Origin of the sequence: Lentilactobacillus buchneri (assembly GCF_018314255.1) — a bacterium.
Lineage (GTDB): Bacteria > Bacillota > Bacilli > Lactobacillales > Lactobacillaceae > Lentilactobacillus > Lentilactobacillus buchneri.
Genome location: NZ_CP073066.1, coordinates 1,902,383 through 1,960,053, shown reverse-complemented (window position 1 = coordinate 1,960,053; position 57,671 = coordinate 1,902,383). Strand labels below are relative to the sequence as shown.

The window sequence follows — 57,671 nt, the reverse complement described above, 5'->3', positions numbered from 1 at the left end:
CTACCTGATCATCTCTCAGGGGTCTTACTTCCATATAGGAATGGGAAATCTCATCTTGAGGTAAGTTTCACACTTAGATGCTTTCAGCGTTTATCTCATCCATACGTAGCTACCCAGCGGTGCGCCTGGCGGCGCAACTGGTACACCAGCGGTATGTCCATCCCGGTCCTCTCGTACTAAGGACAGCTCCTCTCAAATTTCCTACGCCCGCGACGGATAGGGACCGAACTGTCTCACGACGTTCTGAACCCAGCTCGCGTACCGCTTTAATGGGCGAACAGCCCAACCCTTGGGACCGACTACAGCCCCAGGATGCGATGAGCCGACATCGAGGTGCCAAACCTCCCCGTCGATGTGGACTCTTGGGGGAGATAAGCCTGTTATCCCCAGGGTAGCTTTTATCCGTTGAGCGATGGCCCTTCCATACGGTACCACCGGATCACTAAGCCCGACTTTCGTCCCTGCTCGACCTGTCTGTCTCGCAGTCAAGCTCCCTTCTGCCTTTACACTCGTTGAATGATTTCCAACCATTCTGAGGGAACCTTTGGGCGCCTCCGTTACTGTTTGGGAGGCGACCGCCCCAGTCAAACTGCCTACCTGACACTGTCTCCCGCCACGCTGAGTGGCGCGGGTTAGAGTGTTCACACAGCGAGGGTAGTATCCCACCAACGCCTCTGCCGAAACTAGCGTTCCGGCTTCAATGGCTCCTACCTATCCTGTACAAGCTGTGTCAACACCCAATATCAAGCTACAGTAAAGCTCCATGGGGTCTTTCCGTCCTGTCGCGGGTAACCTGCTTCTTCACAGGTATCTTAATTTCACCGAGTCTCTCGTTGAGACAGTGCCCAGATCGTTACGCCTTTCGTGCGGGTCGGAACTTACCCGACAAGGAATTTCGCTACCTTAGGACCGTTATAGTTACGGCCGCCGTTTACTGGGGCTTCATTTCTGGGCTTCGCCGAAGCTAACTCATCCACTTAACCTTCCAGCACCGGGCAGGCGTCAGCCCCTATACGTCATCTTACGATTTTGCAGAAACCTGTGTTTTTGATAAACAGTCGCCTGGGCCTTTTCACTGCGGCTGTGCTTGCGCACAGCACCCCTTCTCCCGAAGTTACGGGGTCATTTTGCCGAGTTCCTTAACGAGAGTTCACTCGCTCACCTGAGGATTCTCTCCTCGACTACCTGTGTCGGTTTGCGGTACGGGTAGTTGATGACTCACTAGAAGCTTTTCTCGGCAGTGTGACGTCGGTTGCTTCCCTACTTAAATTTCGGTCCTCATCACCACTTGTCAACCCGCCAAAAAGCATTTGACTCTTTGACTGACTCGTGGCTTGAACATCCCTTTCCAACTGGATGCACAACTTAGCCTCCTGCGTCCCTCCATCGCTCAAACATCATCAACTAGTACAGGAATCTCAACCTGTTATCCATCGCCTACGCCTTGCGGCCTCGGCTTAGGTCCCGACTAACCCTGGGAGGACGAGCCTTCCCCAGGAAACCTTAGTCATTCGGTGGATCAGATTCTCACTGATCTTTCGCTACTCATACCGGCATTCTCACTTCTAAGCGCTCCACCAGTCCTTACGGTCTGGCTTCATTGCCCTTAGAACGCTCTCCTATCACTTGACCGAAGGTCAAGTCCACAGTCTCGGTAATATGCTTAGCCCCGGTAAATTTTCGGCGCGGAATCACTCGACTAGTGAGCTATTACGCACTCTTTAAATGGTGGCTGCTTCTGAGCCAACATCCTAGTTGTCTATGCAACTCCACATCCTTTTCCACTTAGCATATATTTAGGGACCTTAACTGGTGGTCTGGGCTGTTCCCCTTTTGACGATGGATCTTATCACTCACCGTCTGACTCCCGGATAAAAATCAATGGTATTCGGAGTTTATCTGAACTTAGTAACCCATGACGGGCCCCTCATCCAAACAGTGGCTCTACCTCCATGATTCTACGTCCGAGGCTAGCCCTAAAGCTATTTCGGAGAGAACCAGCTATCTCCAAGTTCGTTTGGAATTTCACCGCTACCCACACCTCATCCCAGCACTTTTCAACGTACACGGGTTCGGGCCTCCAGTGCGTTTTACCGCACCTTCACCCTGGACATGGGTAGATCACCTGGTTTCGGGTCTACAGCAACATACTAAAACGCCCATTTCAGACTCGCTTTCGCTGCGGCTCCGGCTTTTAAACCTTAACCTGGCATGTTACCGTAACTCGCCGGTTCATTCTACAAGAGGCACGCTATCACCCATTAACGGGCTCTAACTGCTTGTAGGCACATGGTTTCAGGAACTATTTCACTCCCCTTCCGGGGTGCTTTTCACCTTTCCCTCACGGTACTGGTTCACTATCGGTCACTAGAGAGTATTTAGCCTTGGGAGATGGTCCTCCCGGATTCCGACGACGTTTCACGTGTGTCGCCGTACTCAGGATCCTGAACTGAGGGTCATTGATTTCACCTACGGGGCTATCACCCTGTTTCGCCAACCTTCCCAGATTGTTCGATTATCAACAACTTTGGTAACTCAAATGTTCAGTCCTACAACCCCAATGAGCAAGCTCATTGGTTTGGGCTGTTCCCCGTTCGCTCGCCGCTACTAAGGGAATCGAAAATTTCTTTCTGCTCCTGTGGGTACTGAGATGTTTCAGTTCCCCACGTCTACCTCTATACAGCTATGAATTCACTATATAGTAACAGTCGATTAAAACTGCTGGGTTTCCCCATTCGGAAATCTCCGGATCAAAGCTTACGTACAGCTCCCCGAAGCATATCGGTGTTAGTCCCGTCCTTCATCGGCTTCTAGTGCCAAGGCATCCACCATGCGCCCTTTTTAACTTAACCTGTACATCACTACGTGATGCAAAGTTAATTGAGTATTTGCGATTTTTTTCTAGTTAACAAACTCAAAATAACGCGGTGTTCTCGGTTGAAATTATATAAATACAATTTCAAAAAAATTATTACAGAAAATTAATATTATCTAGTTTTCAAAGAACCAAGTCTGACACTCTCGTGTCAATGGAGAATAGCGGGATCGAACCGCTGACCCCCTGCTTGCAAAGCAGGTGCTCTCCCATCTGAGCTAATTCCCCATGTTACTCCGGTGATAGCTAACTATCAGGCCGTGGATGGGCCTAAATGGACTCGAACCATCGACCTCACGCTTATCAGGCGTGCGCTCTAACCAGCTGAGCTATAGGCCCAAAAAGCGTAACCACTTTTGGGAGTAGACCTCTCAAAACTAAACAAAACTTTCGACAATGTGCAGGATTCCGTTTTTCCTTAGAAAGGAGGTGATCCAGCCGCAGGTTCTCCTACGGCTACCTTGTTACGACTTCACCCTAATCATCTGTCCCACCTTAGACGGCTGGTCCCCGAAGGTTACCTCACCGGCTTTGGGTGTTACAAACTCTCATGGTGTGACGGGCGGTGTGTACAAGGCCCGGGAACGTATTCACCGTGGCATGCTGATCCACGATTACTAGCGATTCCAACTTCATGTAGGCGAGTTGCAGCCTACAATCCGAACTGAGAACGGCTTTAAGAGATTAGCTTGACCTCGCGGTTTCGCGACTCGTTGTACCGTCCATTGTAGCACGTGTGTAGCCCAGGTCATAAGGCATGATGATTTGACGTCATCCCACCTTCCTCCGTTTGTCACCGGCAGTCTTGCTAGAGTGCCCAACTGAATGCTGGCAACTAACAATAAGGGTTGCGCTCGTTGCGGGACTTAACCCAACATCTCACGACACGAGCTGACGACAACCATGCACCACCTGTCATTCTGTCCCCGAAGGAACGCCTAATCTCTTAGGTTGGCAGAAGATGTCAAGACCTGGTAAGGTTCTTCGCGTAGCATCGAATTAAACCACATGCTCCACCGCTTGTGCGGCCCCCGTCAATTCCTTTGAGTTTCAACCTTGCGGTCGTACTCCCCAGGCGGAGTGCTTAATGCGTTAGCTGCAGCACTGAAGGCGGAAACCCTCCAACACTTAGCACTCATCGTTTACGGCATGGACTACCAGGTATCTAATCCTGTTCGCTACCCATGCTTTCGAGCCTCAGCGTCAGTTACAGACCAGACAGCCGCCTTCGCCACTGTGTTCTTCCATATATCTACGCATTTCACCGCTACACATGGAGTTCCACTGTCCTCTTCTGCACTCAAGTCTCCCGGTTTCCGATGCACTTCTCCGGTTAAGCCGAAGGCTTTCACATCAGACCTAAAAAACCGCCTGCGCTCGCTTTACGCCCAATAAATCCGGACAACGCTTGCCACCTACGTATTACCGCGGCTGCTGGCACGTAGTTAGCCGTGGCTTTCTGGTTGGATACCGTCAAGATGTCAACAGTTACTCTGACACCTGTTCTTCTCCAACAACAGAGTTTTACGAGCCGAAACCCTTCATCACTCACGCGGCGTTGCTCCATCAGACTTTCGTCCATTGTGGAAGATTCCCTACTGCTGCCTCCCGTAGGAGTTTGGGCCGTGTCTCAGTCCCAATGTGGCCGATTACCCTCTCAGGTCGGCTACGTATCATCGCCTTGGTAGGCCGTTACCTTACCAACAAGCTAATACGCCGCGGGTCCATCCTAAAGTGACAGCCGAAGCCGTCTTTTAAACCAAAACCAGGTGGTTTTGGTTGTTATACGGTATTAGCACCTGTTTCCAAGTGTTATCCCCTACTTCAAGGGCAGGTTACCCACGTGTTACTCACCAGTTCGCCACTCGTCTCAATGTTAAATCTTTCAAATGCAAGCACCTAAAATCATTAACGGAGACGCGTTCGACTTGCATGTATTAGGCACGCCGCCAGCGTTCGTCCTGAGCCAGGATCAAACTCTCATCTTAAATTGTTTAAAATGATAAGCCTGTGATAGCTCATGATTTAAATTTATTATTTGTTTTTACGAATTGACTTCGCAAATGTTTGGTTTCAATTCCGAAGAATTGAAACGCCCTGCACATTTGTTTGTCGAAAATTTTGTTCAGTTTTCAAAGGTCTACTTGGTTGTCGGAAGCACTTGTTTCTCGCTTTTGACAACTATTTAATATTATCATGACGCGCAATGTGTGTCAATGACTTTTTAAAATTTGTAACTCTGCGAAGAAGTCATTCTCGCAAAAGCCGCACTAAATAATATACCGACTTTGATGAACATTGTCAACTAAAAAAAGACAGATCAGCGTTCGATCTGTCTTTGCTTCTATTTAACTCTCGCTAAAAAGTACTTCTTTTTACCACGACGGACAATGACAAATTTGCCATCAAACTTCTTCGCCGGATTAATTTCGTAATTCACATCTTCAATGCGTTCACCGTTAATTCTGATGGCACCGTTGGTAATGTCTTCTCTGGCCTGACGGCGTGACTTTTCAATCTTAGTCGCATCCACCAGCCACTGAACAATGTTCAACGGTTCTGATGAAACCTCAACTGATGGCATGTTCTTGAAGCCTTGTTCAATTTCGGTTGTCGTCAAATCAGCCACATTTCCTGAGAATAATGCTGCAGTGATATGTTCAGCCTGCTTAACGGCTTCTTTGCCATGAACAAACTCCGTCACTTCTTCGGCTAATTTACGCTGAGCTTCACGCTTTTCAGGTTGAGTTTGAACTTTCTTTTCCAAGTCGGCAATTTCATCTTGTGACAAGAAAGTAAAATATTTAAGGTATTTGATAACATCATTATCATCTTGGTTAATCCAAAATTGATAGAATTCGTATGGACTGGTCTTTTTGGGATCAAGCCAGACATTACCACCCTCTGATTTACCGAACTTGGTACCATCGGACTTCAATAATAGTGGAATGGTTAACCCAAAGGCTTTGGCATCGGGTCCTTCTATCTTATGAATCAGATCAATTCCGGAGGTAATATTCCCCCACTGGTCAGCCCCGCCCAACTGAAGCTGAACATCATTGTGTCGGTAAAGGTGAAGAAAATCAATGGCCTGGAGAATCTGGTAGGTAAATTCAGTGAATGAAATTCCCACTTCCAAACGACTAGCAACAATTTCCTTATTCAGCATAGTGTTGACGTTGAACAACTTACCGTAATCGCGGAGAAAATCAAGCAGTGACAATTTGGACAGCCAACTGTAGTTGTTAACAATCTCAAACTTACCGTCTTCTCCAAACAATTTTTCCATCTGAGCAGTCAGCGCAATTTCATTACGCTTGATTTTATCCATCGACTGAAGGACCCGCTCAGATTTCTTACCACTTGGGTCACCAATTGAGCCCGTCCCACTTCCGATCAAAATGACTGGATGATGACCGGCCAGCTGGAATCTCTTCAAAATCATGAACGGGATCAAATGGCCAATATGCATACTGTCGCCGGTTGGGTCAATTCCCACGTAAATCCCGACAGACTTTTGATTAACCAATTCATTTAAGCCTTCATGATCAGTTTCTTGATTGATGGCGCCACGCCATTTCAAATCTTCCAAAATGTTCATTCCATAATTCCTCCTAAATAAAAAAGTCCCTGACAAAATTAATTGTCAGGGACGAAAAGTTTTCCGCGTTACCACCCAAGTTACTGGCGAAAAATCGCCAACCACTCAATTCATCGGTAACGAGATGATCCGTCTCACATAGTTGAAGACTCAGCAGCTGTATGTTCGTCGATTAACCGCTCAGCTCACATCTACCGCTGAGTTTCTGACTTCTCAAGTTAATCGACTACCGGACTGCGTCAACGTCTATAAAACAATAAGTTAATCATAGTGTTTGGACAATCGCTTGTCAATGGTCTCTCAGCAGAAATTAAAGCTGTCCGTTAAGCATCTGTTGGTAGTAGAGTCCCGCATTGGAACGATAGTGGCGAAACTCGGTTTGAGACATGCTTCTGGTTTTTCGCAAAGTCCATTTGGCTAATTTGGCATCAAACGATTTAATGCTGGTGGCATAGTTGCCGCCCATGATCGTCTGCTGCTTGAACAAACTTCGCAGTGCCCCATTTGGATAATTGTACAAATCCTTGGTGCCAAACGTGTGGCCAAGCTCATGAATGATCACTGCCCGGCGCTTCTGCTGATTGTATCGATTCATCCATGAGGTGTTCAATGCAATCACGCCACTATTAATTTCTGCGACCCCCGCGTAATTCCGGTTAAGCTTATTAGTTCCGGTGAAGACCAATCGGGAACGGCTGATTGAAGTGGTTCGTTGGAAAACCTTTTTGCCAAGGGCTTTATTCCATTTTTGGGTTGCATAGGTGATTTCAGGTGAATATTTTTTTGCGTCCGCTTTAACGTAGTACTTGATTGTGCCGTTGTAAGTCAAATTCTTGCTGGTGTGCATCGCGCTGGTAAACTTGATTGTTTGCGCTGAAGCGGATTGACCGCCAAATGCCGAAAAGCTAATCACTAAAATCAACGTGGTTAACACAAGAACAAAAATATGCTTAAACTTCAACATTCAATTCCCCCTAATTAAACGTCGTCATTACAATATTAAATTTTAGGATGTTACGACAGCCATCCCCTCATCAATAATATATCATGGCCCAATTTTTCAGTCGAATTTAAAGTCTCAAAAAAGACAAACATTCTTCACAGAAATTTCATAAAGGCAGTTAGTTGTATTTCAAAAATGTTCAATCTAAAATTAAGTTGTCAATGTTAGTTAAACTATATAGAAAGAAAGTGGCATCATGTTAAAAATCAAATACGAAAATGGCGGCGGCACCGAGTCCATTGAATACAAGTCTGCAGCCGACTTTCTGGCCAATCAGCGTTTGGAGGTCCCTGACCTGGAAGACTATTACAAAATTGTCGACGTCACGTTGGATGGTAAGCCAGTCGAATTAAAAGATAAGACAATCATTGGCTTATATAAGAAATTCGATAACGAAGACGATTGATTGAGCGCACAATAAAAAGCCCTGGCCACAGCCAGCGCTTCGATAAGTGATGTGATGCTTAATCAACATTTTCAATTTGAAAGAACGTCTCACCATCTTTAACAACCCCATAGATTCGTTGTGTGTGTGAGGAATCAACATAGCCGAAATCCAGAACACTTTGGTCATCATCAATGTTGACGCCTTGCAGTTGGGCGCGCAAGAATTGTCGAAGGACCGGCAATTGGCGATCAAATTTTTTAGCTCTGTCAACGGCTGCCTGAAGAGTAAAGCCGTTATTCAGAAATCGAGTAACGTGAAAGATAAAGAATAAAGTGTGCAGCGAATATTCTCGTGCTGCACCCTTTTTTTGGCTGATGGATTGAATGTAGCCCTGTTCTTCCCAGTAACGCAATTGTCTTCCTGAAACCCCAGTGATCTGTTGCACCTGGCCAATGCCAAATATTAACTTGTTCGTATCAATGAATGCGTCGTTACTGTCCAATTCTGCCATGATCTTCACCTAACCTTCATTTATAATCTTATTATATCAACTTTGGCCTGCCAGACAAAATTTTCAAATAACCGTGACAAGGACAGCCGATTTGTTATAATGCTTTTTGAAAGGTGTGAGTACAATGGGATTTTCGCCGAAACTGATCGTGGCAGATGCTGCCCTTGTGATTTCAATTGCATTGGCCTTCTTCATTCAAAAGTCATCATTTCCAGACGATGTCAAAATCGGATTGGTTATTTTAGCAGGAATTTGTTTGTTGGTTTCAGTTATCATCAACCTGGTTTCTGCCAACCAAAGCAGAAAAGAACGCAAAAATCAGCAAAAATAATCGAACGGATAGACAGGGGCTGGGACAAAACTAAAAATTTTGTTCCAGCCCCGTTTTGCGCCTAAATGTTATCTGGTTCATAAACCTTAAGCAACCCTTGAGTACCAAGATCACCTAAATGCAACTCGTCGGTCATCTTCTCGTAGAGGTCCCGAGCCACTTTAGTCGCCGGCAAATTAATGTTCATTTCATCAGCTGTATCCAACGCAATCCGCAAGTCCTTTAAAAAATGTTTGGCCGCAAATCCAGGCTGGAAGTCCCCCTGAAGAATCCGGGGGCCATAATTAGTCATGCTCCAGTTTGCTGCTGCCCCGCCATTAATTGTTCGAATCATCTGGGACAGGTCGATGCCGGCATGTTTGGCATATTCAAGTGACTCGATCATTCCGGTCATTGTCCCGGCAACCATGATTTGGTTGGCCATTTTGGCATTTTGACCTTGACCAGCCCCGCCAAACCGGGTAATCGTACTGCCCATTGCCGATAACACCGGTTTTGATTTCTCAAATGTGCTTTCAGAGCCACCCACCATAATCGTCAAGGTTCCGTTGGCAGCGCCAACATCCCCACCGGAAACGGGGGCATCAAGGACCCCAATGTCCCTGGCTTCCCCAGCTTTGGCAATCTTCTTGGCAAGACTGGGTGAGCTGGTCGTCATGTCGATCAACGTTTGACCAGCGTGGGCAACGCCTAAAATCCCGTCGTCACCAAAATAGACTTGTTCAACATCCTTTGGAAAACCAACAATGGTAATGACCACCTCACTGTTCTTGGTCACTTCCGCTGGCGTACCCAGCCAAGTGGCCCCCGCATCAAGCGCATCCTCGGCGTGTTCCTTGGTGCGGTTATACACCGTGACGTCGTAGCCCGCCTTGAGTAAATTTTTAATCATCCCAGTGCCCATCACACCAGTACCAATAAAACCGATTTTCATGATTTCACCCCATTATCTGTTGTGGACGGCGCCTAACAGCGGTCGCCACCACTTTTCATGTGTCACATACCAATCAACAGTTTGGGAAATGCCCTGATCAAAATCAATGGTCGGCTGCCAACCTAATTCATTGCGAATGAGTGCATCATCGATTGAGTAACGCTGATCATTGGCCGGTCGGTCGGAAACGTAGTCAATCATGGACTGAGGCAATTCCAACTGCTTAACAATTTTTTCAACAATTTGAATGTTTTCTGCGTAATTGTGAGCGGCAATGTTATAAGTCCCGCCTGGGCGGCCATGACGCAAGACGGCATCAATCGCGCGACAATTATCAAACACGTGCAGCCAGTCGCGGACGTTTTTGCCGTTACCGTAAACCGGCAGTGATTTTCCCCGAAGACCATTGGTGACCATCAAAGGAATCAATTTTTCCGGGAATTGAAACGGGCCGTAATTGTTGGCGGATCGCGTAATTGACACATTGATGCCGTACGTCTTGTAGTACGAAAGGGCCAGCAGGTCGGCACCGGCCTTAGTCGCCGAATACGGCGAACTTGGATTGAGGTGTGCCGCCTCATTGAACTGCTCATGCCCCCGTGAGCTGCCATAAACCTCATCGGTGGAAATTTGAACAAACTTGTTAACGTGCTGTTGCTTCACCACATCCAGTAATGTGCTGACGCCGACAAAGTTGCTGCGGACAAAGGCATCGGGATGTAAGATGGAGCGGTCAACGTGGGATTCGGCCGCAAAATTGACGACTGAATCAATCTGATAGGTTGAAATAACTTGTTCGACCGCCTGCCGATCGGAAATGTTTCCCTGAACAAAATGGTATCGGGGATCATTTTGAACATCCGCCAAACTTGCCAAATTACCCGCATAAGTCAGGGCATCAAAGTTGGTCACCTGATCAGTCGGATGATTTTCGAGAAGATAATGGATGAAATTTGATCCAATAAACCCGGCACCACCAGTTACTAGTATCTTCAAATTGCACCTCCAGTTAAGCGAATTTATACGTCTAATTTATCATAATCAGCCGCAAAATGATTCATCATTCACATAAAATGACCAACCATTTCAAAATGAAATAATTGGTCATTTTTTGATTGCCAGATTGGCAGGGATTACTCACCCCAATCCAATCAAATATATTAAAAATCAGTCATCAATCGCATCTTCATTGACCCAGTAACGCGTCGCATGCTTGTTTGTAGAAACGCGGATCCGGTAGAAATCTTCGCTTTCGCGTTCGCCATCATCGTCCCGATAGTAGGCTTTAGCCTTTTTATCAACGTAAACCCGTTTGCCGGTGTGGGCCTTAATGGTTGACCAACGATAAGTGCGATTGTTTTTCTTAGCCCCCGGAACATAACGATATAATTTTTCTTCCCGGTAGTCTTCGTCCAAAACCGTTTTAAAGCTAACCGTCCGGTACTTCACGCTAAAAACCCGCGACGGCTGAAAATACAGCGGTCTGATGTTGCCCTTGTTTAAGTCGGAATCACCCGAATATTCTGTATCGATATTTTCACCGATCTTATTCACCTGGGCGGCCTTGGTGGTAGAAATATCGTGATCACGGGTATGAATACTAGCGGAGAAGCCGATCATCGTCAATGGAATAAGTAGCAGCAGTGCTGCATCGGCCAGATCAAACTTTTTCATAATAAACGCCCTCCAATATTGAAAATTGATTCTGATTCTTTTGGGTAATATCTTATCTACACCATAATTTTATCTTAATATTCTCGCCAAGTTGTGAAGAAAGTGTGAAGATTGTTGGAAGGTTTTTGGGTTTGTGGATCCGGAAGACAACTTTTGAATCCTCGAAATATACTTTGACGGGCGGAAATGGTCTAGCCTACTTGGTGGGAGCACTTGGGTCTCGTCGCGCTCTGGCGAGTTTGTTATGCCATTTTGTAATCCCTTCGGCCTTGAAAACACGCTCCGACGACCCTGACCCCAGCCGCATAAACGAAAAATCCCAACGATGAACAAGAACCGTTCATCATTGGGATTCTTCGCTTATGCTCAGGGGTCACCCGGGTCTCGGCGCTCTACTTCATGTCATAAGCTTTCTGGAACAACTGGACAATTTCTTCTTTAGTACCCTTTCGTGGGTTGGAGAAAGCGTTACCGTCCTTCAAGGCATTCTCAGCCATCAGTTCAAAGTCTTCTGGTTTGGCACCAATTGCCTTGATACTGCGTGGAATATGGACATCATCGGCCATTTGACGCATTGCCTTGATCGCAAGTTCTGCGGCATCACGTGTTGACAGGCCGTCGGTATTTTCGCCCATCGCTTTTGCCAATTCAGCAAATCTTTCTGGGCATGCCACCAAGTTATACTCTTCAACAATTGGCAGCAGCATTGCACAGCAGACACCATGAGGCGCATCGTACTGGCCGCCTAGTTGATGGGCCATTGCATGGACATAGCCAAGGTCGGCATTGTTAAAGGCCATGCCGCCTAACATTTCAGCTTCGACCATCTTGGTTCGGGCTTCAAGGTTGTGACCGTTGGCAACAGCTTCGCGCAAACTTTCCTCACATAATTTGATTGCTTCAATACACTGACCATCGGTAATTTCGTTGCGGTTGGTTGACACATATGGCTCAATCGACTGGACGAAAGTATCCATTCCAGTTGCAGCAGTCATTGCGGCTGGCACATCCAATTCAAGCATCGGATCGTTGAAGGAAACCAGCGGAATGTTACGCCATGAAACAACAACGAACTTCAATTTGGTCTTTTCGTTGGTGATCACACAGTGGCGGGTTAATTCAGAAGCAGTTCCGGCAGTTGTGTTGACAGCCATCAGTGGTGGCAATGGATTCTCCAAGGTTTCAATTCCGGCCAATTTGGTAATATCATCGCCGTTGGTCAAAATAATTCCGGTTCCTTTACCACAATCGTGTGAAGAACCACCACCAACCGTGATAATACTGTCACAATCATTGTCCAAATATACTTGCTTGGCAGCTTGAATATTGCGAATCTTAGGATTTGGTTCAACACCATCAAAGATCACGTATGAAACGCCGGCAGCATCCAATGAATCCAGTGTCTGAGCAACCGGACCGTTGTCCATTCCCCGAAGAAACTTGTCAGTGACGATTAACGGTTTCTTCATGTTCAACATCTTCGCACGATCACCAATCTTTTTAATAACACCTTTCCCAAAAAAGTTCACACTAGGCATTAAAAAATCAAAATTTTCTTTCATGAGTTCTTCCTCCAATGATTATTCATATTCTTAAACCGCTTTCATCCTAACACCTTGTGAAAAATATGTAAATAGGCTCAACAAAAAAGTTCGACCTTTTTTAAGGCCTAAATTAACCCACAATCCTTTGTAAATAAAGGCTTTATTTCAGGACTTCATTTTCGTTGTCGCGATCGTTTAAATGAACAGACAGCGTAAAACTGTCCATATTGTGAAATAACGAACCACAAATTTTCGATAGGCCGTTGACCTTTAACGAAATATATTCTACAATTATGTATATTTTAATTTACTTAAGTGTTGATGAGAAGAGTAGCATTTTTAAACTGATAAAGAGAGCTTCGATTGGTGAGAGAAGACTGGTTAAAAATGTGAAGATGATCTCTGAACTCCGAATCGGTCACCAAGTTATTTTGGTTTGGCTAATTCGACGTCAGCAAGCGTTACTTTGCCGAGTATCCCATCCATCAAGATGGCGTACTTAATGAGGCTGAGGTTGTGAAATCTCAGTGAAGCCAGGTGGTAAAGTGAAATAGCCTTCACCCTGAACAGCGTTAACACGCATCGTTTAGGATGAAGGCTTTTTTGGTGAAAAAATTTAAAGGAGAATGAGCATATGTCTGACAAATTAATCGATATTGATACATTACTTGCACAAGCTGGAAACCGGGATAACCACGATCAGTACCACTCGGTTTCAACCCCGATTTATCTCACGTCAAACTTTCGTCACCGCGACTTGGAGGATGCGGAGACCTTTGATCCGCACAAACAGTACTCCTACTCACGCTTATCAACGCCGACCAGAAGCGTCCTTCAAAAGACCCTCGCCGACCTGGAAGGCGGTGCCAATGCATTTGCGGTCAGTTCCGGAATGGCGGCCATCCAACTGGTCTTTTCGTTATTCAAGTCTGGGGATGAAATCATCACCTCAGACGATTTGTATGGCGGCTCGTTTCGTTACTTTGATTACCTGGCAGACCACTACGGTGTCAAATTCAGTAAATGGAACGGGAAGGATTACGAAAAGTTAAGTGACTTGGTGACTGCCAAAACCAAGGCAGTTTGGCTGGAGACACCCTCCAACCCCACCATGAAAATAATTGATATTCAAAAAGTGGCTGATCTGATTCATGCGGCCAATCAGAACGCCTTGGTCTGCGTCGACAATACTTTTCTAACGCCTGTGTATCAACAGCCACTCCGTGAGGGGGCAGACATTGTCGTCCACAGTGCCACCAAATACCTTTCAGGGCATAACGACATGTTGGCCGGCTGTGTGATTGCCAAGTCAGAAGAAATTGCCAGTGAACTGGAATTCAATTTCAATACAACCGGCGTCACTTTGGACCCCTTTGATTCCTGGCTACTGTTAAGAAGCCTCAAAACGTTGGCCGTGCGAATGGAACGCCACACCAGCAACGCTAAATATGTCGCAGCGTGTTTGAAGAAATTGCCTCAAGTCCAAAAAGTCCTGTATCCTGGCGTCGGTGGCATGATCAGCTTTTATCTACAAAACATGGACCAAGTTGACCGGCTGTTTAAACACCTCAAAATTATTTCATTTGCTGAAAGCCTGGGTGGTGTCGAAAGTCTGCTGACCATCCCTTCTCTTCAAACGCACAGCGACATGGCCAAAGAAGATCGCCTAAAGCTTGGGATTACTGATGAACTCTTACGACTGTCGACAGGATTGGAGAACCCAAAAGATTTGGCCAACGATTTGACCCAAGCCCTGGGTGATTAAGTCGCGTTTCGGACTGATCCGCCACAGTCTGGCACCTCGATAATTAATATTAGTGAGCCATAATAAAAATCCTCACCACTTCCAGCAATTGGAATGATGAGGATTTTTCATTGTTCAGTTTGGTTCATTTGAGCGATTTTTACATAAAAATTGGCAAACGATAACTGGTAGTATGGCTGCAGCCACAGCAACAAAATGCCGTAGGTGAACGAGTTGAGGATGTACCAGCCAATAAAGCTCAATTCCATGACAAAGTAATCCATCTTGTGGCCGACCATCATTTTTCGACTCCGGGTAATTGCTTCCAGATACCCAATCGGCTTGCCGGCATCCACTGAATCCCGGTAAATGTTTAAGGCCTGTGAATAGGCAAAGCCCTTGATAATTCCAGGAACAATCAACAGTACGGACCATAACAGTGTCAGTACAGTCGTGATAATGCCAATCATAATCGCGCCGATGAAGTATTGGCCATGATTCAAGATAGTAAACGACCTGGTCACTGGTTGGTCAAACGGTACTTTGTTGCGAATTAGGTCAATACAGACAAACATCATTCCAGACAAGAGAAGGCCGGAAACGATTGAGATCAAAGTCGAAATCAGCCACAAATTCAACAGTTCATTACTGCCAAAGTGGGCAGTTCCCTGAATAATTTGATTAAAGGCCTGGTTGGTATCAACCTCGTGCAGGGGATTGGTCGAATAAGCCACTGAGTATCCCAGCTGAATAATCACTGCCGGCAGGAACAATAAGATAAAAAACGGAAAATGACTGCCAATTATACGCTTGGCTTCTAATTTCATTCCAACACGATCCATAAGTACCTCCAAAATAATTGATACTGTCTATTTAACCATAACTTGGAGGCCTGCCGCAATGATACCACCGGTTAATGGACCAAACATCGGTACCCAGGAATAATACCATTCACCGCTGCCACGATTGGGAACCGGAATAACGGAATAGGCAAATCGCGGGCCCCAATCACGGGCAGGGTTCAGCGCAAACCCGGTGGTCGTCCCAACGCCAAGACCAACCACCATGATCAATAGGCCGACAACTAACGGTTTCAGCCCCTGGGTAAAATCTCCCAGGTTTAGCAGCGCAAAGACAAACACAAAGGTTGCGACAACTTCGGATAGATAATTGGAAACCGGCGAATAGATGGCTGGTCGGGTCGCAAATATGCCAACCGTGTTGCCATTATCAACCGTTGTCGTTCTGAAATGTGGATAAAAGATCATCATGATCGTCGCAGCCCCAAGAAATGCGCCAAGAAATTGGCCCAATAAATACGGCACCACCTGATTCCAGGGAAAGAGCCCAAAAATAGCATAAGGAATCGTGACTGCCGGATTCAAATGGCCCAGTGACCCCAGTGACGAGGCCACATAGACCCCCATCGTTACCGCCATTCCCCAAGCCACACTGATAAACGTCCAGTTTGAGCCTTTGGCGTAAGTTTGCTTAAGGTTGGCACCGGCACAGGCGCCAGTCCCCAGCACAATCAACACGTACGTTCCAAATAGCTCACCGATAAATCCATTCATATTCTCACCCACCAAAATTTTTGTATTCAATCACATTTTACAGGTTAGTGGAGCGAGATGAAAGCCCTTTCGAGGTCAAGTGGTTCAACCACAACACCAGTCCAAGAGCGACAACGGCGTAGACCGCGCCACCCGGGCCAACCGCGTCAAGGCTGAGGTTACTGACAATCACCCCACCAGTCGCTGATCCCAGGGCAATCCCGAAGTTGGAAAAAATGGAATTCAGAGACGAAGCCAACACAATTGACTGTGGATAATCCTTTTCAGCAATTTGCAAGAAGAACAACTGGATCGGTGAATTAATCAGCGGCATGGTGAAGATGACCAGCGTCAAAAGCAGTGCTCCCGGCCAACTGAAGTTGAAGACAAATGGCATCAGCATCATTAAAATGAACTGGCCAATATAGACAAACGGCATCCCTTTCATCCCAGGACCTTCACTTAAGCGGCCACTGGCACGGTTACCAATAATGTTGGCAATTCCAAAGACGGCCAGCAAAATGGTCAGCATTGAGACTGAAAAATGCAGTTGATTGGTAATAATGGGCCGAAGGTAAGTGTAGAAGACGTAGATTGCGGCCAGGTTAAGCATTGGCAGCAGCATACCGATTTGGATCCGGTGATTGCCCAGCAGTGCCAGCTGCCCGGAAATGGTACTCTTCTTTTGTTTGAAGTCCTTGGGCAGGCTGACAAAAATGAGGCCCATCGTCAAAACTGAGATCACAATGACCGTTAGAAACGAGATCCGCCAGCCAAACTGGGTTGAAATCCAGGTTCCAAGTGGCACGCCGACAACCGAGGCGATTGAGAAACCGGAAAATACCCAAGATAACAGCCAGCCGCGTTTAGCCATTGGCGCTACATAACCGGCAAAGGTCAAGCCAAGTGAGATCGACACGCCGGCCACCATGGCAGTGACCACTCGTGACACCGTCAGCATTAAGAAGTTGGGTGCCAAAAAGCTTAAAATGTTGCCAAACGTGAAGACAGCCATTGCGACCATCAAATCCCAGAATAGATTGAATCTTCCAATCAGGATTGTAATGAACGGCGTACTAATGGCATAGACGATCGCAAATGCCGTGACCAGATACCCAACAGTCGCAACCGACACGTTGAATTGGTGACTCAAGTCATCCAGGATCCCGATAATTAGGAATTCACTGAACCCCAATACAAATGCAATAAGAACTAAAACGAAGCTTTGAAACTTGAATGTTTTCATTGATTTCTCATCCCCTTTATTGATTTCTGAAAAGCACAACTTTTTCATACTACAGGTTTTGGTAGAAATTATCTAGCGTTTTCCAGGGAAAAGTTCTGAGGATGTTGGATTTAATGTGGTTGTAATATTCTGGTTTGCATTTGGAGGCTGCCTAGCCTACTCGGCGACGCCCCTGACCCCTGCTACACAAAAAGACAGCCAACGATGAACAAAGTTCGTACGTGATGTTTGGTGCATTTGCATCGATTTTATAGAGCTTGAGGTTCTTCTATTATTTCCTGCTCCCTTCGGCCTTTGAGCTATGCTCCGACGCAACTGATGCTAACGTGTAAAGGGGCGGTGATTAAAATCCAAAATCAGGATTTCAATCACCGCCCCTTTACACACCGCATCACCCGTTGCTTGTCGCACACTACAAAAAAGGAACCCGCACACTATTTGCGAGTTCCCTTCTCAAATGCATCAACTATTTTAATTCGTTCTCCACAGCTGATGCCTTAAGAGATATTCCACTATTCAAAAAGCATCACCTCCTTTTTTGATTGGTAATAGAATACAACCAATCAAAATAAAATGCAAGCTGTTTGAATCCTCAGTCATCATAGTCATTTTCATGATCGTTCTGCAGGACATCATCGCCTACCCAATACTGCTTGCCGGACTGATTGCCCAACGTAATTCGATAGAAATCCTCATGATCGTACTCGTTATCATCGTCATCTTTGAAGGTTGCGATCGCCTTTTGATTGACGTGAACCTTGGTGTTTTCCGAAACGTTTAAGTTATCCCACGAGTAAACTTTGTTCGAATCAACGGTTCCCGGGACATTCTGATACAAATATTCTTCACGATACTCCCGGTCAAGGGAGGTTGTAAAATTGGCCTTTTCATAGCGAACTTTGACTGCCCGCTTGGCGTGAGTAATCGTCGTCGAAGTCGATGCCGAATTAGTAGTTGAAGAAGTCGTCGAGCTGGACTGCTCTGTCTTCGTGCTGCTGGAACTTTCACTGCTCGAATTATTTGACTGATTCGAACAGCCAAACAATCCCAACGGCAGAATTAATAGCAGCAACCCGGTGATGAATGCTTTTTTCATACGCTGGCCTCCTGACGAAGTCGTTTGTTATAATACCTGTCTTTATTATAAATGATCAGGTAACGAAATTCTAACAAACCGCTTCGAAGAGACCGTCTCATCAGTCTAAAACAGTGTATGAATATTTGTGTTCATATTTATGGTTTGGAAACACATGATAAGTGCCAATGCCATGATATTTGATTAAGACTTTCTTGTAGGATCCGCCAATCAACTTCTTAGTGGTCTTGTACTGACCCAGGTCTTTTTTCGAAGACTTTGATTTATTGAAGAGGTACCAAGACCCCCATTTGCTGACCTGAAGCTTACGGTCATCCTTTTTTGAAGGGGTGTAAGATTTGCCATTGGTGGTGAAACTGTGCGTGGTAATCTTGATGACATTAAACTTACCGCTGCCACGATATTCGTACCAGGTGCCCCGCAATGCTTTGGGGGTCGTGGTTGAAGTGCTGGCATCCGCCTTGGCTGGAAGAGCTGCTAACTGAATTCCGAAAACGATTGCCAGTGCAAACATAAAAATTTTGAATTGTTTCATTATTCCGCCTCCCATGAGTTATAACAAGTATATCATCGATTACCGAAAAGTTATTTTTCCATCCGACTACAATTACTTTACAGAAAAAGCCTTTGACATAAAGGTTCTGTCAAAGGCAATAGGGCACTGGATTGGAAAACTATTTGTTTGATCAGTTTGCATCGAATCAACCGGCTGATGACTGTTTTTGTAAACAATGTTACGAACTCACGACAACCTTTTACACTTTAATCGTCAAAGCGGCTTTCAATTGCCCTGGCGTGGGCTTCGAGACCTTCAACCCGTGCCAGAGTCGTGATGGCATCCTTTTCATTTTTCAGGGCATCCCTAGTATAGGAAACAAATTGTGTCCGTTTAACAAAATCTTGAACTCCGAGCGGCGAGAAGAACCGTGCCGTGCCCCCGGTTGGTAAGATGTGATTAGGGCCTGCGAGGTAGTCGTCCAGGGGCTCGGAAGCTGAAAATCCAAGGAAGACGGAGCCGGCGTTTTTGATTTGGTTCAAGTATTCAATGGCATCGGGTAATTGGACTTCCAAATGTTCCGGGGCAACGGCATTCATCAGGGTAAAGGCATCGTCAATATCGTCTACGACGGCAATGAAGCCTTCATTATCCATCGCTGCTTTGGCAATTTCCTTTCTGGGCAGTAAATCAACTTGGCGATCCATCTCCTTGCTGACAGCTTCGGCCAGTGAACGGTCATCGGTGACTAAAATTGGTCGGGCCAATTTGTCATGTTCTGCTTGAGACAATAAATCCGCAGCAACCTGGCTGGGAACCGCCTGGGACCCGGCGATCACACCAATTTCTGAGGGACCGGCAATCATGTCGATGTCGACCTGACCAAACACCTGCTTTTTCGCCGTTGCGACAAACACGTTACCGGGTCCGGTAATCTTATCCACCCGTGGCACCGTTTCAGTTCCGTATGCCAAACTAGCAATGGCTTGGGCACCGCCAACCGTATAAATTTCATCAACCCCGGCAATTTTAGCAGCCGCCAAGACCGCCTTATTTAACCCGTCCTTTTGTGGTGGCGTAACCATGACAATTCTTGAAACCCCGGCAATCTTGGCTGGAATGACGTTCATCAAAATGGAAGACGGATAAGCTGCCGTCCCACCTGGAACGTAGAGCCCAACTGCTGCCAGTGGGGCGATTTTTTCACCGCGAATAACGCCTTTCTTTTTCGCATCAATAAAACTGTCTTCCACTTCCATTTGGTGAAATGACGTAATATTAGCTTTGGCAAGTTCCAAGGCTTTAATCACTGTGTCATCAGTCGCTTCATAGGCATCGTCAATTTCCTGTTGGGTGACTTTCAAACTCTCCAGCTCGACATTATCAAATTTCTGTTCGTACATTTTCACTGCCTGATCACCATCTTTGATGACATTGGCGATAATTTCCCGCACTGATTTTTCAACTTCTTCACGGTTAGCAACCGCGTTGGTCCTGATGGCAACCTGTTTCAATAATTGGTCTAAGGAATCTTCAATAATTTGCATATAAGCCACTCTCCATTTCAGATAACCAAACATTCATTACAATCAAATCCTATGAAATAAAAAAGTCCCCAGACATTGCCGAAGCAATATCTGAGGACGATCTTTCGCGGTTCCACCTCACGTTCATCGTTTTCTTACAAAAACGACCTTACGCTGCTCGTAACTAGTCGTCCAAATTGGAGAACAGTTACAGTAGCCGTGGTAACGCTCACTAGCGGGATAGCCTACTTGGTTCAGCTAACCAGTTCATAGATGTGTGTTCACTGCCACTCACATCCCCTTCTCACCAGCGGGGCTCTCTTTATGTGAGTTAAGCAATTACTTTTCTAATCGTAACTTCATGTTTATTATTTATTTTTAATTTGTTGATACATGTAATTTACCACCACTGAGAAATAAGTCAAGCCTAATTTAATAATCTTTAAATATTAAAGAAAATCGAGAGAAACATGGTCAGTGTGCCGCCCATCACGAAGAAGTGCCAGATTAAGTGCATCCCTGGAACTCTGGGAATGCTGTAAATCAATGCTCCCACGGTAAAAGTCACGCCGCCGGCAACCAGCAGCCAAAAACCGCTGGTGCTCAAATTGTCATATAGCGCTTTGCCCAAGAACATACATAACCAGCCCATCACCACATAAATGGTGGTTTCAGTCTTTTGAAATCTGCCATGAAAGACAACGTGGCTGATGATCCCACCAATTGCCAACACCCAGACACTGGCCAACAGAAGGTTGCCAGCCCAGTTGTGGACAAAAATGACACAATAAGGAGTGTACGTTCCGGCAATCAAGATGAAAATATTGCTATGATCCAGGATCTGAAAGACGCGTTTGGCTTTGGTAAAAACAAAACAGTGGAGCAACGTTGACGCCAAATAGAGTGAGAGAACTGTCGCACTGTAGATGATCAAGCTGACAATTGCCCCCATCGAAAGCCCATCACGTAAAGCTTTGTTCACTAATAAAATGGACAACCAAATCGCCACAAAAAACGAAACACCGTGGGTGACAGCATTTAATACCTCATAGATAATTTGTTGATGACGCCTTTTAGCCATTAATTCATTCATCACGATGCCTCCTTAGCATCATAATAAGCTATTCTATTTTCTAAGTCAAGATAACATAGTTTTAAAGTCTACGTACTTTATTTTTCGACTATCCTATGCAATAATACTAGTATTCAATTCGAAGGGGAATACCATGACTAAAGATAATTTTACCAAAAAATTAGCGGCGATGACCATGCCGCACTTTGAAGATTTACCTAATTTGGATTTGTATATGGATCAAGTGATTGACGAGGTCAACCAATATTTGGCACCAATCACCCACACTGAGATTACCAAATCCATGATCAACAGTTACGTTAAAAAAGGCCTGGTTGACCGCCCGACCAAGAAGCGCTACTCACGGGTTCACTTGGCCAAAATTCTGGTGGTGAGTCTGCTCAAGCCAATTTTATCGCTGGATACCATCGACCAGGCAATGAAAATCGCCCTCAAACTCGACTCCGCCCCCAAAGCTTATGATCAGTTCATTGACCTGTTCAATTCAGTTCATTGACCTGTTCAATCAGGAGCTGACAGATGTGGACGCTGATCATTTGTCAGCTAAACAGTACCAATCAATGGCAATTAAGTCACTGCTGTACAAATTAGTGGTGGATGATCTTATCCAGACGAGTAAGCAGGCATAAAGGACGTTTTACTAAGTGAATTCAACAGGTTGCACTATAATTAACTTGTAAAGATATTTTAAATTGACGGGGGTTGTGATTATGGATAGAAAAGCGTTAAAACTAGACTCTAAGAGCCTATTAAATGCTCATTTTAAATTTTTCTTTTTGCTATTTTTACCAGTATTTATTCTTGAATTTGTTGGCGGCTATATCTATGCGCCAAAAGAAGAGCTTTACGATATTAACGGTGAACCAATCTGGACCAGTGCCCAGACTTTCGGCATGATTCTAATTCTGCTCGGGTCTCTGGTCGCCATTGGCGTCGCCTTTATCTGTATCGACGCGATGCGACAAAAGTTGACCTATGATCAGCCGCTGCAAAAGTCGATGACCATCTTCAACAACGTTGACTATTTCTTGGGAACCATTGTCATTTACATCATTGAGCAGGTTTTGATTATTCTTTGGATGATTCTGTTGATCATTCCTGGGCTTATTAAAGCCGTCGCCTACTCCCAGGCATTATACATCTACCGCGATGCCGTTGACCGGGGCGAAAAAATCAGTTATTTGGATGCCATTACCCGCAGTCGTCAATTAATGGACGGCCATAAGTGGGATTACTTTGTAATGGCCCTCAGCTTCATTGGCTGGGGACTGTTGGTTGGCATTACCCTGGGGATTGCGGCCATCTGGGTTCAACCTTATATGCAACTCAGTTTTGCCAATTTCTATCGCGAGTTGGTGGATGAACACGAAGCGCAGGTCCATCAAGAAGCCGATCGAATCAATGTTACACCGGCAGCCACTTCTGGAAATCAACCCACAACCACCAACGATTCAAGCCATCAATCCGACAATGAATCCAATGACGATTCGGACGACTCATCAAATCAATAACCATCTAAATAAGGTTCGGCCTTCTCTAACTGAGTGGTCGGACCTTTTATTATCTCAATTAATTCTGTCACAATCAGTTTAAAAGTGTCAACGTCCGCATCAGTCGCGCGTTTTGGCACCAATTAATATGGTATTATACAGATACAAGTAATGATAACGATTGGAGATTTTTGCGATGCGGGTGACAACTTTTGGAGAGATCATGTTAAGGCTGACGGTTCCGGATAATCAGAAGTTGGTTCAGGCGACTTCGTTCAATGCCAATTATGGCGGTGCGGAAGCCAACGTTGCCGTTTCACTGGCTTTGCTGGGGGATCAAGCGGCCTTTATCACCAAACTCCCCAACAACGAAATCGGCGACACCGCCATTTCAAAACTAAAGGCGTTCGGCGTCGACACCAGCCGCATTCGTCGCGGCGGCAGCCGAATCGGTCTGTATTTTCTCCAGCAAGGCGTCAGTCAACGAGCCAGTGACGTGATTTATGATCGGGCGACCAGTGCCTTTGCAACATCAGAAGCGGCTGATTATCCGTGGAATCAACTACTGGATCAGACGGATGTTTTCTATATTTCGGGGATCACTGCTGCCCTTTCAACTAACCTACAGATGATTCTTTTATCAGCCGTTAAGTTCTGCCGCAATCACGCTATCAAAGTGATTTACGATGCTAATTTTCGAGGAAAACTCTGGACGTCTGATCAAGCAGTTGCGTTTAACCCACAAATTCTGCCGCTCGTCGATGTTTGTCTGGTCCACGACGAAGATATCGAGCAGGCCTTTGGCATCAAAGCCTTTCAATCGGCCAACCACCAAGCGATCGATCAAAAGGCCACATTTAAGCAAGCAATCACGACCCTCGTGGCGAAGTTCCCCAACATCACAACCGTGGCCAGTATCTTACGGAACATTCATAGTCCCCAAAGCAGCCAATGGATGGGAATCATGAATTATCAAGGTCAATTCTATGAGAGCCCGATTTACGATGTCGAAGTTCTCCCTGAGGTTGCTGGTGGTGACGCATTCGGCGCGGCCATTGTCCATGGAATCGGCCACAATTTCAATCCGCAGTATCAGCTTGATTATGCGATGGCGGCTGCAGTTTTGAAGCTGACCATCCCTGGGGACTTTAACCTTTCTTCAGATGCCGAGATCAAGGCGGCGATGATTTCTAACAATGGCAAAGGGAAAAATCCAGTTAATAGATAACAATCAGCGTGGGAAAACAAGCGTTTAGCTTCCAGAGGATAAGGGGATTATCTAAATATCCAGGGTTTGGATATTTAGATAATCCCCTTATCCGGCCGGAAGCTGCTTGTTTTCCCACTGTTCGGCTCGGTAATCGGTACACACTAAGAGAATGCAAAAGGGGTTGCGACAAAACTAATCATTTTGCCGGCAACCCCTTTAATATATCCTCGTTCATAGTTAAAACAAATATAATTAAGCTCATCTGTCCAAAGTCCTATTGATTCTTCCGGATGGTTTCCCACAACCCATTCAAATAGGTCACTCCCAGTGCCCGGTCGTACAACCCATACCCTGGCCGTCCCTGTTCACCCCAGATATTTCGCCCATGATCTGGTCGGAGATAGCCCTCATAATCGTTGTCTGCCAGTGCCTTGACAATCTCATACATATCCAGTGATCCGGCCGACGACAAATGAGCAGACTCATGGAAGGCTGTTTTTGTCTGGTTCATGAAGCGGATATTACGAGCATGAATGAACGGTGCGCGGTTTTTTTGAACAAATTCGCGGATGATTGCCGGCACGTCATTTTGTGGATTCTCTCCCAGGCTCCCGGTACAAATCGTGAAGGCGTTATAGGGTGATTCGTACAGCTGCTCAATTTTGAGCATATCATCGCGGTTTTTATAAATCCGTGGTAAGCCAAACAATGGAAATGGCGGGTCGTCGGGATGCATTGCCATTCGGACGTCATACTTTTCACAAGTGGGCATGATGGCATCCAGAAAATATTTTAAATTTGACCGTAATTGGTCAGCGTCCACATCCCGATATTTGGCAAATAATTGTTGGACATGGGCCAAGCGTTCAGGCTCCCAGCCTGGCATTTCAAAGCCCTTGGAGCCCGACATAATTTGGTGAATCAGTTCATTCGGATCATCAGGTAACATTTCAGGCTGGTAAGCCATGGCATTCGAGCCATCCGGCAACTGATAGGTTAGATCGGTCCGCAGCCAGTCAAATACCGGCATAAAATTGTAGCAAATCACCTTCACGCCGGCTTCAGCCAGGTTCTTGATGGTCTGCTGATAATTTTCAATATATTGATCCCGTCCAGGCTGACCGGTCTTGATATCATCATGAACATTGACCGATTCAATCACTTCAAAACCCAAGCCGGCACTGGTGACCGCTTGCTTCAGCTGAGCAATTCGATCCTTTGGCCACACCTCACCGACAGGAACGTCATAAAGTGCCGTGACGGCCTGAGAAACCCCTGGTATTTGGCGAATCTCCGCCAGTTGAACCGGATCATTCTGCTCGCCGAACCATCTGAACCCTATTTTCAAGACAATCGTCCTTTCCAAACCATTAATGTGCTACTAATATATCACTTTTAAAATTCCCGGTCAAAGTCGCTGCCACCCCATTTCATTCACTTTGACGGTTCAGGAAAATAATTAATATGGTAACATATTCTCAGTGGATCGATTTTAAAAAAAGAAAGATGAGATGACATGGAAAGTTTACAAGACAAGGCCTATAACGCAATCTATACCAAAATCATGAATCTGGATTTGTACCCCGGTCAACAAGTCTCCGACAAACAATTTGAAGAAGAAATTGGGGTTAGCCGGACCCCTGTTAGAGAAGCCATGCTCCGTTTGCGGCGGGACGACATGCTTTACTCGCTTCCCCAAAGCGGCACTTACGTCACTCGAATTGACCTGAAAAAATCACTGGATGCCCGCTATGCCCGCCAGTTGTTGGAATCAGACATCGCCAAGTCAATCGGTGGCACTGTTTCCGATGACCAAATCGATCAGCTGTCAGCTGTGGTCGAAGAACAGCAAACGGCCTCCAAACGTGATCAGATCCAACGATTCTTTCAAATGGACAACCATTTTCATCAAAAGATTTACGAGTTTGCCAACAAACAAAATATTTGGAATTGGCTAATCAGTTTCAGTACCGACCTGAATCGCTATCGGCTGCTCAGAGTTTATGACGCCAACCTGCCCATGAACAGACTGACCCAAGAACATCGAGATATTATCAATGCCTTCAGTGACCATGATGCGGCAAAGGTACACCAACTGGTTTATAGCCATCTCAATTTAATGCTCAGCGAACAACAATCAGTGCTTGATAAATTTCCAGACTATTTCACCAATATTAATTAGAACTCACAGAATTACTCCGATCAAACAGTTCTTTTACAGTTTTGTTAAAAAGACAAAGTGGGCAAAGGTTGAATGTTACACTTTTTATTGAATGAGGAGGAGATTATATATGAAAATGAATCAATTTTTGCGATTGGCACTGGTTACCTGTGCAACCACAATCACAATTGGAATGGGACTTTGGGGGCAGACGCGTACGGTCAACGCCAGTTCAAGTTCCTATAAAACTGTCTCAACCACAGCGATAAAGAAGACGCCCTATCACAAAAGTTCGACCAAGGGCGCGGTGTATAACGCTTCACACACCAAGAAGGTTGCAAATTTAAAGACCTACCCGTACACCACCTGGTACGCGACGGCCAAGGTGACTTTGAAGCATGGCAGTTCAAAAGCACTCTACTATAAAGTGAAAAATGGTTCCGGAACAGTTTCTGGCATTGTTTGGCATAAGTACTTAAAGGCCGGCACCTCACCATTTGGGCTCAAATATGCCAAGTCTGCGGTCGCTTTGGATGTCAATACCAATAATAACGTGTGGACAAAAAACGCCAACACTGCTCGACCCATCGCTTCTCTTTCCAAACTGATGACCCTCTACCTGGTTCGTCAAAAGATTTCTCAAGGCAAAGGTACTTGGTCCAGTAAGGTCACCACGAGTAATGCCGGTTTGAAGAAATTAGGTAAATCCAATGTCTTCGGCGGCTTTAAATTCAACCACAACAGCTACACTGTTCGTCAGTTGTACCTGGCAGGTCTGATTGAATCATCCAATAACGCCGCAATTGCCCTTGGACAATGGGTTGCCGGCGGTTCAACGCCTGCTTACAACAAAAAATTCATTGGCATGATGAATAATCAAGCCAAGGAATGGGGATTGAAGCACTCATCATTTGTTTCGGCTTCCGGGATGGAACAGAATAGTTTGGCTCCTTATGGTTACAGTATTGGTGCTTCCAAGAATGCCAATTACGTTTCAGCCAGCGATATTGCTCAAATTTCCCGTCACTTCGTTGTTGATTACAACGATATTTTGACCGACGCTTCAGTTAAATCAATGAAGGTCGATGGTCAAACGCTTCACAACTACAATAACCTGCTGCCAGGACGAAAGTATTATCAAAAGTCCCTGAACGTTGATGGCTTAAAGACCGGCTACACCGATCCGGCGGGTTACTGCTTCGTCGGAACTGGTCGTAAGTCAGGCCATGACCGGATTATCACGGTTGTCCTGCATGACGAAAACGAGTTTACCGAAACCCGGTCCTTGATGAATTACGTTTATAACCAGAATCTGGCTTAGTACTGTGTGGATGCAGCATCTTGAGTAAAGGATCAGACAATTATTTCCCTCTAGAAATGATTGCCTGATCCTTTTTGAATTGGTACAAACCCTAATTGACTTATTGGCGAAAAAATCATAATCTTATAGATAGTGATTTCATTATACAAATAGTTGAGTTTCGGGGGAGCGTCTACATAATCATGGAAAATGAAAGCAATTATGACCTATACACACGGCTCAGTCCGCGTTGCTGGTCTGAAGCACTGGTCGCCAAAGCAGCTGAAAACGAATTGAAGTATCGCGCCATTCATGGTGATGGTGAGGCTCGAATGCTGTTAGAGCTGCATCAACTGGAACCGGCCAAAAAGCCTTTATTCGGCCACGCAGTCCATTCCAGAGCTGAAAAGATGCGTTCGTATAAATTCATCTATACGTTGCATTTGAAGTTTGGCCATTAAACAATCTAAAAAGCCGTTGAGACAAAAGTTGATTTCTTTTGTCCAACGGCTTTTTTGAATTCAGTTAGATGTTGGCATCCCAACACCACCGCATTCAGTTACATCGCTGTCATTCCACCATCAATCACGAATTCAGATCCTGTTGAGTAGCTAGCGTCATCTGATGCTAAGAAGAGCACCATTTTTGATACTTCTTCAGGTTCTGCCACTCTTTGCAGCGGAATTGATTTTGCAAACTGCTTGATGACTTCTTCACTATCACCTTGGTGAATCATTGGGGTGGAAATTACCCCTGGGTGAACCGAGTTAACCCGGATGTGAGAACCGGCCAACTGCAATGCTGCAGCTTTAGTCATCCCACGAACGGCAAACTTGGTATCGGTGTAACCAATCGCACCACCAACCAGACCGTTCATTGATGAAATATTAACGATACTGCCGCTGCCATTCTTCTTCATGGCTTCAGCTGCGTATTTCATCCCCAAGAAGACGGAAAGCTGGTTGATCTTAAAGATCTTCATGTAGTCATCGAGAGTGATATCGGAAAGCGGTTTGTTAAAACTGATTCCGGCATTATTAACCAGAATATCCAGCTTACCGAACTTCTTCACCGTTTCATCAATGACGTTCTTCCAATCATCTTCACTGGAAACATCCTGCTTGATAAAAATAACGTTATCGCCTAATTCATCAGCCAGAGCGTTCCCTTTTTCTGCGTTAATATCGGTAAGCGCAACTTTAGCGCCTTCGTTAACGAACATCTTGGCGTGACTGGCACCCATTCCTTGAGATGCACCAGTAATAATTGCAACTTTGTTATCTAATTTCCCCATATGTCATACCTCCTTGTAAGCGTTTCCTATCTACAAGTACAGTATAACTGATTTATTTTAATTTCCTAAATGTTTTGCTTATTAAAATTTGAGGAGAATCTTTTTCTTCTTGGCATTCTTTTCCAACTTCTTGTGAGCCCACGCAGCATCCTCGTAGGACTTCTCCAAAACCGGGTCCTCCAGCAGATAACCGTCAGCCATCAGCCGATTAATAAACTTAGCCGCATCTTGAATTTGATCCAGTGGCGCGTTGCTGATCACAAACCCGCTGATTGTCTTTGACTGGGTATAAAACTGACGGACGTCAAACGAGAATTGATTGCTCTTTGGTGCTGTAATCAAGCAGACTTTGCCGCCCGGCTTCAATGCCCGTAAATTATCCTGGAGTTGAACTTGCCCAGAGGTATCGACCACATAGTCAACTTTTTGAATTTCAGCCTTGGAGAGCTGTTTCTTTAATGACTTATCGTAATTCAGACATTGATCGCTTCCCAAGCGATCCAGCAGGTCAAAGTCGCTCGTGTTGGAAGTCGTGACCACCTTGAGTCCCATAATGTGGGCCATCTGGACAAACTTTGTTCCAACGTGGCCGGCGGCGCCTTCAACCAGGATTGATGCTCCGGAGACGGCCCCAAACACTTTGGTCAACACGATTGCGGCAGTTGCCGCTGAATGAACGGCGGCCACCAATTGAGTCGGCTCCACGTGTTCGGGCACATGGAATAGTCTGGCCGCGGGAATGGCAGCGTACTCGCTGGTCACCCCTTGGCGGCCGGCATAGCCCATGCTGTTGGTCCAAACCCAGTTGCCTTTGGAAAAACCGGTGACGTCAGCTCCGACTTCTTCAACTTGACCAACGGCATCCCTGCCGATCACAAACGGAAAATTGGTATCGGTTTTAAAAGATCCCGAACGGACAAACGTGTCGACATGGTTGACGGCCACCGCATTCACTTTAATTAACACTTCATCATTGGTAATTTCAGGCTTCGGCAACTCACCAATCTTGATGTCCTTTGCCTCACCATTTTGTGTAATATATGCTGCTCGCATAATAATGCCTCCCATCCAGATAGCTGATTCTTAACACCTTGATTATAAGGCCAAAACGATAAGTGAACAGGAATAAGAACCATGAAAAAATGGGTGTAAAAAAAGCCTGAGCATTATCAAGCGTGCTCAGACCCTGAAAGTGAGAATGGATTCAATTCAGCCGGATTTTCAGTTAAAACGGCGATCTTGACAACTCATCAGCATTTAAGCAAATAAAGCCATTATTTCAAGCCGGAAATAATCGATTTATCCCCTTAAATCTGTCAGCCAAGCCGCCTGCTAACTGAAGAATCACTTGCTCAACCACTGAATCTTAAACTGCTGCTCGCCGTCAATCGAATGAACGGTTTCTTCATCCCCATTAACCGGTGCATGCGGGATTCTGAAGCTGGGGTGCATGTGGCTGGTAAAGTCAAACTCATAACCAATCCCAGACTTTTGCTTTTCAGCTTTCATCAAACCAAACGTGCCATCAGACAGTTTAACGATCTGTTCCTTCTTTTTGGAAGGGTCAACATAAATTGTTGTCATAATCTGCACCTCCACTTACATTATAGCAGTGGTTTTTGGTACTGATGACATTAATCAAAAGTTATCGCTGAAACGCCCTTGACTTAGAGTCCACTTCAAAGTTTATAGTGAAACCAATCCCATTTAAATCCTAGTCACCAATTTGTTGGAAACGAGTATACTGAAATTAAGACCTTTTCAGAAAACAATTAATTAATCAAAATAATAAGGAGTCATAATGAAACAATACACAAATCAATATTTTGACGGTGAACGACCACTGTTTGCCGAAACCAACGCGGACATTTCCGGCACCACATTTGGCACCGGGGAATCCCCTCTCAAAGAAAGTCGCAACATTCACTTAATCGATTCAATTTTTACCTACAAATACCCACTGTGGTACAGCAAACACGTCAAGGTTGACCACTCGATCTTAGAAACCATGGCCCGTTCAGGAATCTGGTACACTCACGATATTGAAATCAACGACAGTGCGATTCAAGCGCCCAAAATTTTCAGGCGCTGCAGTGATATCACGCTGAATAACGACCACTTTTCCGACGCCAAAGAAACCCTCTGGAACTGTCAAAACATCAAGATCAACAACGTCCAGGCCAACGGAGATTATTTTGGCATGAATAGTGAAAACATTTCCGTTGACCATCTGAATCTAATTGGCAACTATGTCTTTGACGGTGCCAAAAATGTCGAGGTCCATCATTCAACTCTCGTGTCCAAAGATGCTTTCTGGAACTGCGAAAACGTCAAGATCGTCGATTCCACAATTAACGGTGAATATCTGGCATGGAATACGAAGAACCTCACGCTGATCAACTGTACGATTGAAAGCGATCAGGGGTTATGCTACATTGATCACCTCACGATGCGTAACTGCCGCTTACTGCGGACCGATTTGGCATTTGAATACTGTTCTGACATTGACGCAGAAATCAACTCAAACATCATGAGTGTCAAAAATCCAATCAGCGGCACCATTCATGCTCGTTCAATCGGTGAGGTTATTATTGACCCTACCAAAGTCGATCCAAGTAAAACGACTATCATTACTGATAACAAAACATCTAAAAAGGAGACAGCCTAATGTATGACTTTACTTCAATGATTTCGCGGCGAAATACCGATTCAGTTAAATGGGATGTCAAACCTAATGAGCTGCCAATGTGGGTCGCCGACATGGACTTCAAGGTCGCTCCCGAGATTCTCGATGCAATGCGTCAAAAAGTTGACTTTGGCATCTTCGGATACGAGGAACCGCACACCGATTATTTTGATGCAGTTGCCCACTGGTACCAAACGGAACATCATGCGACAATCAACCGGGATTGGATGTTCTTTTCGACTGGCGTTGTGCCGACGATATCCTCAGCTGTTCGCCGCGTCACCAATGTGGGCGATAACGTCCTGGTTCAAGCGCCGGTTTACAATATTTTCTATAATTCCATCGTGAACAATGGTCGCCATGTGTTGTCATCCGATCTGGTCTATGATCAAAAAGCCCACCAGTATCAGATTGATTGGGATGATTTGGACGCCAAACTGGCCGAGCCGCTGACCACCATGATGATCTTGTGCAACCCACACAACCCAATTGGAAAAGTGTGGACCAAAGCTGAACTTATTAAAATTAACCAGCTCTGTCTCAAACACAGCGTCACCCTGCTGTCAGATGAAATTCACGGCGACTTGGTGTTTAAGGGTGCTGACTACACGCCAGTGTTCTCATTGCCAAATGAGCTGCTGCAAAACGTCATCGTCTGCGTCTCACCCAGCAAAACATTTAATGTTGCCGCCCTGCACGCCGCAACGGTCATCGTTCCAAACGAAGCCCTGCGCAGCAAAGTGAACCGGGGAATTAACACCGATGAACTCGGCGAACCCAACCTCTTGGCGATTCCGGGCACCATTGCCGCCTACACCAAAGCGGGCGACTGGGTCCATGAACTGAGAAACCAAATTCGGGCAAATTACGAAATGGTCGTCAAATTCTGCCAGGCAAACATTCACGAAATTGTCGTGGTTCCGTCAACTGCCACCTATTTGGTCTGGATCGACGTCAGCCAACTGACCGACGACTCGGCAAAATTAGCCGCTTTCATTCGCGCCCAAACCGGCCTGTATCTTTCTGCCGGCGATGTGTATGGCGGTGATGGCAACCACTTCTTGCGAATGAATATTGCCAGTCCGAAAACCATGGTTGAAGATGGCTTGAACCGGCTGCAACAAGGGATTAAAGAATTTAAAGCCACCAACTAACTACTTAATTGAATAATCAAATCATTCAGCCCCAATCAAAAATCCCGAAGACTTTTTGATTGGGGCTGAATGGGTTATAAATGACAGTTATTTAAATTCAATGCCATATAAACAATTATCGTATGTCCACTGCATGATGGCCTGTAAATCACCAGTTTCGTAATAATCGGCCAGTAATGTGTTAAAGGTTTCTAATTGGTTTTCATTGATATTAACAATTCCGGCACCGGCATTAATCAAAATATAATTGGCAGACAAAATAGCAGTCCGCTTGTTACCATCCCAGAAGATCTGCTGCCGCATAATCTCATACATTATTTGAAGCGCCTTTTCAGTAGCAGTCTGATCATCACCCATTATTTTTTGAATTACGCTTTTGACATTATTGACATCTGGAACTGGCGGTACATACTGAACACCGCCGATCTGGACACTTCCAGTCCGAATTTGTCCGGGGACGAGGGCATCTTCGGCCGCGACGATTCGATTAATTTGCCGACAAATATCTAATCGAAATGGTTCACTGTGACTTAATACAAATTCCAACCCTTTTTTGAGACTAATGATGACCTGAATATCATCAATCGAAACACCAGCGACACTCATGCCGTCAATAATCGTCTTGGTTTGCGGCAGAGTCGTATTAACTCCCTCAAATTTTGAATTAGAATACACCATATTGACAAGATTCTTTTTCGTAAGAAAGCGATTTTGTTTGAGAGTAAGATTGAATTTATTTTCCATAATCGCCCCTCTTTTCTATACCATCAATTTGATTATCTCAAACATTCTTAAGTCTGTATACCTTTGCATCAATTACCAAAAATGATGGCAAATGGCAGACTTGCTGCTGGCTGGAGGAAGCAATCAAAAAAGATCTATTCAGTAGTCGAATCATTTCAACTCCTGAATAGATCTGAATTAATTTAGGCTTCAACAATCTTGCCAACAGCAATCGGCAACGTCGTATGCTGATCATATTTACCAACGGCACCTTGGATGGTATCAGGTAAATCCATCGACTGAGGAACCCCGTGAATGTAAACCACCCGCTTCTCAAGGTGGAGGTCGGCATCATTAAAGACTTCCTTGAACTTCTCGCTGATTTCGCCCAACGGCACTGTCTTCTCGTAGTGGAAATGACCGTCGGCATCAGAAGTTGGGTAAGTGTCAGTTGGGATATCCATCTTCTCCGGAGCGTCGTTAAACGGGACCATTGTCGTTCCGGACACTGGTTCGGTTTCCGGCAAGTCAACGTAGCCGTCATGGTTGGTGTCTTGGGCGGCAGTTGCCGGTTGAGCATCCCTGCCATCTGGGAAACCGTGAAAATGCATCCAGTGTTGGGTGTTTGGTGACGTATGATCCATCGTGATTTCAACAGTTAGTGTATCGCCATCAATCGTAAATGTGGCCTCACCAGTAGGATGAGTACCAATCTTGTCGCCATTCAATGAAGTAATTTCTGCTTTGTATGTTTTTGTCATGAGAAACGCTTCCCTTGTATAATTTGTTGATCCAACCTAACTATACGCGCTATATGAGTTGTGTACAATCTATTTATTTAAATTTTCCAGAAAACTAATGGGGTTGGTTAACCGGCCACTGCGGCTGCTGGCCATTCAAGACCCGAACCACTTCACTTGCCGCATCCGTGGCCATTCTTGAAAAGCTTTCAACCGTACTGGAACCAATGTGGGGTGTCAATAACACATTATCCAGCTTGAATAACCCACTGTTCATTGGTAAGGGCTCTTCGTCAAAGACGTCAAGAGCAGCACCACTAATCGAGCCGCTTTTAAGTGCATCAATCAACGCAGCGGTATCAACCAGGGCACCACGACCCAGGTTGATCAAAACACTGGTCGGCTTCATCTCTGCCAATTGCTTTCGACCGATAATGTGTCGGGTCTGAGAATTGGCAGCTAAATGGAGGGTCAAAATATCCGCAGATTTTACTAAGGTATCGAGATCGACAAATTCCCCGTATGGTGATTCCCGTGGGGTCCGGTTATGAATCATAATTCGCATCCCTAGCGCACTAGCTTTTTTGGCCACCAGACGGCCAATTTTGCCGTAACCAAGAATCCCCAAAGTTTTCCCTTCAAGATCGAATCCCAAATGAGCCAACGGGTAGGTAAAGTTGCCATCCCGCATTTCCATCGAGTTTTTGGTAATGTGCTTAGACACGTCCATGATCTCTGCCAAAGTCGTTTCAGCCACAGTTGCCGCATTGGCATTGGGCGTATTGGTCACCCAAACACCGTGATTGGCGCTGGCGTCCAAGTCCACACTGTCATAGCCGACGCCGTGTCGGGCAATAATCTTCAAATTGGGCATGTGAGAAATCACATTCTCGCCGACTGGATCCAAAAATAAAATCATTGCGGCAGCATCCTTGCCATTCTTCAAAATATTTTCAGCGTTAGCCCGCATCAATTCCACGACTTCCAGGCCGTGCTCACGTAAATAACGTTTTCCGTCCGGATGCAATTGAGCCGGAACGAGTACTTTATCAGCCATCATCAAGTCCCCCCTATACATTTTCTTTGGCAAATGCCAGCATCTTTTCCGTCTGCTGATTCAGCAGTGGCGGTAGGTCATCAAAATCGAAATAGTCCAGTCGAATGGTCTCGTCAGTCTCAGCGGACAGCAATTGGCCGCCAACTTTCCTGACTAAAAACAGCCGATCAATTGTCTGCACCTGATCACCATTTGGATAGGCGAAGATTCCCTGATCGAATAATCCGAGCGGCCGGACAATCTCAACTTTTACGCCGCTATCTTCTTGATACTCACGCACACAAGTCTGGGCATATGTTTCACCGAACTCCATGTAGCCACCCGGCAAACTCCAGTTATGACTATCGGTTCTTAAATTTAAGAGTACTTGGTGCTGATCATTTAATAGGATTCCAGCGGCCGTATTCAAAATTAAAGGCATGTGGCCCACGCGTTTTCGAATCCGACCAATATAGCCTGTTGCCATTTCATCACCACTTTCTCGAAAAAATCTGAATCTCTGCTGTTATGTTCTTACAAAACGGCTCACAAAGCAAGCTAATCGCGTGTTGATCTATGAAGCTCCCAGCAGGATACTAACATATCAGTAGTGTTTTCTGATGATTCAGCTCATTCTGACGAAAATAACGCTTCCAATCAACAAATTAAAACAAATCCATAACTGTCAACGTTTTCATTGATGTTTCCACTTGTATTAATTTGAGAAGTGTTTAGAATAACAATTGAAGCAAGAGAGAAATATCAGCTCTAATATGTTAGTTATCCACCTCTTACCCCATTTTGAAACTGATTGAGACACGAAAGGAAGTTTGACTATGACAAACACAGATTGGAAAGCATCATTAAAATCACCAAAGGCATTCAACGACTTTATCATCAACTATTTTAAGGACCACAAGGAACTGACCGGTAATTACGAAACTCCTTCATACTACGAGTACTATACTGTCACTTTGAACAGCGAAAAGGGCCTAGTGATCACCTTGGTCAGCTCGATTAATCCAACGGTTAACGCCGATGCGCCGACAATTCCTTTCAAAGATGTTGAAACCATCTCGGTTGAAGAATTCCGTCAGCTTATCCTCAACAAGAAATTCGCCGACATGCATACCTCATTGGCTGACGTCTTTCAGACGGTTGCCGGGGTGCCAGGATCCACAAAATAAGCTGGGCAAATCAAATTCCCAGCTAATGCCGATTGCTTTTGAACGGCACAATACGCTAAGAGGCCGGACAAATTGATGTCCGACCTCTTTTTTCGTGCTAATTTCCACAACGATCAACGAATAATTTTTTTATTAGGATCTAAAATATTGATTACCAAGACAACTACCAACATCGCGACCACCCCGACAAACACCATATGAAGGGCTGTCAGGATGATTGGATCAATCAGCGACCGATTGGCCACCACGGCGGCCCCTTTGGAACTGATGACGTTATTGACCTTTGAAAAGGTGATTCCGCCGTGCAGCTGCAATCGAATCACTAAATTCAAGATTGCACCATACACCCCGGCCATCACCGTTTGGCCCAAGGAACGACCAAGGGTGAGGACTGAAGTCGCCGAACCGACCATTTCATTGGGAACCAAATGCTGGCTAAGAATCGTATTCATGCTGACAACGATCCCCATTCCAATCCCATTAATCATGGCAATCACATAAAATGCCCAGACCGGAAATGCTTGACTGGCAAAGATCAGTGACAAATAACTGAGCAGCATCACACCAATCAAGGTCACTGCAATTTGTTTGGGAACAAAGTGGGCAATCAATTTACCGACAAAAAACGAGGCGACCAGCCACATGATTGAGCTGGAGGTCACGACTAACCCGGCAGTGGTTGCGGATACCCGATACAATGATTGCAGCCAAATTGGGAAATACATTTGATAACCAATTAAGACCCCACTCAAAATTGTTGCTGTGATAATTTGAATGGTAAAGGTTTTGGAATGAAACATTTTTGGTGAAATTAACGGGTCTGCGAAATGCTTTTCATGGCGAAGAAATAACCAAGTTGCCACAATCGTCACTATCAACAGGCTGGCTGCAATCAGCGGCAGCGTGTCCAATGCCTGAATCCCCAGCAATAAGCTGACCAGTGAAATTGCCAGCCAGATAATCCCCAGCCAATCAATGATCAGCTGATTCTTGAGCTCAATATTTTCCTGATACCCCAGCCAGATCAGCAGGGCGACGATGATGCCCAAGGGCACGTTGACGAAGAATACCCAGTGCCAGGAAAGATGGTCCACTAAAAAACCGCCAATCAGCGGGCCGACCAAGGCTGACAGTCCCCAGGCGGTATTATTGAGTGCCAGCACATTTGCCCGCTGTTCAAACGAAAAAATATCGGCGATGATCGTAAACGTCAGTGGCATGACCGCACCGGCCCCAATTCCCTGAATTGCCCGGGCGACGATCAAGAATAAAATCGAAGGTGACAATCCGCTTAAAAGCGAGCCGATGGTGAAGACGGTCACACCCCACTGAAATACTTTTCGTCGGCCCAACGTATCGGCCAACTTGCCGTAGATAGGTGTCGTGATCGCAGTCGTCAACAGATAGGCACTCATAATCCAGCTTTGATAAGCCAGCCCATGAAGTTCGCTAATAATTGAGGGCAGTGCCGTCGTCACGATGGTCACTTCAACGGAAGTCATAAACGTCGCGATAAAGACCGCGATCAGGATCACCCCGCGATTACGATGTCCAATATTTGAATGATTCATTTTGTGAAGACCCCTATCGTGTTATGATAATCATTATTAATAAAATGGTACGCAATTAATGATACCACAAGCTAATGGAGGTCCGAATTGAAATTACATTATCAACCGGCAAGGATGGATGAGTTGACCGCAATTATGGTGATCGAAGAAGCAGGCTTTTCGCCGGCCGAGGCAGCCACCAAAACTGCGATGGCGGAAAGAATCCGGTTGTATCCGGACACATTTATTGTCGCCACAAATGAGGCCAATCAAGTGGTCGGTTACATCGTCGGTCCGGCATTTTCACAACGGTATCTGACAGATGAACTATTTGAACAGGCCCACGCCAACCGTCGAGATGATCCTTATCAAACGGTCCTCAGCTTGGCGGTCCATCCCGATTTTCGCGGCCATGGCATTGCCAGCCGCCTGCTGAGCGAATTGGCTCAGGTTGCCAAAGCACAAAGCAGAGTGGCTATCACCCTGACCTGTCTGGCAGACCTGATCCCATTTTATGAAAGCAATGGCTATCAAAACGAAGGCATTTCAGCATCCAGTCATGCCGGGGAAACTTGGTACAATTTAGTCTATCCCCTGCAATAATTCATAAGCCTTCATTAAGACCGCTTGGTTTGAAGCAAGATTTCTTGAACGATCTTGATTGGAATGCTATTATTCAGGCAAAATGATTTTATGTAACTTCAAGAGAGGGTTCCTTATGAAAAAAAGAAGTTTCATTCTCGCCGCAGTCGCCAGTGCCACCTTTGCTTTAGCGGTGCCATTGACGTTGAACATGCCTCAAAGTCCGATTACTTATGCCAAATCAACTCAGCGGATTGCCGGCAAAACGGTTGCCAAGGCCATCAAAAGCACCCCTGATTTGAATCCAACATCAAGTGTCCGCAAATACCCCGCTTATATCTATGACAAATATTGGCAGGTCTTTGACCGCTGGTACAATGTCCAACCAATGAGTGCCCAGGGCATCTTCAAAAATCATACGGCAAAGGTCTACGTAGCCAATCAATCATTGAAGTCTTATACCTACGCCGCGATGCAGAATTGGAACAAGGCCCTCAAAACCAAAGCGTTTAAATTAGGCACCAAAGCTGACCACACGATTACAGTGGGCTTTAAAAATGCTGGGACCGGGCAAGGCAGCTGGGATGGCTATTACATTACCAGCAAGCTTTACATCAACTATAATTTCTTCGACAACACCAAGTACCTGCCGGCTGTCTACAAAGCTGAGACCGGTCATGCACTGCCATCAGCTGATCAGCCAAACAGTGCAGATTACCAGGCACTCTATGACACCTACTGGAAATCAGTGATTACCCATGAACTGGGCCACAGCCTTGGCTTGGATCACACCCCGTACTCCAATGATATTATGGAAGCTGATTCGGGAACTAAGAGCGGTGACGCGAAGTACTCCTGGAGCCAATCCAAAGTAGTCAACGATGATTACGCGATTTTCCAGGATAAATTATCTTCCAGAGATATTAATCGTGCCAAGTTAACCAAGGTTTTGGGTTACTGGTAAAGATCAAAACAGCTTAAAAATTTCCTCAACAAAATGCGGCTGGGCAAAAGGTGATCCTTTTGTTCAGCCGCATTTTATTATGTTAGAGCTTAAACGTGTGAAAGAGGACAACAATTGGATTTTAAGCCCCTCCACCCGAAAACCTGACTCGGTTTCGTTGTGTCTCACTTTTATCTTGATTAAACGTGTGAAAGAGGACAGCGATTGGATTTTAAGCCCCTCCACCCGAAAACCTGACTCGGTTTCGTTGCGTCTCACTTTTATTTTGATTAAACGTGTAAAAGAGGACAGCAATCGGATTTTAAGCCCCTCCAGCCGAAAACCTGACTCGGTTTCCGTCTGGAGGGGCTTAAAATCCAATTGCTAGACGTCCTCTTTCACACTCTGCCGATAACTACTATCAAACGAAATCAGAAAAATCACGGTCACGACCAGAATTGTTCCCCAAACTGCCAGGAAAACCGGCCACGACGCCAGTGCACTAACCGTATGAGTCACCGAAATTCCCGGCTGCCAATCGATTAACGCATGAATCAGAACCACCCAGGTTAAGGTATTGGTCGTCAACCTGATTGATGCAAAAATCGCCCCAATCACAAAAGCGTAGGTCGCCTGTTGAAGGGTTGGTAAAAAGCCCTGCCCTGAGATCAGATTCATGAAATGAAAGAGGCCGAAGAAGATTCCGGAAGCCAACGCGGCCTCGGTAAACTTATATTTGGCCTGTTTGAAGACGCTCAGGAATGCCGAGAACAACAATCCCCGACACAGGAATTCTTCAAAGATTCCCGCTGACAATGCCATCATGGTATCGGCAACCACCGTTTTGGCATGCATCATCAAAGCCGTGTGACCGAGAATGCTAATCAATAGGAATAATCCACCCAGGCAAATGCCAAAAATGAATCCCCAGATTTTGGCAAAAGTCCCCAACTTGACTTTAGTCTGAAAAATTTTCATCGTTCCCAGTACATAGAAAACAATTCCGGCAACGACCAGCGCAAACATCAGTCGGGCACCGCCGCGAACCAGTGGCCCTGCTCCCCGGACCGAAAAGTCGACACCCATCAAGAGGACCAGAAAAAGGGCTGCCAACCAGAATTCCTTTCCCCAAGACATTTTATTCTTAATCATCCATTGTGACCCCGTTTCATTATGTAAAAAAGCGGCCGAACAAAAGCAAAACTTTCGTTTCGGCCACTTTTGCGTACACTGATTATTTCGCGATGACGTCAGTTACCAGCTGAGCCTAGTCATCCAGGTAAACAGCTGTCACCGCGCTCCTATTAAGTGTACCGCATTATAAGGTTTGAGCAAAGAACCCAACCACGTCATCCCAGACATCATCCAGGTATCCCTTAGCGTGACGACTACCGGTTAACATCCGGGTTCGATAAGGAATTTGGTGTTTGGTCAAAGCTTGAGCCATGTCCAGGACTCCACTGGTTGGCACAAATTCATTCAGTGAATTGGCCAAATACATCTGACCAGTCTGGTCGGTTACTCGATGAACCGGAGTGGCTTCGGTGTATTGGTCGGTCCGGCCGTTAAAGTAGTTGGTCACAAACCACTTATAAAACGGATCGTTGGCCCCAGTCTGGTTAATATTCGAGCTGGCGGTTGAATTAAAGCCACTCGTGTCACCTTCTGCGGCAACCACATCTTCATGCTCGCTCAACCACTTATCAATATCCAAAATGCCAGACAGTGAGGCAATCGGAATGCCATATTTGATTGCCAATTCGACGGTCATGTTGCCACCGGCGGACGAGCCAAATGCCCCGATATGGTCGTGGTTGAACGGCAAGTCGGATTTCTTCAACCATTCATACAAGTGATCCATATCTTCCAAAGGTGCCGGATAGAAAGCCGCTGGCGTAATTCGATAAGCCGGCGTTACAACCAGGTAGCCGGCTTCCACAAACCGGATCGAGGAATCCTCATCTTTGGACTTGTTGCCGCGGAACCAACCGCCACCATGGATATCAATGATTGCGCCTTTGCTTTGCGCCTTTTCGCCATCATAATAAATGTCAGTTAACTGGTGGTGAACAGCATCATATTCAACGTCTTTTTTAATCACTAAATTTGTCATGTGAATCCTCCCCAAATAGATAACTTGTTATTTCAACAAAAGTATCTACCCGAAGCAGGTTGTGGTCAATCAAATCGACTTGAGGAGATTTAATCCCAAAACCGGCTAACCCCGTGATTTATTTTGCGGTTGGTCATCTTTCTTCCAAACCTCAATTGAATCATATTTAACGCCGGTCAAATCCTCACAAACTGCCTTGGGGTGTGGATCCACATCACTCATACTACCGCCCTTTTGCAGACGAACAAGTTCTGCAGAAAGAACCATGAATGTCTTCTTGCTGAGATGAAAGCGGCCGACAAACAGCATTGCCAAGACGATCATCAAGCCAACGCCACCCGATACGATAAAGATAATCATATTAATGGCACTCTGCGGCTGAACAACTGCCCCGCTTGCCGACTCCCGAAAATGGGCAAAGTCCAGCAAATATCCGGCAACCACACCGGCAACACCGACACTGATTTGATTAACAAAGGTCATCACGGAGGCAAACAGGCCGGCCCGGTTCCTTCCTGTCACCAATGTATCCAGATCGGGAATAAACGGAAACGCGTTCCATGGGGCAAAGTACAAAATGTACAACCCCACTTCCCAAAAAATCATAAAAATAACCAACCAAATCATTTTCATTTAACTATTTTTCGATAACCATGGCCTTCTTTGCGGTGACATAGTGGCCATTGGTTAGTTGCACATTTCGTTCAATATTTACCATTAAAACTCATCGAAGTCGGCACCAACCGTGTGATCATTAAATGAAATCGTCAGCTTATTGCCATCCAACTTCACTTCTGGAATGACAATCTTGCCATCATCATCCAGGCTCTCGAGCTCACGATCACCAAGATACAGTGAGATCAAGGTGTACTTGCCTGGGGCCAAAACACCAGTTTGCAGGGGAATCTTGGTCTTATTGAAGTAGAGATTGGTGTTGGGTTCCGGCGTTGACAATTCAGTTGTCAATTCCTTTGACAAGCCGACTAATCCGGTAATGCCGACTCTTGAATGATAGAAAACGGCATTAGCTGCTCTGGTCTTCATTTCATATTCATCAGGTGCTCCACTGTCAGGAGCTGAGAAACTGCCTTCAGCCAAATGAAGCTCCCGGCCGGTATTGACTTCATGAACCCGCACATGCCATGGCATTGCCGGCACAACAAAGTTCTTGATTTCAACATCATCGTACGGCTTCCAGTCTGAGTAGACGTAGTTGTCGTGGATTGCGTAATCATCGTACTTGAAGGCGGTTTGCCAGAAGTTTTCCGATTCGGCAACTGCCAAGGTATTATCATAAGCCCCCTGTTTCAAAAGAACGGATCCTTTAGGCGTACTGAAACCAAAGGTGGTTGAGTAGACATACTTCTCATACTTGGCTTCACCATGGGCATGCTCGTGGGAGTGCTGACCGGCAGTAAATGACTGAACTTCCAAACCATTTTGACTGTGGGCAATCAGCATTCTAGGTTCCGGCTGCTTCTTCAAAGCTTCAAACTTGAAGTCATCACTTTCTTTGGTGGTCCAGAACGGATCATCATCAGGTAAGGCAAAGAAGATAAAGGTCTTCAAGGCCCAGTAAGCAGAAGCCGGCCCGTTGTAACCTTCAGCAAAATTCATATTGGGATAAGCATAGCCGATTGGAATCAACCCATCCGTCTGGAAGATGTTCTGCTGGAACCACCAACGCAGGTTGTTCAACAGCAAGTGCTTGATATCACCTAAGCTATACCCTTCAGGCATATCAACATGCGCATAGGCATAAGCCGCCCAAAAGGCTGCCTGGGCAAATCGGTAATCCAAACTGCGTCCGTATGGCAAGGCAGCACCATCAGCGGCAAACCAGTTGGCATAACTTGGGACAAATTTCTGGGCGCGTTCTTTCAATAATTGACTTTGCTTGTTATCAGTGTGTGCCAAGCCAACCGTTAGGATCGTAAAGAACTGGTAGGCAAACGGAATGTAGTTATCGATCTGGTTGACATAACCATCGTAGGACCAGCCATGACCCAGGTAATGTTTATTGGTGATCGCATAATCAGCATCGATCAACTCTGAATTATCCATGTAGCCGGAATCAGTGATAAATTGGTTGACCATCGCACGGAAGAATAACCAGTTGGTCTTTGGAATCACCTTGTGGTTCACCTGATCCATCCATTTGACAATCGTTTTTTGCTTTTTAACGGTCAAATTATCCCAGAAATAATCTTTTGTTTCATACAAGAAGGCAGTCAAAGCGCCCATCTCTACGAAGACCTGGTCATAGTCACCAAGATCTCCACCCCAGTAATCAGGATCATCAGGATCAGTTCCGGCTAAGATGCCTTGCGTCACCAACTCGTACCAGTCTGGACGTTCGTATACCCGCTTTTTATCACTAAAGAATGGCCCTAAGCCCCAAAGCAGGCGCATGAAACCTTCCACTTCGGTCTTGTCTTGGAGGTAAACGGCCCCACTGTCACTCATCCGGAAGCGGCCCTTTCGTTTTTGTTGCGCCAAAACTTCCATGGCAGGCGCTAAAATGTCGACCAGGGCAGCTTTGACATCCGCTTTACTGCGGAGTGGGTTGTCTTTAATTTGTTCATTAAATAATTTTCGTTTCACTGTTAAAATCACCTCATCATTGTATTTTGAAAGCGCTTTTACAGTGTTAATCATACTGCATATTTTACTAAAACACAAGTAAATTTGGCACTTCTTTTCCTAATTCAATTGTGCTTTATGGTAAATAAAAAGCAGCCAATCGTGGCTGCTTCAAACAATTAAGCTTTCGTAATCTTAAAACCAAAATCAATATCTTTTCCTGCGGGAATGTGATACTGCTCTTCAACATCCCGACCCCAGCTGTCAATGCCGCCAACACCACGAACTGCGCCCAAGATTGAAACGACCGTCCGTCTTGGCAATGGCAATTCTTCTTGATGAGTGGCGTTTTCCAGTTCTTCAGCCGTATATGGTAGGCAGCTAAAGGCAAACGGCTGGCCGTCACTTTCAAATTTAATGCTAAACGGTGTGTCCGAGTGATCCGAGCTGACTTTGGTAGCGTTGCGGGTCACTGTGACCCAATCGGTCTTCATGTGCACCCCACAGTCTTGGGGAACCATGTAGTTGGTTACTGGCAAGCCGTCAATTCGATACTCGCCGGGAATCCCGCCAGCCATGCGATCCGGATAGGTTTCACCGGACAAGCCAGCATATTCGTAGCCGGTTGCGGCAGTCGGCAAAATAAAGCGCATCCCAAAGACTGGCAAATCCGGCAATTGATCATTACCGGCATAATGGGCATGGATGCTGATCACACCATCACCTGTCACCGTATAGTGAACCTCGACATCCGTACTTGGAATTGTCAGGGTTGCAAAATGATAAATCACTTCTACTTTGTCGGCATACTCATGGTTGGAATACTGATTATTCCGCGGTGCACTGGGAAATTCAATCAACTGGTCGTTAATTTTAATATCGACTTTATCGGCACTGGCAAACATATCGGCGCCATACCATTGAACAGCTTGTTTCGAGAAACCATTACCACGGTCATTATCGGTGGTTGCCCGCCAGAAGGTTGGCTTAGGCTCACGATACATCCACTCACGACCATCGACGACCATTGATTCCATGCCGCCGCGGGTGTAATTGAAGATGTAATGGAAATTGTCACCGCCAACGCCGAGGCCACCATCGCCATATACCAAGTGCAATTGTTTATTTGTGTTGTCCATAATAGTATTTCACCTCCTGCATTGCCGGCTTCTCGGTCCGATCAGCAAACATTAATCCATCACCGGAAAATTCGTAGTCAGACATCCGGTCATCGAAATCGCCGCCATATCTGAGAACTTTTTGGCCGGTGATTTCGTCATTGACTTCAATTGCCTGATCGATAAAGTCCCAAATAAACCCACCAGCGTACATTGGATACTTGTCAATCAGATCAATGTAGGATTTCATCCCGCCAAGTGAGTTACCCATGTCATGCATGTATTCGCACAAGAGGAATGGTTTCTTCGGATTATGATCCAGGTAATCCTGGATTTCGTCTGGGGAAGCATACATCCGACTTTCAACGTCTGAGATCACATCTTCATACTTGCGGTTTTGAACAACCCCTTCATAGTGAACCAGTCTGGTTGGGTCAGCCTGCTTGTAGAATTGTTCCATGGCCGCAATGTCATCGCCGGCATATGATTCATTACCTAATGACCAGAAGAGAATGCTGGCATGATTCTTCAGCATTTCATAGTTGTTGCGGGCGCGGTCGATCACGGCAGCTTTCCACTGAGGAACCGATCCAGGCACGTTGTAAGATGGTTCCACTGCACCTAGTTTTTGCCAAGTACCGTGAGATTCCAAATTATTCTCGGCCATGACATAAATCCCGTTGATGTCACACAGGTGATACCACAGCGTGTGATCAGGATAATGACAGGTCCGCACCGCGTTAATGTTATTCTGCTTGAAAGTTCGAATGTCGGCTTTCATATCGTCAACGGAAACCACCCGGCCGGAATGACAATCCCACTCGTGGCGGTTGACGCCGTTGATGACTAAACGCTTCCCGTTAAGGGTAATGACCTTGTCTTGATTAATTTCAATCTTTCTAAAGCCAAATTTGTAAGGCACGATTTCTAAGACGTTACCATCTTGATCATCAATTTCAATCGTCAGCTGATACAAATAAGGATCATGGTTATCATACAAATGAACGTTTTTAAATGAAACGTTACTCAAAGTGATGGCGTCATCCACCGACTGGGAATCCGCGTACAGTCCATTGCCGTCTGCATCGGTAACCGACACTTTGGCGGTGGCACCCGATTTGTTAACTGTCATTTTTGTGGTGACATTCAAAGTGCCATCTTTCAAATCATCGCTCAAGGTTGGTTTAATGGACAGGTCTTCAATGTGAGCTTCTGGTTGGGCAATCAAGGAAACATCCCTAAAAATCCCAAAGAAACGGAACATGTCCTGATCTTCCAGCCATGCCGCCGTGCTGAGTTTGAAGACTTCCACGGCCAACGTATTCTCACCATCTTGAAGATATGGGGTTAAATCGAATTCTGACGGGGTAAAACTGTCCTCGGCATATCCTAAGAAATGACCGTTGAGCCAAACATACATCGCCTTTTCAACGCCATCGAAACGGACGCGAACCTTTTTATCTTTGAATGCTGAGTTCAAAGTGAATTTTTTAATGTAGTGGCCGACCGGATTGTCGACTGCTTCACTGAATTGACCGGCTTCCTGATCATTTTGATCAAGCGCGTACGCAGGACGGCGGTAAATCTTGCCTTCCCAGGGATACATCGTGTTAATGTAGTGAAAATCGTCGTAACCGGCAAATTCAATATGCTGTGGTACCTGGATCGCATCAAAGTCACTGCTGTCAAAATCAGCAGCATAAAAGTTTTTGATCCGGTGCATTGGATCCTTGGCATAGGCGAATTGCCACTGGCCGTTCAAGCTTTGCACGTAACTGCTGTGATTATTTCGAATCTCATCAGCACTCTGATAAAATTGATGATCGCTGTGGGCTGGCAGCATACCGACCCTGAAAGTTTCAGGATCGTCTAACCATTTAATGTCTGGTTCCATGAATTTATCACACTCCTCTTGCTTAGTCTGAACACTAATTCTAATGTAAGCGCTTTACAGTATTTTGTCAATAAACATTTAGATTATTCATTAAACATTTCATTAATTTTACTAAATATTTAATTGGGCATAAAAAAACAGGCCCCAAAATACGGGACCTGATTCTAATTCATTTGAGCAAAGCTATTTTCCGTCTTGACCGCGGTTAAAGCGGGCGTTGGGCTCTGAAGCTAACATCTTGGAGAATACGTCAGTCAAACTCTCGCTTTGATCTTCAAATTTCTTGTTCAAGACCAGTTGACGGAAGTCTTCGACTGAAATATGTTCAACATCCTTGAATGGTAGCGGCGCATTGATATCACCAGTGTTCTGGTTTAACCCAGTCTTCAATGTGATAATCAAGCCTTCTTTGCTATCCAAAGTGACAACGTAGTACTCGTAATAGCTGGGAGTCTCATAGTTTCCGGTTAAATCTTTGTGGTCCTTGAAGTAATCGTAAATAAAATCGGCAAACGCCTCTTTGGACTGTAAAGCTTGTTTCCAATCTTCTGAATTAACAGACATTATTTATCCTTCTTTCATCAAACAGTGATTACTTAACCCGTTTAATCATGGCAATCGCAATTCCACCAATCAGTTCCATCCCAATGGCGAAGATAAAGATTGCGCCGTAACCAAAGGCTTCAACAATTGCTGAAGCAACCATGGCACCAAGCATTTGACCTAATGTGTTGGCCAAATTAATCAAACCTAAATCTTTTCCGGCAGTATCGGATGATGGCAAAACATCCATGTTCAAGGCACCATCAACAGAGTTGTACAACCCATTACCAAACGCAGCGATAACGGCGTAGGCAAACATTGCCCATGGTTCTTTGACAAACAGTGGGAATAATGCGGCAGCACCCAAGGCGAAGGTTGCAATCACAACTGGGGCTTTAACTCGACCAAGTTTATCGGCAAGTGGGCCACCAACCAAGGCAAAGAAGACACCGATGAAGAGCATGATCGAACTAAAGATTGAGATTGACGTTCCGGCTTGTCCAGTACTTTGACCAATGTAGTCGGTAAAGATGAACAGCAGGAAAGTTGTGACAATGGTTGAACCAACAACCATGAAGAACTTACCAAATAAGGCCAGATAGAAGTCGCGGGCATCATGGGTTGGGAAGAAGAAATATTTATTCAGGCTGTCCTTGTCAAACTTGACTTTAGGCTCGTCCAAATTACCCTTTTCTTGAATCAGCAGCTCGTGGATCAGGGCCAAAATAACGGTACATCCGGCCATGAAGTAAATACCAAATTTAACGTTGCCGAGGAACTGGGCCGCTAACAACGCAAACCCTTGCTGGGCGATGGTAAAGCCAACACCGTAGAAAGTAGAAACCGTCCCACGCCATTTTGGCGCAACCCGATCAGAAATCTGCGGGTAAATCGCCGCGGCAATCGCGTTTTCGGCCGCAGCCGCAACGATCCAAATGGCAATAATGGCAACAATTGATTTCATGTTGGCAATTAAGACCAACGAAATCGCGATGGCAATCGTTCCTAAGACAATGTATGGTTTCCGTTTACCAAATCGTGTCCGGGTAACATCTGACAAGGCACCAAACAGTAAGTTGGTAACCGCACCGGTAATTGAGGCAATCGTTGCCAAAATACCAACTGCCCAAACTTTATGTGCCGGATCCAATTGAGCAAACAATTGGGGGATTAACACGCTTCGAGTTGATCCAATTGGACCATACCAACAGAGCGGTGCTAAAAACATTGCGGATGAAATCATCCAAGGTAGCTTGGGTTGTTGTTCATCCTTAATTTTGGCGTTGGTAACAACTCCAACAGTTGTTTTGACAGCGTCTTTTTCTTCATCTTTCTTAGCCATGAATTTCACTCCCGATAAAATATTATTGTGGTACCAAAAGTTTTACGCAAACTTCAATCAATCACTTACTGGTCACGCCTCCTCAGTTCAATCATCCGATAAGCGATTAGTCGGTGGAACCGCATTAACCGCTTACATTTCACTTCAAATATAAAAGCATTCATTTCCCAAAGTTCACCCAGCAATTGATAATGATTGATAATAAATGGCTGTATGTCTGTGCCGGTGCGACATTCAACGATTTTGAACGTCCTGAGAAAATTTGAACACTTATATATCAGTGACTTCATAATAACGTTATAGGAAAGCGCTGTCAATATGTTTTTCCTAACTTTTACTAAAATATTTTTGGCAAAAGGTTTTAATTCCCTATACCATTAGTTCCTGCATTGGAACAACGTTGTATGCGCTTATATTATTTAGTGCGGACGATTTACATAGGTTTGCAAATTGATATGTCAGTTAGGATTTATTGTACTTCCTGAAAAGATCGGTTATTCTTTCATTATTTTTTAGTAAAGTAAAAGGCTATCGGACGATAACTGCCCAATAGCCTGATTCAACACCTATTCAATTGTTATGCCAAGTACATTTCTTGTAGTCGTGCCTGTTGTTCTTTGGTGATGTGCAACCCATTTGTGATGAAATCAGCAACCGAGCCATAATCACGTTTAACTTCATCGATCGCAGCTTTCAAGTAGGACAAATCAACGCCGCCATCGACTTTTGCAAACTTAATTTCTGAACGGGTGGCACCCTTTTCTTTGAGCCGAGCGATTCGGGCGTCAATCCGTGGCTTGAGAAAATCGTTGGAGGCCACGTAATCTTTAAAAATGGTCCTGGAATCAACCCCTAACACGTAGAGGATCAAAGCAGCAGCGACACCAGTGCGATCCTTCCCAGACGCACAGTGCCAGAGCAGTGATTTCCCCATGGGCTTCTCCAGTAAAGCCATAAATAGATTATGATAGACCTTTCTCGCATGTTCGGACGTGACATAAGTCCGATAGTGCTTGCGGTTGTTTTCAGCATTAATTTGATAATAGTAAGTCTCGCGAGTGTCAACGGAATCGTTAATGTATTTCACGCCCGGCAAGGAGCGGTCGGGCAACTCACTGACTTCTTCGGGGCGACGCAGATCAAAGTCGACGCCCAAATTATAAGTATTAATAAGTGTGTTGACGTCTGCGGAGGTTAAAGCATTCAACCTGGCGGATCGCAGGAGTAAGTGGCTCTTAACGACCAGACCGTCTTTGGTTGGATAGCCGCCCATATCGCGGACGTTGAAAGCCCCTTGCAAGTGGATTTCATGTTCTTTCACACTTTTCAGGGTTCGCAAAGCAGGCTGACTAACGGAAAAAGTGTTGGTGGCCTCCCCGGCAGCGGGGATTGCTCCTTCTGATAAGGCCGAAGCGACAAATGATTCATTTTGTTCTTTCATGTAAAACCCTCCCAACATTGTCAATCTCGCAACTTCCAATGTAACACTTTTAGTATAGAAGGGTAATGTTTTTGCTTGGTATTGATTGGGTAAAGAAATGGTAAAAATTAGAGCGCGACGAGACCCGGTTAGGACCCAGAACATAAGCGAAAACTTCCAATGATGAACGGTCTTTGTTCATCATTGGAAGTTTTTGTTTATGTGGCCGGGTCCTGGGTCGTCGGAGCGTATTTCAGAAGCCGAAGGGTGCTCAAAATAACATAACAAACGCGCCACAGCGCGACGAGCAATGGGTGGGGCGGTTTCTAAGGGGACTTTGATTGAAGGCCCTGGTCTTGGGGCTTTAATTAAAGTCCCCTTAGAAGTTAGCCCCAGTTGCGTCGGAGCGTATTTCAGAAGCCGAAGGGTGCTCAAAATAGCATAACTGCTCAACTATACACATTCCAAAAAAGTCCCCCACCCAGCAGCAAGTCACTCACCCATCACATCTTCCGCCAGACCTTCAGCATAATCAGCATCGCCACAATCAAGGCGACAGAAATCCCCAAAGTCAGCATCCAAGCATATTGCATCCCGGCTAACGGGAGTTTCACGTTCATCCCATAGAATCCGGTAATGATCGTTGGCACAGCCATGGTCAGTGACCAAATTGTCAAAAATTTCATTGTATCGTTCAGGTTGTTATTAGCAAGGCTGTTGAAGGTATGATCGATTCGGTCAACGACTTGGGTTTCAATCTCAAACATCCGTTGGACCTGTTCTCCTTCAATTTGCACGTCTTCGAATAAATCAATTTTATCTTGGTCAGCACCGACACCAAAATGGGTCTTTGGCAAACGATCGAGTTCACTGAGATTGGTTTGGACCGCGCTGGACAAAAAGGTCAACGTCTGTTGAAGATATGAAAGTGAGACCAAGTCACTGTTCTTCGTCTTCCGGTTCAACATTTTATCCAAATAGTTGCGTTTCTTGGTAATGCCGCGAGAAATTGGGATAAAGCTGTCAACAACTGCAAACAATGTTTCCAGAATAAATGCATCGACGCTCTTAACCTCGGGATTATCCAATGCCGAGTAAAGTGCCGTGTTGACTTCAGGAATGTGGCTTTGGTTAAACGTGAATAAAACGCCCTTGTGAAGCAGCATGCCAAATGGCTGGGTAATGTATCTCAGTGCATCTTTATCGAGTGCATACGGCGCCAGAAAGATGAATAATTGGTCGTCCTCATTGATATCATAAACATAATTAGTACTTTCATCTTTATCAGTGACGTACTCAATAATATCTTCATCAATGCCATACTGATCTTCGAGGGTTGCCCGTTCTTCGGCATTGATTTGAATCGTTTCAATCCATTTGGTTCCATTGATTGTCTTTTCGGGTTTGATCATTTAGTAATCCCCCTGTTAGTTATTAACCTCTATTTTAGACTAAAAGAAAAGCCTCGATTTAAAATTGAAGTGCAACACCTGCTCTACTAGACCAGTTCTTTATTCAGACTAGTCAAAAAGGCCATGAAGACCTATTCTTAATTCACCACAAACAAGAAAGAGGTATCTTCATGACCCGAATTAAGAATATCATATCTAATCAGTATCACCAACTCAATTTAGCTGAACGTGGTCGAATTGAATCCCTAAGGGACTTAGATTGGTCTATCCGCCGGATTGCCCAGGCCCTTCATCGTAATCCCAGCACGATTTCACGTGAATTAAAACGTGGGACAACGACACAGATTAACGCTAGTACTCATATCTTTGAACAGTCATATCTGGCAGAAACTGGTGAAGCAATTTATCGTAAGCACCGACTAAATAGCTGTTATCGTGGACTCTTTGATCATTGTCAAACCTTCTGTAATGCTTTGGTGACAGCTTTAAAAGCGCGTCCCAGGATGCATAGTGTGGATACTTTTGTCCACCAATTCAAGACTGATCACCCAAGGCTTGTCTGCCCCTCAACACCGACGGTGTACCGGTATATTGATGACCAGCGTTTAGTTATCCGCAATTCAGACCTACCAGCTAAACTACGTCGCCGGATTAAATGCCCCGGGGCAAAGCATCATCGAATCAATAAGAAAAATCTGGGCCATTCAATCGAAGAGCGTCCCGCCATGGTTCAAGCGCGTCAAGAGCTTGGACACTGGGAAGGTGACTTGGTCAAAGGCAAACGGGTTGAATCTGAGCCAGCATTAATGACTTTGACTGAACGTGTTAGTCGCTTAGAGATCATCGTTAAACTTCCCAATTATCATGCCGACACTTGCTTGAAAGCCCTCCAGAATACCTTATATGACTATGGAACCGAGCACTTTAAAACCATTACTTTTGATAATGGTGCTGAGTTCTCAAGCTTGAGTCAAGTCAAGGGAACTGACATCTACTTTGCCCATCCTTATTCACCATGGGAACGTGGAACCAATGAGAACACTAACGGCCTTTTGCGCGAGTTCTTCCCGAAGGGCAGATCCTTGGCTTCGGCCTCACTCATTGACATTCAGCTGGCTCAAGATACCTTAAACAACCGGCTACGGCGGTCATTGAACTATCGCTGCCCAGCCGATCTAATGCCTGAACTAGCTTAGCAACTAGACCACTTCTAAGAATAGATTCTTAGTGTTGCACTTGATTTGACAATTGAGGGACTAAAAGAAAAGAAGCCGCAGACAAATTTTTAAATTGTCAACGACTCCCAACTGCTAAACACTTTTATAAAGAATATAACGGAAACCTACTTATTTTTTATAAAGGTCTTTAAACGGTTATTTCAGCAAGCCAACCGTCTGGAGAATCAAGTAGATGTTCAAGGTTACCAGCACAATGGTGGCAAACCAAGCAGCGTACTTGACCCAGGTATGATTGGCGAACTCACCCATCAACTTCTTGTTACTGGTGAACATGACCAGTGGGATGATGGCAAACGGTAAAGCAATACTCAGGAACACTTGTGATGCCGTCAGTAATCCTTCAATCTTAGCCTCATTGCCGTGATAGTAAATGGCAAAGATCAAAACTGGTGTGACTGAAAGCAGACGAGTAATCAATCGTTGTGCCCAAAGTGGCATCTTTAGATGAATGAAACCTTCCATGATGATTTGTCCTGAAAGTGTCCCAGTAATCGTTGAACTTTGTCCGGATGACAGTAAGGCTACGGCGAACAGCATACTCAGAATTGGACTGGCAATGGCGCCAACAATGTGTGAATCCTGCAAAGCGTTGAATAAATCAACGAACCGACCAACTGAACTGTTCGTACCGAAGAACAAGGCAGCTCCCAATACCAGCAATAAGCTGTTAACGATAAATGCCAGTGACAACTGGATGTTGGAATCAATCGTTGAGAACTTGATTGCTTTGGCAACATCCTGGCGATTCTTCCGGTCAACCCGACGTGTCTGGGAAATTGATGATCCCAGGAACAAATCATGGGGCATAACCGTCGCACCAACAATCCCAAGTGCCAGGTAGAGCATTGACTTGTTCGTGACGATCGATGTTGAAGGAATATAGCCGGCGAACAGTTCAGGCATATTCGGTCCTGCCAAGAATACTTCGTATGAGAAGACCAGTAAAATCACTGCAACCAAGGTGGCCACAATGGCTTCAATCTTTCTGAAGCCTAATCTCATCAAGAGCAACAGGATCAACACATCGGCACTGGTAATCAAAATGCCAACTACTAATGGAATCTTGAACAGTAATTCCAACGCAATCCCTGAACCAATAATTTCAGCAACATCCGTTGCCATAATGGCTAATTCAGTGATGATCCAAAGGATAAATCCAACTCGCTTACTGGTACGTTCACGGGTCAACTGAGCTAAATCTTTTCCGGTCACGATTCCAAGTTTAGCTGCCATGGATTGTAACAACATCGCAATCAAACTTGAGATCAAGACCACTGATAACAGGCTGTACTTGAATTGAGCCCCACCAGCAATTGATGTGATCCAGTTACCGGGATCCATATACCCAACGGCAATCAGAATTCCAGGCCCGGTATAAGTTATCAACGTCCGCCAAAATCCTGCATCTTGCGGCACGATGATACTACCGTTAACCTCATCTAAGCTCTTGCTGTCGCCAGCATCTTCTGTACTACTGAAAAACTTCTTCTTAGGTTCTTTCATTTCCACACTCTCTCGCATGTATTAGCCCTCTTTCATTGGTTTGAATTCGGGCAATTGTTTGAGTAGTTACTCAGTCAATTACCAACACTTATTATACACACGGAGATATAAAGGTCAACCATTACTCTCAAAAGTTTTCAAGAAGCCGTTTTCATGGCATTTATCAAAAATTTACATGAAAATCAGCTAAGCGACTTTTAAAATACTAGATTGAGTGTATACTTAATCTGAAATTTAAATTCAATGCACAGTAAGGAGCCACAATGAATGCTGAATGGTACCGAATTAAAATTATTTGCTGATGCCAACGTGCTAAATGCAATGACCGACAAGCAGGTCAAAATCCTATTGGCAGCAATCGAAGTATTCGCAGAAAAAGGGTATGCCAACGCAAGCACCAAAGAAATTGCCACCAAGGCAGGCGTTTCCGAGGGAAATATTTTTAGTAAGTTCAAGAATAAACGCGGGTTACTGAATGCCATCATCGAACCGGTGATCAACTCGATTTTTCCCGCCGTCCTCACCGAATTTAAGACTGATCAGCTCCCCCTGCAATTTGTCACTTTACATGCCTTTGTTGATTCATTGGTCCGCGACAGAATTCAATTTCTCAAAGACAACGCAGCCGTCCTCAAAATTTTTGTCTCCGAGGTCTTATATAATGAGACTGTCAGAAAAGAACTGCTGACCAAATTTCCTCCTCTATATTGGCACAACATCAACAAAAATTTGAATCAACTCAAAGACAACCATTTAATCGTCAACTGGGACAACCTAGAAATTCTCAAAATCATTTGGTCGGTTGTCGGCGGCGTGATCATTGGTTACCTATTGTTTGATCAACCTCTGGAGCAGCGAGAAATCACCCACATCATCGACGCGTTGGTCAAGTCTCTTGCCAGATAACTCTTCACAATATTAAAAGCTGAAATTCAATGATGAATTTCAGCTTTTTTAATGTGGAAAATGATAATTTGCTCAATCATTATTTGATCGGATAACGGTTTCATCCCCACTATGACAATCATCATCTTGCGTGTTCAATTTAGGGGCTCCAAACACGAACATTAAAGTCAAAAAATTAATTTCGAATTATTGTTGATAATTACAAAGCTAGTGTTTATACTAAGCATTAACTAGCGATGCGAATTATTTATTTTTATTTCAAATTAATGTTCGTGTTTAGCCGAAATTTAACAAATTGAGGAGAATTCTTAATGAAACGCAATGATAACGGTTTGCTTTACGGTCCAGACGATAAGGTTTCATATTTCCAATCAGGATTACTGGGACTCCAGCATGTGTTGGCCATGGATGTTTACGTGCCACCGATCATCATTGCCGGGCTGCTGTCAATGAGTCTGGCACAGAAGACCGGCTTCTTGCAGGCGGCTTTCTTGGCCTGCGGGATTGGAACAATTCTTCAAACCCGGTACTTCATGAAGCTGCCCGTTTCGCAAGGCCCATCATTTGTGCCAATTGGTGCGGTTGCCGGGGTCTACTTGGCAAACGGTGCCGCTAACGGCGGGATGGCGACTGTCCTGGGATCTTTGATTGTCGGAGCATTGTTATTAATTCTGCTTGGCGTTTCAGGCGTCTACCAAAAGATTATCAACACATTGGTTCCAGCAATTGTCGGCGGCACCATCATCACCTGTGTTGGCCTGTCGTTATTACCGTCCGCTTTGAATGACAATATCTTCAAGGCAGCCGGCAACGTCAACCAAAACATTGAAATTGCTGCCATCACCGCTTTGGCAATGTTGGTCGCTATTACAATCGGCATCCGCATCCCCCAACTTCAACGATTGTTCAAAGTCAGTTCAATCATTATCGCTTTGATCGTCGGTACGGTCGTTGCTTCGATGATGGGCCGTTTCGATTGGTCAGTCGTGAACAACGCGGCTTGGATCAGTCTGCCCCACTTTACTTCATTACATTACGGGATTCATTTCTCACTGCCGGCAATTTTAACCTTCGTAGTGATTTATATGGTATTGACAACTGAAACCACCGGTACCTGGTTCGCAATGAGTGCCGTTGTCGGTGAAAAGATCACCAAGAAACAATGGAATCGCGGAATCATTGGTGAAGGACTCAGCTGTCTGTTTGCCGCCCTGCTCGGGACAACCCCAATGACCGGATACTCAACCAACGCCGGGGTGGTTTCGATCACCGGTGTTGCCAGCAAACGCGTCTTCGTCTCAGCTGGTATCTGGTTTGTCGTTCTTGGGTTCTTTGGTAAATTATCAGCGTTCCTGTCAGCTGTTCCTGCCGCTGTAATCGGCGGAATCTTCTCCATCATTTGTGTCATCATCATGTTGAATGGATTGAACGTTATCCGCAACCTGGCCACTGATGAAAGTTCCATTTATGTCTTAGGGATTCCAATCGTCTTGACAATGGCTGTGATTCTCCTGCCAGCCAAAGTGGTTAGTGAAACGCCACAAATGGTTCAGTACCTGCTCGGTTCACCCATCACGATTGCCGCTTTGAGTGCCATCATTATTAATCTGGTAATGGGTAATCGAAAAGTCTCTGAAGCCACGGAAGATTCAGAAGAAATTAAATCAACTGATGCGCCAAAAGAACAATTAGCAGAATCAAAATAATCATTAAATTTAAAAGGGGTCGGACATAGACATTGATTGCCTATAATCCGACCTCTTTTATGTTGACCCGTTCAATTAAACTTATTTGGTTAACTTACGATAAACCTCATCGGCAATCAAGTCGTTGGTCCACATCCAGACAACGTGGCCCAAAGCCTCTGACACATGTTCCTCAACCGGTTGATCTTTAGCAGACGGAACCGTGCCCATTGCCGGCATGAT

At 45.2% G+C, this 57,671-nt stretch carries 53 protein-coding genes, 2 tRNA genes, 2 rRNA genes and 1 other annotated feature (2 of these 58 running past the window's edge); of the genes, 17 read left to right on the top strand and 40 right to left on the bottom strand.

What is annotated here, in order from left to right; genetic code table 11:
- From KE627_RS09200 to KE627_RS09175, 6 genes are all read right to left on the bottom strand, one after another.
- A 23S ribosomal RNA gene (locus tag KE627_RS09200) occupies positions 1-2,852 on the bottom strand (it extends 69 nt beyond the left edge of the window).
- A 178-nt stretch (positions 2,853-3,030) separates the two neighbouring features.
- Positions 3,031-3,103 (bottom strand) — tRNA-Ala (locus KE627_RS09195).
- Positions 3,104-3,140: 37 nt separating this feature from the next.
- Positions 3,141-3,214: transfer RNA gene (locus KE627_RS09190), tRNA-Ile, on the bottom strand.
- 83 nt (positions 3,215-3,297) lie between these two features.
- Positions 3,298-4,863, bottom strand: a 16S ribosomal RNA gene (locus tag KE627_RS09185).
- The 16S and 23S rRNA genes sit together here with 2 tRNA genes alongside, the layout of an rRNA operon.
- 356 nt (positions 4,864-5,219) lie before the next feature.
- Positions 5,220-6,476 (bottom strand): tyrosine--tRNA ligase, encoded by a 1,257-nt coding sequence (gene tyrS / locus KE627_RS09180; protein ID WP_013727485.1) that lies wholly within the window; start codon positions 6,474-6,476, stop codon positions 5,220-5,222.
- A 310-nt stretch (positions 6,477-6,786) separates the two neighbouring features.
- Entirely contained in the window at positions 6,787-7,440 is a 654-nt protein-coding gene (locus KE627_RS09175) for a zinc metalloprotease (RefSeq protein ID WP_056938995.1), read from the bottom strand.
- Between the two features lie 235 nt (positions 7,441-7,675).
- On the opposite strand from KE627_RS09175, the gene KE627_RS09170 reads away from it, so the two are divergent.
- Complete coding sequence (locus KE627_RS09170) at positions 7,676-7,885, top strand: DUF4649 family protein (RefSeq protein ID WP_013727483.1); 210 nt, start codon at positions 7,676-7,678, stop codon at positions 7,883-7,885.
- Between the two features lie 58 nt (positions 7,886-7,943).
- Here the strand turns inward: KE627_RS09170 and KE627_RS09165 are convergent, their stop codons facing one another.
- Positions 7,944-8,378, bottom strand: coding sequence for a MerR family transcriptional regulator (locus KE627_RS09165; RefSeq protein WP_013727482.1), 435 nt, complete (start codon positions 8,376-8,378; stop codon positions 7,944-7,946).
- A 124-nt stretch (positions 8,379-8,502) separates the two neighbouring features.
- Here KE627_RS09165 and KE627_RS09160 point away from each other — a divergent pair, with 124 nt between their 5' ends.
- Positions 8,503-8,709, top strand: a complete 207-nt coding sequence (locus KE627_RS09160) for a hypothetical protein (RefSeq protein ID WP_013727481.1) — start codon at positions 8,503-8,505, stop codon at positions 8,707-8,709.
- A 61-nt stretch (positions 8,710-8,770) separates the two neighbouring features.
- Here the strand turns inward: KE627_RS09160 and KE627_RS09155 are convergent, their stop codons facing one another.
- From KE627_RS09155 to KE627_RS12460, 5 genes are all read right to left on the bottom strand, one after another.
- The gene (locus tag KE627_RS09155; RefSeq protein ID WP_056938994.1) at positions 8,771-9,643 is read right to left on the bottom strand and encodes an NAD(P)-dependent oxidoreductase; all 873 of its coding nucleotides are present in this window, start codon (positions 9,641-9,643) and stop codon (positions 8,771-8,773) included.
- Between the two features lie 12 nt (positions 9,644-9,655).
- Entirely contained in the window at positions 9,656-10,639 is a 984-nt protein-coding gene (gene rfbB / locus KE627_RS09150; protein WP_013727479.1) for a dTDP-glucose 4,6-dehydratase, read from the bottom strand.
- A gap of 171 nt (positions 10,640-10,810) precedes the next feature.
- Positions 10,811-11,317 carry a hypothetical protein gene (locus tag KE627_RS09145; protein WP_056938993.1) on the bottom strand — a complete coding sequence of 169 codons (507 nt, stop codon included), beginning with the start codon at positions 11,315-11,317 and terminating at the stop codon, positions 10,811-10,813.
- 392 nt (positions 11,318-11,709) lie between these two features.
- Positions 11,710-12,879, bottom strand: a complete 1,170-nt coding sequence (locus tag KE627_RS09140) for an iron-containing alcohol dehydrogenase (protein ID WP_013727477.1) — start codon at positions 12,877-12,879, stop codon at positions 11,710-11,712.
- Between the two features lie 408 nt (positions 12,880-13,287).
- Positions 13,288-13,422, bottom strand: a complete 135-nt coding sequence (locus KE627_RS12460; protein ID WP_260169405.1) for a hypothetical protein — start codon at positions 13,420-13,422, stop codon at positions 13,288-13,290.
- Positions 13,423-13,495: 73 nt separating this feature from the next.
- Here KE627_RS12460 and KE627_RS09135 point away from each other — a divergent pair, with 73 nt between their 5' ends.
- Positions 13,496-14,626, top strand: coding sequence for a trans-sulfuration enzyme family protein (locus KE627_RS09135; protein ID WP_014939596.1), 1,131 nt, complete (start codon positions 13,496-13,498; stop codon positions 14,624-14,626).
- Positions 14,627-14,733: 107 nt separating this feature from the next.
- Here the strand turns inward: KE627_RS09135 and KE627_RS09130 are convergent, their stop codons facing one another.
- The 7 genes from KE627_RS09130 to trhA form a co-directional block, all read right to left on the bottom strand.
- A complete protein-coding gene (locus tag KE627_RS09130; protein WP_013727475.1) occupies positions 14,734-15,447 on the bottom strand; it encodes a DUF975 family protein in 714 nt (237 codons plus the stop codon).
- A gap of 27 nt (positions 15,448-15,474) precedes the next feature.
- Positions 15,475-16,179 carry an MIP/aquaporin family protein gene (locus KE627_RS09125; RefSeq protein WP_013727474.1) on the bottom strand — a complete coding sequence of 235 codons (705 nt, stop codon included), beginning with the start codon at positions 16,177-16,179 and terminating at the stop codon, positions 15,475-15,477.
- Between the two features lie 37 nt (positions 16,180-16,216).
- Complete coding sequence (locus KE627_RS09120) at positions 16,217-17,404, bottom strand: MFS transporter (RefSeq protein ID WP_056938992.1); 1,188 nt, start codon at positions 17,402-17,404, stop codon at positions 16,217-16,219.
- A 592-nt stretch (positions 17,405-17,996) separates the two neighbouring features.
- Entirely contained in the window at positions 17,997-18,500 is a 504-nt protein-coding gene (locus KE627_RS09115; RefSeq protein WP_056938991.1) for a hypothetical protein, read from the bottom strand.
- 100 nt (positions 18,501-18,600) lie between these two features.
- Positions 18,601-19,035: a hypothetical protein gene (locus KE627_RS09110; RefSeq protein ID WP_013727471.1), complete on the bottom strand. Its 435-nt coding sequence runs from the start codon at positions 19,033-19,035 to the stop codon at positions 18,601-18,603.
- 227 nt (positions 19,036-19,262) lie between these two features.
- On the bottom strand, positions 19,263-20,543 hold the full coding sequence (gene hisD / locus KE627_RS09105) for a histidinol dehydrogenase (protein WP_056938990.1): 1,281 nt from the start codon (positions 20,541-20,543) through the stop codon (positions 19,263-19,265).
- Positions 20,544-20,632: 89 nt separating this feature from the next.
- Positions 20,633-20,886 (bottom strand) — a binding site (T-box leader).
- A gap of 78 nt (positions 20,887-20,964) precedes the next feature.
- Complete coding sequence (gene trhA / locus KE627_RS09100) at positions 20,965-21,615, bottom strand: PAQR family membrane homeostasis protein TrhA (protein WP_013727469.1); 651 nt, start codon at positions 21,613-21,615, stop codon at positions 20,965-20,967.
- Positions 21,616-21,748: 133 nt separating this feature from the next.
- Between trhA and KE627_RS09095 the strand changes: the two genes are divergently transcribed.
- From KE627_RS09095 to KE627_RS09085, 3 genes are all read left to right on the top strand, one after another.
- Entirely contained in the window at positions 21,749-22,111 is a 363-nt protein-coding gene (locus KE627_RS09095; protein ID WP_225427176.1) for a DUF1836 domain-containing protein, read from the top strand.
- A gap of 214 nt (positions 22,112-22,325) precedes the next feature.
- A complete protein-coding gene (locus tag KE627_RS09090) occupies positions 22,326-23,126 on the top strand; it encodes a DUF975 family protein (protein WP_013727467.1) in 801 nt (266 codons plus the stop codon).
- Between the two features lie 175 nt (positions 23,127-23,301).
- Positions 23,302-24,333 carry a sugar kinase gene (locus KE627_RS09085; protein WP_013727466.1) on the top strand — a complete coding sequence of 344 codons (1,032 nt, stop codon included), beginning with the start codon at positions 23,302-23,304 and terminating at the stop codon, positions 24,331-24,333.
- A 256-nt stretch (positions 24,334-24,589) separates the two neighbouring features.
- Here the strand turns inward: KE627_RS09085 and uxuA are convergent, their stop codons facing one another.
- Positions 24,590-25,663 carry a mannonate dehydratase gene (gene uxuA, locus KE627_RS09080; protein ID WP_013727465.1) on the bottom strand — a complete coding sequence of 358 codons (1,074 nt, stop codon included), beginning with the start codon at positions 25,661-25,663 and terminating at the stop codon, positions 24,590-24,592.
- A 168-nt stretch (positions 25,664-25,831) separates the two neighbouring features.
- On the opposite strand from uxuA, the gene KE627_RS09075 reads away from it, so the two are divergent.
- The 3 genes from KE627_RS09075 (at position 25,832) to KE627_RS09065 (ending at position 28,237) form a co-directional block, all read left to right on the top strand.
- Positions 25,832-26,497, top strand: a complete 666-nt coding sequence (locus KE627_RS09075) for a GntR family transcriptional regulator (protein WP_013727464.1) — start codon at positions 25,832-25,834, stop codon at positions 26,495-26,497.
- Between the two features lie 109 nt (positions 26,498-26,606).
- Positions 26,607-27,797 carry a D-alanyl-D-alanine carboxypeptidase family protein gene (locus tag KE627_RS09070; protein ID WP_056938989.1) on the top strand — a complete coding sequence of 397 codons (1,191 nt, stop codon included), beginning with the start codon at positions 26,607-26,609 and terminating at the stop codon, positions 27,795-27,797.
- 182 nt (positions 27,798-27,979) lie between these two features.
- Positions 27,980-28,237, top strand: a complete 258-nt coding sequence (locus KE627_RS09065) for a hypothetical protein (RefSeq protein WP_013727462.1) — start codon at positions 27,980-27,982, stop codon at positions 28,235-28,237.
- A 98-nt stretch (positions 28,238-28,335) separates the two neighbouring features.
- On the opposite strand, the gene KE627_RS09060 is transcribed toward KE627_RS09065, so the two are convergent.
- The 3 genes from KE627_RS09060 to KE627_RS09050 all read right to left on the bottom strand — a co-directional run bounded on the left by KE627_RS09060 (position 28,336) and on the right by KE627_RS09050 (position 30,654).
- Positions 28,336-29,070: a glucose 1-dehydrogenase gene (locus KE627_RS09060; protein WP_013727461.1), complete on the bottom strand. Its 735-nt coding sequence runs from the start codon at positions 29,068-29,070 to the stop codon at positions 28,336-28,338.
- Positions 29,071-29,151: 81 nt separating this feature from the next.
- The gene (locus tag KE627_RS09055; RefSeq protein WP_013727460.1) at positions 29,152-30,123 is read right to left on the bottom strand and encodes a zinc-binding dehydrogenase; all 972 of its coding nucleotides are present in this window, start codon (positions 30,121-30,123) and stop codon (positions 29,152-29,154) included.
- A 291-nt stretch (positions 30,124-30,414) separates the two neighbouring features.
- Positions 30,415-30,654 carry a hypothetical protein gene (locus tag KE627_RS09050; RefSeq protein ID WP_013727459.1) on the bottom strand — a complete coding sequence of 80 codons (240 nt, stop codon included), beginning with the start codon at positions 30,652-30,654 and terminating at the stop codon, positions 30,415-30,417.
- Positions 30,655-30,871: 217 nt separating this feature from the next.
- On the opposite strand from KE627_RS09050, the gene KE627_RS09045 reads away from it, so the two are divergent.
- Complete coding sequence (locus KE627_RS09045) at positions 30,872-31,738, top strand: DUF3737 family protein (protein WP_013727458.1); 867 nt, start codon at positions 30,872-30,874, stop codon at positions 31,736-31,738.
- Positions 31,738-32,910, top strand: coding sequence for a MalY/PatB family protein (locus tag KE627_RS09040; RefSeq protein ID WP_013727457.1), 1,173 nt, complete (start codon positions 31,738-31,740; stop codon positions 32,908-32,910). The genes KE627_RS09045 and KE627_RS09040 overlap by 1 nt, the downstream gene beginning before the upstream one ends.
- Before the next feature lie 87 nt (positions 32,911-32,997).
- Here the strand turns inward: KE627_RS09040 and KE627_RS09035 are convergent, their stop codons facing one another.
- From KE627_RS09035 to KE627_RS09020, 4 genes are all read right to left on the bottom strand, one after another.
- Positions 32,998-33,654, bottom strand: a complete 657-nt coding sequence (locus tag KE627_RS09035; RefSeq protein WP_056938988.1) for a Fic family protein — start codon at positions 33,652-33,654, stop codon at positions 32,998-33,000.
- Positions 33,655-33,836: 182 nt separating this feature from the next.
- A complete protein-coding gene (locus tag KE627_RS09030) occupies positions 33,837-34,394 on the bottom strand; it encodes a hypothetical protein (RefSeq protein ID WP_013727455.1) in 558 nt (185 codons plus the stop codon).
- Between the two features lie 94 nt (positions 34,395-34,488).
- On the bottom strand, positions 34,489-35,430 hold the full coding sequence (locus tag KE627_RS09025; protein ID WP_013727454.1) for a phosphoglycerate dehydrogenase: 942 nt from the start codon (positions 35,428-35,430) through the stop codon (positions 34,489-34,491).
- Between the two features lie 13 nt (positions 35,431-35,443).
- On the bottom strand, positions 35,444-35,896 hold the full coding sequence (locus KE627_RS09020; protein ID WP_056938987.1) for an NUDIX hydrolase: 453 nt from the start codon (positions 35,894-35,896) through the stop codon (positions 35,444-35,446).
- A 349-nt stretch (positions 35,897-36,245) separates the two neighbouring features.
- Between KE627_RS09020 and KE627_RS09015 the strand changes: the two genes are divergently transcribed.
- Complete coding sequence (locus KE627_RS09015) at positions 36,246-36,596, top strand: hypothetical protein (protein WP_013727452.1); 351 nt, start codon at positions 36,246-36,248, stop codon at positions 36,594-36,596.
- 113 nt (positions 36,597-36,709) lie between these two features.
- Here KE627_RS09015 and KE627_RS09010 read toward each other — a convergent pair whose 3' ends face one another.
- The gene (locus KE627_RS09010; protein ID WP_013727451.1) at positions 36,710-38,167 is read right to left on the bottom strand and encodes an MFS transporter; all 1,458 of its coding nucleotides are present in this window, start codon (positions 38,165-38,167) and stop codon (positions 36,710-36,712) included.
- Positions 38,168-38,254: 87 nt separating this feature from the next.
- Between KE627_RS09010 and KE627_RS09005 the strand changes: the two genes are divergently transcribed.
- Together KE627_RS09005 and KE627_RS09000 are read left to right on the top strand one after the other, a co-directional pair.
- Positions 38,255-38,749, top strand: a complete 495-nt coding sequence (locus KE627_RS09005; RefSeq protein WP_013727450.1) for a GNAT family N-acetyltransferase — start codon at positions 38,255-38,257, stop codon at positions 38,747-38,749.
- Positions 38,750-38,864: 115 nt separating this feature from the next.
- Positions 38,865-39,692 (top strand): M57 family metalloprotease, encoded by an 828-nt coding sequence (locus KE627_RS09000; protein WP_013727449.1) that lies wholly within the window; start codon positions 38,865-38,867, stop codon positions 39,690-39,692.
- A gap of 363 nt (positions 39,693-40,055) precedes the next feature.
- Here KE627_RS09000 and KE627_RS08995 read toward each other — a convergent pair whose 3' ends face one another.
- The 10 genes from KE627_RS08995 to KE627_RS08950 form a co-directional block, all read right to left on the bottom strand.
- Positions 40,056-40,823, bottom strand: coding sequence for a CPBP family intramembrane glutamic endopeptidase (locus KE627_RS08995; RefSeq protein WP_056938986.1), 768 nt, complete (start codon positions 40,821-40,823; stop codon positions 40,056-40,058).
- Positions 40,824-40,989: 166 nt separating this feature from the next.
- Positions 40,990-41,784, bottom strand: a complete 795-nt coding sequence (locus KE627_RS08990) for an alpha/beta hydrolase family protein (RefSeq protein WP_056938985.1) — start codon at positions 41,782-41,784, stop codon at positions 40,990-40,992.
- Positions 41,785-41,889: 105 nt separating this feature from the next.
- On the bottom strand, positions 41,890-42,417 hold the full coding sequence (locus KE627_RS08985; RefSeq protein WP_225424211.1) for an MFS transporter: 528 nt from the start codon (positions 42,415-42,417) through the stop codon (positions 41,890-41,892).
- A gap of 84 nt (positions 42,418-42,501) precedes the next feature.
- On the bottom strand, positions 42,502-44,442 hold the full coding sequence (locus KE627_RS08980) for a DUF2264 domain-containing protein (protein WP_153152546.1): 1,941 nt from the start codon (positions 44,440-44,442) through the stop codon (positions 42,502-42,504).
- 104 nt (positions 44,443-44,546) lie between these two features.
- Positions 44,547-45,506, bottom strand: a complete 960-nt coding sequence (locus tag KE627_RS08975) for a beta-galactosidase small subunit (protein ID WP_013727445.1) — start codon at positions 45,504-45,506, stop codon at positions 44,547-44,549.
- On the bottom strand, positions 45,490-47,379 hold the full coding sequence (locus tag KE627_RS08970; RefSeq protein ID WP_013727444.1) for a glycoside hydrolase family 2 TIM barrel-domain containing protein: 1,890 nt from the start codon (positions 47,377-47,379) through the stop codon (positions 45,490-45,492). Before KE627_RS08970 ends, KE627_RS08975 begins: the two co-directional genes overlap by 17 nt.
- Positions 47,380-47,562: 183 nt before the next feature.
- The gene (locus tag KE627_RS08965; RefSeq protein WP_013727443.1) at positions 47,563-47,943 is read right to left on the bottom strand and encodes a hypothetical protein; all 381 of its coding nucleotides are present in this window, start codon (positions 47,941-47,943) and stop codon (positions 47,563-47,565) included.
- A 28-nt stretch (positions 47,944-47,971) separates the two neighbouring features.
- Positions 47,972-49,264, bottom strand: coding sequence for an MFS transporter (locus KE627_RS08960; RefSeq protein WP_056938984.1), 1,293 nt, complete (start codon positions 49,262-49,264; stop codon positions 47,972-47,974).
- A gap of 577 nt (positions 49,265-49,841) precedes the next feature.
- Positions 49,842-50,705 (bottom strand): tyrosine-protein phosphatase, encoded by an 864-nt coding sequence (locus KE627_RS08955; protein WP_056938983.1) that lies wholly within the window; start codon positions 50,703-50,705, stop codon positions 49,842-49,844.
- A gap of 482 nt (positions 50,706-51,187) precedes the next feature.
- Positions 51,188-52,096, bottom strand: a complete 909-nt coding sequence (locus KE627_RS08950) for a magnesium transporter CorA family protein (RefSeq protein WP_056938982.1) — start codon at positions 52,094-52,096, stop codon at positions 51,188-51,190.
- A 170-nt stretch (positions 52,097-52,266) separates the two neighbouring features.
- On the opposite strand from KE627_RS08950, the gene KE627_RS08945 reads away from it, so the two are divergent.
- Entirely contained in the window at positions 52,267-53,292 is a 1,026-nt protein-coding gene (locus KE627_RS08945) for an IS30 family transposase (RefSeq protein ID WP_035181582.1), read from the top strand.
- A gap of 177 nt (positions 53,293-53,469) precedes the next feature.
- On the opposite strand, the gene KE627_RS08940 is transcribed toward KE627_RS08945, so the two are convergent.
- Positions 53,470-54,855 carry an Nramp family divalent metal transporter gene (locus KE627_RS08940; RefSeq protein WP_056938828.1) on the bottom strand — a complete coding sequence of 462 codons (1,386 nt, stop codon included), beginning with the start codon at positions 54,853-54,855 and terminating at the stop codon, positions 53,470-53,472.
- A 249-nt stretch (positions 54,856-55,104) separates the two neighbouring features.
- On the opposite strand from KE627_RS08940, the gene KE627_RS08935 reads away from it, so the two are divergent.
- Positions 55,105-55,743, top strand: coding sequence for a TetR/AcrR family transcriptional regulator (locus KE627_RS08935; RefSeq protein WP_056938827.1), 639 nt, complete (start codon positions 55,105-55,107; stop codon positions 55,741-55,743).
- Between the two features lie 311 nt (positions 55,744-56,054).
- Positions 56,055-57,449, top strand: a complete 1,395-nt coding sequence (locus KE627_RS08930) for a uracil-xanthine permease family protein (protein WP_056938826.1) — start codon at positions 56,055-56,057, stop codon at positions 57,447-57,449.
- A gap of 81 nt (positions 57,450-57,530) precedes the next feature.
- Here KE627_RS08930 and KE627_RS08925 read toward each other — a convergent pair whose 3' ends face one another.
- Positions 57,531-57,671, bottom strand: the final stretch of a protein-coding gene (locus tag KE627_RS08925) for a DUF1440 domain-containing protein (RefSeq protein WP_013727437.1). It continues 354 nt past the right edge of the window; 141 of the gene's 495 nt are visible here — the last part of the coding sequence; its start codon lies beyond the right edge, outside the window — the gene reads right to left on this strand; the stop codon is at positions 57,531-57,533.

Excerpts from the sequence above, each read along its gene's own strand:
- KE627_RS09055 (WP_013727460.1), bottom strand. The coding sequence starts at position 30,123 with ATGCGAGCAGCATATATTACACAAAATGGTGAGGCAAAGGACATCAAG.
- KE627_RS08950 (WP_056938982.1), bottom strand. The coding sequence starts at position 52,096 with ATGATCAAACCCGAAAAGACAATCAATGGAACCAAATGGATTGAAACG.
- KE627_RS08980 (WP_153152546.1), bottom strand. The coding sequence starts at position 44,442 with ATGATTAACACTGTAAAAGCGCTTTCAAAATACAATGATGAGGTGATT.
- KE627_RS09115 (WP_056938991.1), bottom strand. The coding sequence starts at position 18,500 with ATGAAAAAAGCATTCATCACCGGGTTGCTGCTATTAATTCTGCCGTTG.
- KE627_RS09070 (WP_056938989.1), top strand. The coding sequence starts at position 26,607 with ATGAAAATGAATCAATTTTTGCGATTGGCACTGGTTACCTGTGCAACC.
- KE627_RS09110 (WP_013727471.1), bottom strand. The coding sequence starts at position 19,035 with ATGAAACAATTCAAAATTTTTATGTTTGCACTGGCAATCGTTTTCGGA.
- KE627_RS09030 (WP_013727455.1), bottom strand. The coding sequence starts at position 34,394 with ATGACAAAAACATACAAAGCAGAAATTACTTCATTGAATGGCGACAAG.
- tyrS (WP_013727485.1), bottom strand. The coding sequence starts at position 6,476 with ATGAACATTTTGGAAGATTTGAAATGGCGTGGCGCCATCAATCAAGAA.
- KE627_RS09045 (WP_013727458.1), top strand. The coding sequence starts at position 30,872 with ATGAAACAATACACAAATCAATATTTTGACGGTGAACGACCACTGTTT.
- KE627_RS08970 (WP_013727444.1), bottom strand. The coding sequence starts at position 47,379 with ATGGAACCAGACATTAAATGGTTAGACGATCCTGAAACTTTCAGGGTC.
- KE627_RS08985 (WP_225424211.1), bottom strand. The coding sequence starts at position 42,417 with ATGAAAATGATTTGGTTGGTTATTTTTATGATTTTTTGGGAAGTGGGG.
- KE627_RS08955 (WP_056938983.1), bottom strand. The coding sequence starts at position 50,705 with ATGAAAGAACAAAATGAATCATTTGTCGCTTCGGCCTTATCAGAAGGA.
- KE627_RS09165 (WP_013727482.1), bottom strand. The coding sequence starts at position 8,378 with ATGGCAGAATTGGACAGTAACGACGCATTCATTGATACGAACAAGTTA.
- KE627_RS08945 (WP_035181582.1), top strand. The coding sequence starts at position 52,267 with ATGACCCGAATTAAGAATATCATATCTAATCAGTATCACCAACTCAAT.
- KE627_RS09010 (WP_013727451.1), bottom strand. The coding sequence starts at position 38,167 with ATGAATCATTCAAATATTGGACATCGTAATCGCGGGGTGATCCTGATC.
- KE627_RS09040 (WP_013727457.1), top strand. The coding sequence starts at position 31,738 with ATGTATGACTTTACTTCAATGATTTCGCGGCGAAATACCGATTCAGTT.
- KE627_RS09095 (WP_225427176.1), top strand. The coding sequence starts at position 21,749 with ATGACTAAAGATAATTTTACCAAAAAATTAGCGGCGATGACCATGCCG.
- KE627_RS09155 (WP_056938994.1), bottom strand. The coding sequence starts at position 9,643 with ATGAAAATCGGTTTTATTGGTACTGGTGTGATGGGCACTGGGATGATT.
- trhA (WP_013727469.1), bottom strand. The coding sequence starts at position 21,615 with ATGAATGAATTAATGGCTAAAAGGCGTCATCAACAAATTATCTATGAG.
- KE627_RS09125 (WP_013727474.1), bottom strand. The coding sequence starts at position 16,179 with ATGAATGGATTTATCGGTGAGCTATTTGGAACGTACGTGTTGATTGTG.
- KE627_RS09175 (WP_056938995.1), bottom strand. The coding sequence starts at position 7,440 with ATGTTGAAGTTTAAGCATATTTTTGTTCTTGTGTTAACCACGTTGATT.
- KE627_RS09015 (WP_013727452.1), top strand. The coding sequence starts at position 36,246 with ATGACAAACACAGATTGGAAAGCATCATTAAAATCACCAAAGGCATTC.
- KE627_RS09000 (WP_013727449.1), top strand. The coding sequence starts at position 38,865 with ATGAAAAAAAGAAGTTTCATTCTCGCCGCAGTCGCCAGTGCCACCTTT.
- KE627_RS09060 (WP_013727461.1), bottom strand. The coding sequence starts at position 29,070 with ATGGGGAAATTAGATAACAAAGTTGCAATTATTACTGGTGCATCTCAA.
- KE627_RS08995 (WP_056938986.1), bottom strand. The coding sequence starts at position 40,823 with ATGATTAAGAATAAAATGTCTTGGGGAAAGGAATTCTGGTTGGCAGCC.
- KE627_RS09085 (WP_013727466.1), top strand. The coding sequence starts at position 23,302 with ATGCGGGTGACAACTTTTGGAGAGATCATGTTAAGGCTGACGGTTCCG.
- KE627_RS08975 (WP_013727445.1), bottom strand. The coding sequence starts at position 45,506 with ATGGACAACACAAATAAACAATTGCACTTGGTATATGGCGATGGTGGC.
- KE627_RS09090 (WP_013727467.1), top strand. The coding sequence starts at position 22,326 with ATGGATAGAAAAGCGTTAAAACTAGACTCTAAGAGCCTATTAAATGCT.
- KE627_RS09025 (WP_013727454.1), bottom strand. The coding sequence starts at position 35,430 with ATGGCTGATAAAGTACTCGTTCCGGCTCAATTGCATCCGGACGGAAAA.
- KE627_RS09035 (WP_056938988.1), bottom strand. The coding sequence starts at position 33,654 with ATGGAAAATAAATTCAATCTTACTCTCAAACAAAATCGCTTTCTTACG.
- KE627_RS08940 (WP_056938828.1), bottom strand. The coding sequence starts at position 54,855 with ATGCGAGAGAGTGTGGAAATGAAAGAACCTAAGAAGAAGTTTTTCAGT.
- KE627_RS09050 (WP_013727459.1), bottom strand. The coding sequence starts at position 30,654 with ATGACAACAATTTATGTTGACCCTTCCAAAAAGAAGGAACAGATCGTT.
- KE627_RS08935 (WP_056938827.1), top strand. The coding sequence starts at position 55,105 with ATGCTGAATGGTACCGAATTAAAATTATTTGCTGATGCCAACGTGCTA.
- KE627_RS09065 (WP_013727462.1), top strand. The coding sequence starts at position 27,980 with ATGGAAAATGAAAGCAATTATGACCTATACACACGGCTCAGTCCGCGT.
- KE627_RS09020 (WP_056938987.1), bottom strand. The coding sequence starts at position 35,896 with ATGGCAACAGGCTATATTGGTCGGATTCGAAAACGCGTGGGCCACATG.
- KE627_RS08990 (WP_056938985.1), bottom strand. The coding sequence starts at position 41,784 with ATGACAAATTTAGTGATTAAAAAAGACGTTGAATATGATGCTGTTCAC.
- KE627_RS08965 (WP_013727443.1), bottom strand. The coding sequence starts at position 47,943 with ATGTCTGTTAATTCAGAAGATTGGAAACAAGCTTTACAGTCCAAAGAG.
- KE627_RS09130 (WP_013727475.1), bottom strand. The coding sequence starts at position 15,447 with ATGGATCGTGTTGGAATGAAATTAGAAGCCAAGCGTATAATTGGCAGT.
- KE627_RS09135 (WP_014939596.1), top strand. The coding sequence starts at position 13,496 with ATGTCTGACAAATTAATCGATATTGATACATTACTTGCACAAGCTGGA.
- KE627_RS09120 (WP_056938992.1), bottom strand. The coding sequence starts at position 17,404 with ATGAAAACATTCAAGTTTCAAAGCTTCGTTTTAGTTCTTATTGCATTT.
- KE627_RS09145 (WP_056938993.1), bottom strand. The coding sequence starts at position 11,317 with ATGAAAAAGTTTGATCTGGCCGATGCAGCACTGCTGCTACTTATTCCA.
- KE627_RS08960 (WP_056938984.1), bottom strand. The coding sequence starts at position 49,264 with ATGGCTAAGAAAGATGAAGAAAAAGACGCTGTCAAAACAACTGTTGGA.
- KE627_RS09140 (WP_013727477.1), bottom strand. The coding sequence starts at position 12,879 with ATGAAAGAAAATTTTGATTTTTTAATGCCTAGTGTGAACTTTTTTGGG.
- KE627_RS09170 (WP_013727483.1), top strand. The coding sequence starts at position 7,676 with ATGTTAAAAATCAAATACGAAAATGGCGGCGGCACCGAGTCCATTGAA.
- KE627_RS09160 (WP_013727481.1), top strand. The coding sequence starts at position 8,503 with ATGGGATTTTCGCCGAAACTGATCGTGGCAGATGCTGCCCTTGTGATT.
- KE627_RS08930 (WP_056938826.1), top strand. The coding sequence starts at position 56,055 with ATGAAACGCAATGATAACGGTTTGCTTTACGGTCCAGACGATAAGGTT.
- KE627_RS09075 (WP_013727464.1), top strand. The coding sequence starts at position 25,832 with ATGGAAAGTTTACAAGACAAGGCCTATAACGCAATCTATACCAAAATC.
- hisD (WP_056938990.1), bottom strand. The coding sequence starts at position 20,543 with ATGCAAATTATTGAAGATTCCTTAGACCAATTATTGAAACAGGTTGCC.